The sequence below is a fragment of the Sabulicella glaciei genome, assembly GCF_026183895.1.
In the GTDB taxonomy this organism is placed as follows: Bacteria; Pseudomonadota; Alphaproteobacteria; order Acetobacterales; family Acetobacteraceae; genus Roseococcus; species Roseococcus glaciei.
Map to the genome: position 1 here is coordinate 54,589 of NZ_JAPFQI010000003.1, position 56,049 is coordinate 110,637.

Here is a 56,049-nt window from a genome sequence, read left to right on the forward strand (position 1 = left end):
CGGTATTCATGCGCGGCGCAGCGATAATTCACCGTGCCGCCGAGGCGGGACAGGCGCGGAAGCACGCGCTCCTTGCGCGCGGGCTCCATGAACCCCCAGGACACGGCGCCGATCATGGAAGCGACGGGCGCGGCGGGTGCAACGCGGCAATCGGTGCGGTGGCCCGAAGGGTCCTCCACCCAGGCGCCCTCGCCGCGCAGGGCGATGGCGGTGTCCTGGCCCAGCGGGTCGTGGATCCAGGCGCCCACCGTCTCGCCATCCAGCACGGCGGCGAGCATCACGCCGAAAAGCGGCACGCCGGCGGCGAAATTGGCGGTGCCGTCCACCGGGTCCAGCACGAAGCACAGCCCCTCGCGCTCCAGCAGGCGCAGCACGGCGGGATCGGCGGCGGCGGCTTCCTCGCCCAGGATCGCCGCTTCGGGCCAGCGCGCGGCGAGTTCCTCCGCGATGCGCCGCTCCGCCGCCTCGTCCGCCTCGGTCACGAGGTCGAAGGCCGAGGCCTTGGCCCGCACCTGCCCGGCAGCGAGGCGCCGGAAGCGCGGCATGATCTCCGACCGCGCGGCGCCGGCCAGCAGGGCCGCGATCTCGCTCGCCTGCTTTGCGCTGAACATCACCGGGGAAGCTGGGCGAAGCGCGCGTGGTCGGCCGGGGAGAGACGGACACGCACCGTCACCCCGTCATCCCTGTCGGCGCGCGACGTCACCTCGCCATGGCGGTACAGCCAGGCGAGGCGCGAGCCGTCCTCCGTCCCCAGGCGGTACTCCCGCTCCTCCATGCCCGCGGCCAGCCGCTCGTCCAGCAGGGCGCGGAGTTCCTCCAGCCCCTCGCCGGTGAGGGCGGAGATGGCCATGGCCCCCTCGGCCCGCGCCTCGATCGCTTCCGGGCCGCCCAGCAGGTCGGCCTTGTTCAGCACCTCGATCGTCCGGCTGCGCCAGCCAGGGTCCAGCGTGGCGTTGGGCCCCTCGGCGAGGCCGTCCAGCACCGTCACCACGTCCTGGCGCTGCGCCGCGCTGTCCGGATGTGCCACGTCGCGCACATGCAGGATGATGTCGGCGGAGGACACCTCCTCCAGCGTGGCGCGGAACGCCTCGATCAGCTGGGTCGGCAGCTCGGAGATGAAGCCCACCGTGTCGGACAGGATGGCGTGCCGGCCGGAGGGCAGCGAAATCTCGCGCATCGTCGGGTCCAGCGTGGCGAAGAGCTGGTCCTGCGCATAGACGCCGGCGCCGGTCAGGGCATTGAACAGCGTGGACTTGCCGGCATTGGTGTAGCCGACCAGGGCGATCACCGGATAGGGCACACGCTCCCGCGCACGGCGATGCAGGCCGCGCGTGCGCCGCACCTGCTCCAGCTCGCGCTTCAGCTTGACGATGCGCTCGCCGATCAGGCGGCGGTCGATCTCGATCTGGGATTCGCCGGGGCCGCCCAGGAAGCCAAATCCGCCGCGCTGCCGCTCCAGATGGGTCCAGGACCGGACGAGGCGCGTGCGCTGGTAGTCGAGATGCGCCAGTTCGACCTGCAGCGTGCCCTCGCGGGTCCGTGCCCGCTCGCCGAAGATCTCGAGGATGAGGCCGGTGCGGTCGATGACCTTCACCCCCCAGTCCCGCTCCAGGTTGCGCTGCTGGACCGGCGAGAGCGCCGCGTCCACCACCACGAGCTCGGCCCTTTGTTCCTGCAGCGCGGCCTTGACCATCTCCACCTGTCCCTCGCCGAGCAGGGTGGAGGGGCGGCGCGCGCGCAGCGGGTGGATGGCTTCATGGACGATGGCGACGCCGATGGAGGCGGCGAGGCTGACCGCCTCGGCCAGCCGCGCCTCGGCGGCGCGGGGCATGGCGCTGGCGGGCGCGAATTCGAGCACGTTGCCCCGCGCCGTGCGCTCATAGGGCAGGATGACGGCGCAGCGCGTCGGTTGGCTGCCCGCGGGCGGGGCTTCAGTCGTCCCGGCCAGAGGACGGCTCCCTGTTCATGGTAAGCGTGGTCTCGCGCACCGGCCGCGTCTCTCCCGAGGGGAGGGTCTGCCCGGTCCCGGCCTGCGGCCCCGCCGCCTGGCCGGCGGCTTGCGGGTCGAACAGCATGATCGGCGCACCGGGCATGACGGTGGAAATGGCGTGCTTGTAGACAAGTTGCGTGTGCCCATCCCGGCGCAGCAGGACGGAGAAATTGTCGAACCAGGTGATGATGCCCTGGAGCTTCACCCCGTTCACGAGGAAGACGGTCACCGGCGTCTTGCTCTTGCGGACATGGTTCAGGAACACGTCCTGCACGTTCTGGGACTTCTCGGGCACCGCGCCCTCCTTCCTCTTCTCTTGCCGCGGACCCGGCCCGCCTATCCTGCCCCCCGAATGTCGGGCGTCGGCACGACCTTGTCCAGCGCCTTCACATGCGTGGCAAGCGCGGCCGCGTTCGGGAAATGCAGGACAGGATCGCAGTTTTGCACGCCACCATCATGCTCCGCCATGCCTAGCAACACGGGGACGCAGCCTGCCGCGCGCGCGGCCTCCATGTCCAGGGCCGTATCGCCGACATACCAGGCGCTCGGTCCCGGTGCGGCGTCCATCGCTTCGAGGGCCATGAGCAGCGGCGCCGCGTCCGGCTTGTCCGCCGCCGCATCCCCCGCGCCCACCAGCGCGCCGAAGCGCCAGCCGAGATGCGCGGCCTCCGCGCGCAGCAGCGGCCCCTGCTTGTTGCTCACCACCCCCAGCGGGATGGTCCCGACGGCCTCCAGCATGGCGGGCACGCCGGGCATGGGCGCCAGCACCTCCAGATGGGTGGCGCGCACGGCGGCGTAGAAGATGTCGCGCGCCTTCTCCCATTCCGCACCGAACATTTCGGGGAAGGATTCGCGGAGCGACCGGCGGACATTGGCCAGCACCGTCTCGCGGTCCCATTCCGGCAGGTCGAAGGCGCGGAAGGCGGCGTTCAGCCCGGCCTGGATGGCGGCCCAGCCATCCACCAAGGTGTTGTCCCAGTCGAAGAGGATGACCTCAGGCCGCACGGTTGTCGCCGCCCTGCACATGCCGGGCGAAGATCGCGAAAAGCTGCCGCGTGACCGGGCCGACCCCGCCATCCCCCACGGGCGCCCCGTCCACCTGGACGATCGGCTTCACGAAGGAGGTGGCGGAAGTGAGGAAGGCCTCCCGCGCGCGGCGGAGGTCGTCGAGGCTGAACTCGCCCGTCTCGTAGGCGATGCCCTCGGCGTCCAGTTCGCGGATCAGCGCGGCGCGGGTGCAGCCGGGCAGGATGGCGTGGTCCAGCTGGCGCGTCCGCAGCCGCCCCGTCTCGTCCACGATCCAGAAGGAGGTCGCGGCCCCCTCGCGCACCATGCCCGATGCCTCGTCGAACAGGATGGCCTCGCTCGCCCCCTGCTCGCGCGCCGCCTGGCGGGCCAGCACGTTGGGCAGGAGGTTCACGGTCTTGATGTCGCAGCGCGCCCAGCGCAGGTCGGGATGGGTGATGGCCTTGGTGGTCCAGCTCTCGATGTCGCGCGGATAGGGCGGGATCCGCCGCACCGTCACCACCAGGGCGGGCGGCACGGGCTCGGTCGGAAAGGCGTGCTCCCGCCGCGCCACGCCGCGCGTCACCTGCATGTAGAGCAGACCTTCCGAAATGCGGTTGCGCCGCGCCACCTCGTGCAGCACCTGCCGCAACGCGACGCGTGGCATCGGCATGGGCAGGCGGATCTCGCGCAGGGAGCGCTCCAGCCGGTCGAGGTGGAGATCCTCGTCCACGAAGCGGGAGCGGTAGAGATGAACCACCTCGTAGATGCCGTCGCCGAACTGGTAGCCCCGGTCCTCGATGTTCACGCAGGCTTCGCGCTGCGGGCGATACGCCCCGTTCACATAGGCGATGCGTGACATCAGGCGTTGCCCCCCGCTCGGTCCTCGGCCTGCACTCCGAGGAATTTCAGCTTCCTGTGCAGGGCGCTGCGCTCCATGCCCACGAAATTCGCCGTGCGGCTGATGTTGCCGCCGAAGCGCATCAGCTGCGCCTCCAGATACTGCTTCTCGAACATCTCGCGCGCCTCGCGCAGCGGCAAGGTCATGATCTCGCTGGAGCGATCGAGTCGCAAGACGGCCGGTGCGGCGCCGACGATCTCGGGCGGCAGGGCGTCGGCCCGGATCGCCGCCCCCGCCTCGCCCGGCGCCATAATCAGCAGCCAGTCCACGAGGTTGCGCAGCTGCCGCACATTGCCCGGCCAGTCATAGGTCTGCAGCGCGGCGATCGTGTCCTCCGCCAGTTCCCGCCGGGCGAGGCCGGAGCTTTCGGCGGAGCGCGTCATGAAGTGGCGCGCCAGCGCCGGCACGTCCTCGCGCCGCTCGCGCAGGGCGGGCATGCGCAGCGGCACGACGGAAAGGCGGTAGAACAGGTCCTCGCGGAAGCGTCCGGCCGCGATCTCGGCCTGGAGGTCGCGGTTGGTGGTGGTGAGGACGCGCACATCCACCTTCACCCGCGTCGCGCCGCCGATGCGCTCGAAGCCCTGCTCCTGAAGGGCACGGACGATCTTGCCCTGGGTTTCGAGCGGCATGTCCGCCACCTCGTCCAGCAGCAGCGTGCCGCCATGGGCGCGCTCCAGCACGCCGGCGCGGCGCGGGGCGTCGCCGGACTGCTCCACGCCGAACAGCTCCTCCTCGATGCGGACGGGGTTCAGCGTGGCGCAGTTCAGCGCGACGAAGGGGCCGTCGGCGCGGCGGGAGCGGGCGTGCAGCATCCGCGCCGCCACTTCCTTGCCCGAGCCGGCAGGGCCAGAGATCAGCACGCGCGAATTGGTCGGCGCGATCTTGTCGATGGCGCCGCGAAGCTGACCCATGGCGGCGGACCCGCCGACCAGCTCCATCTCCGACCCGGCACGGAGGCGGAGGTCGCTCACCTCGCGCTTCAGCCGCGCCGCTTCCAGGGCGCGCTGCACGACCAGCAGCAGCCGGTCGGACTTGAAGGGCTTCTCGATGAAGTCGTAGGCGCCGTTCTGGATCGCCTGCACCGCCGTCTCGATCGTCCCGTGGCCGGAGATCATGACGCAGGGGACCTGCGGCTCCTCCCGGTTCATCGCGTCCAGGATGCCGAGCCCGTCCAGGCGGGAATTGGCCAGCCAAATGTCGAGGATGACCAGGGAGGGGCGTCGCGAGCGGAAATGCCCCAGCGCGGTGTCGCTGTTGTGCGCCTGCCGCGTCTCGTAGCCCTCGTCGGACAGGATTCCGTCGATGAGCAAGCGGATATCCGGCTCGTCATCCACGATCAGGATGTCATGCGCCATTCGCCGGCTCCATCATCCCAGGCTCCGTGATGCGGGAAGGCAGCAGCAATTCGGCGCGCGCGCCCCTTCGCCCATCCGGGCCCGGCGGGGCGTCGCGCAGGGCGATGCGTCCACCATGGTCCTCCATGATCTTCTTCACGATGGCGAGCCCCAGACCCGTGCCCTTCGTCTTGTGCGTCACATAGGGTTCCGTCAAGCGATCCCGCTCCTCCCCTTCCGGCAGCCCGATCCCGTCATCCTCCACCGAAAGGCACAGCATCCCGTGCGCCATTTCCAGCGCGACGCGGATGTGCCCCATGGGTGAAGGCGGCGCGCCGTCCTCCGATGCCTCGGCCTGGGCGCGCATGGCGATGGAGTCCGCCGCGTTGTGCAACAGATTGGTGAGCGCCTGGTTGATCAGGCGGCGGTCGCAAAGGACATGGACCTCCTGCGCCGGCAGCGACGTTTCGAAGATGATCTCGGGCCGGGCGTTCTGCTGCAGCACCAGCGCCTCCCGCACCAGCCGCCCGATCTCCTCCTGCCGCATCACCGGCTGCGGCATGCGCGCGAAGGCCGAGAACTCGTCCACCATGCGGCCGATGTCGCCCACCTGGCGGACGATGGTGTCGGTGCAGGCTTTGAAGGTTTCCGGGTCGTCCTGGATCTGCTTGAGGTAGCGCCGCTTCAGACGCTCCGCCGAAAGCTGGATGGGCGTGAGTGGGTTCTTGATCTCGTGCGCGATGCGGCGGGCGACATCGGCCCAGGCCGCCTGGCGCTGCGCTGCCAGCAGGGCGGAAATGTCGTCGAAGGTCAGGACGAACCCCGCCCCATCCAGCTCGGGCGAGAGCCGCGCCAGCAGGGTGCGGCGCTCGCTCGGCGGGCCGATGCGGACTTCCTGCGTCCCGCCCTTGCCGGCGAGGAGCGGCGCGAACTCGGGCACCACCTCGCCCATCGGGCGGCCGGTTTCCTGCTCCAGGTCGAGGCCGAGAAGCTGCGAGGCGGAGCGGTTGGGCAGGTTCACCCGCTTGTCCGGGTCCAGCCCGACGATCCCCGCCGAAACGCCGCCCAGGACCGCCTCCGTGAAGTTCTGCCGCTCCTCGATCTGGCGATAGGCCTCCATCAGCTCGCTGCGCTGGGCGGCCAGCTGGTTGGTCATGCGGTTGAAGGCGCGCGACAGGGAGCCGACCTCGTCATCCGCATCCCCCTCCTCCACCCGCACGGTCAGGTCGCCGCCGCGCACCCGCTCCGCGGCCATGATGAGGCGGGAGATGGGGCGCGCCAGCTGGTTCGCGAGCAGGAGGCCGATCAGCACCGCCGCCAGCAGGACCAGCAGCGCGCCGATGGCGAAGATCATCACGAAGGTGACCTGAAGGCCTTCCCGGTTGCGGTCCAGCGCCTGGTAGGCGGTCACCGCCGCTTCCGTGCGCTGCATGTGCTCCAGCACGGAGGCATCCACCGGCCGGCCGATCATCATCATCAGCCCGGAGGAAGCGGTGAGCGCGACGACGGCCCGCACCCGCCCCTCCTCGTCGCCCGTCACCACCGCGACGTCGCCGCCCTGCGCCGTCTCGATCGCCCAGGTCGGGGGCGGCTGGAGGACGAAATTCGCGCTCATGCCCGCATGGGCGACGACGCGGCCCAGGATGGGCTCGAACACCACCGCCTCGGTAAGGCCGCGAATGCCGGCCTGGGTCGCCACCACCCGCGCGAAGGCGAGGGACTGGTCGGGCAGCAGCACCGTCGCCCGGTTCAGGTCGTTCGCCATGGCCAGCGCGTCGGCGCGGATGTTGTTCTGGTGCTCCTCCAGATAGGCGCGCGAGGCGGAGAGCGAGGCCTCCAGCGCCGTCCGCACCCGGTCGGAGAACCAGGCCTGGATGCCCAGGTTGAAGAACAGCGCCGCGAAGCCGCCCAGCAGCAGCGCCGGCACCACCGCGACCACGGAGAAGAGCAGCACCAGCCGCGTGTGCAGCCGCGAGCCCGCCGCGCCGCGTCGCCTTTCCACCCAGACCCGCACCAGCCGCCCGGCCAAGGAGGCGACCAGCAGCAGGATGACGGCCAGGTTGACGAGGACGATGCCCACGATCTGCCCCGGACGCGTCGGGCCGAGGGGCGAGCCGTCGGAAAGCAGCACGAAGGTGGCGATGCCCATGAACAGGGCGCCGATCGCCAGCCCGAGCGTGACCCCCCGGCCGAGCAGCATGTCCGCCGCGCGCCGCAGCAGCGGCACGCGGGGCTTCGCCGTCATGCGAGGCCCCGGACCACCGGCAACTCGAGGTCCTTCAGCTTCTTCCGCAACGTGTTCCGGTTCAGCCCGAGCATGGCGGCGGCCTTGATCTGGTTGCCGCGCGTGGCGCTGAGCGCGAGGCGCAGCAGCGGCCGCTCCACCTCCGCGATCACGCGGTCATGCAGGTCGCGGATCGGCATCCCGTCCTTGTGCGCGGCCATGAAGCCCTTGAGGTGACGCTCGACGGCCTGTTCCAGCGTCTCGGCGGCGCGGGGGGCGCCGGGCTCGGCGGGGGCCTCGGCCTCGGCCAGCTCGGCCGCCACCGCCTCCTCGCCGATCACCTCCTGCGAATACAGGGCGGCGAGGCGGCGCATCAGGTTCTCGAGTTCGCGGGCGTTGCCGGGCCAGGCATGGCGCTTCAGCCGCTCCATCGCATCCGGCGTCAGGCTCTTGCTCGGCAGGCCGGCGGCGCGGGCGCGCTCGAGGAAGTGGCGGGCCAGGAGCGGGATGTCCTCCACCCGCTCGCGCAGCGGCGGCAGGCGGATCGGCACGACGTTGAGCCGGTAGAACAGATCCTCGCGGAACAGGCCGGCGCGGATGGAGGCGCGCAGGTCGCGATGCGTGGCGGCCACGATGCGGACATTGGCCTTCACCGGCTGGCGCCCGCCGACCGTGGTGAACTCGCCTTCCTGGAGCACGCGCAGCAGGCGGGTCTGCGCCTCGGGCGGCATGTCGCCGATCTCGTCCAAAAACAGCGTGCCGCCCGCCGCCTGCTCGAACCGGCCGATGCCGCGCGTCAGCGCGCCGGTGAAGGCGCCGCGCTCATGGCCGAACAACTCGCTCTCGATCAGTTCGCGCGGGATCGCGGCCATGTTGATGGCGACAAAGGGCCCCTGCCGGCGCTTGCCGTAGTCGTGCAGCGCGCGGGCCACCAGCTCCTTGCCCGTGCCGCTTTCCCCCGTGACCATGACGGTCAGGTCGGCCGTGGTGAGGCGCGCGACGGTCCGGTAGATCTCCTGCATCGCGGGCGAGCGGCCAACCAGAGGCAGGCGGTCCGTGTCCGGCTCCTCCTCCGTCGCCGCCGCGCTGGCAGGGCTGGACAGGGCCCGCTCCACCACGCTCAGCAGTTCCTTCAGGTCGAAGGGCTTGGGTAGGTATTCGAAGGCGCCGCGCTGGGCCGCCTTAACCGCCGTGGTGAAGGTGCTCTGCGCGCTCATCACCACCACGCGCAGGTCGGGGCGCACGCGCTTCATCCGCGGCAGCAGGTCCAGCCCGTTCTCGTCGGGCATGACCACGTCCGTGACGACGAGGTCCCCTTCCCCGTCCTCCACCCAGCGCCACAGCGTGGAGGCGGAGGAGGTGGCGCGCACGTGGTACCCGGCGCGGCTCAGCGCCTGGGACAGCACGGTGCGGATGGCGCGGTCGTCATCGGCGATCAGGACGGTGCGGCTGTCGGTCATGCGTCTTCCTCGTCCTCGGACACCGTCGCGCCGGCGGGAGCGCCGGGCAGGGAAAGCCGGAAGGTGGTGCGGCCCGGCCGGCTGTCGCACTCGATCAGCCCGCCATGGTTGCTCACCAGCTTGGCGACCAGCGCGAGCCCGAGCCCCTGGCCGGATTTCTTGCTGGTGACGAAGGGCTCGAACAGCGTGGCGCGCATCGGCTCGGGGATGCCGGGGCCGTTGTCGCGCACGATCACGGTGAGCGGCAGGTGGACACGCTCGCTGGAGCCGGGCACGGCGATGCGCACGCCGTGGTGATAGGCGGTGAGGAGCTGGATCTCGCCCTCGGCCGGGTGCACCGCCTCGGCCGCGTTCTTCACGAGGTTCAGGAGGATCTGCACCAGCTGGTCGCGGTCGCCCCACACGGCGGGCAGCGAGGGGTCGTATTCCTCGACGATGCGCAGATGCGCCGCGAAGCCCGACTGCGCCACGCGCTTCACGTGGTCCAGCACGGAATGGATGTTCACCGCGCGCGGCTCGATCGGCCGGTCGCCGAACATCTCCATCCGGTCCACGAGGTTGCGGATGCGGTCCGTTTCCTCCTGGATCAGCTGGCACAGCTCGCGGTCACCCTCGGCGGCGCCCTGCTCCAGCAGCTGGGCCGCGCCGCGAATGCCGGAAAGCGGGTTCTTCACCTCATGCGCCAGCATCGCCGCCATGGCGGTCGCGCCGCGCGCCGCGCCCAGGAAATGCAGCTGCCGGTCCAGCATGGCGGCGGTGGAGCCGTCCTGCAGCGTCAGCACGACATGGCCCGGATGCTCGGCCAGCGGCGCGCCGTGGGCGCTGACCCCCTGGCGGTGCAGGCGCGGGCTCTCCAGCAGGAGGTCGTGGTCCGCCACGGGGCTTTCCAGGCGGCGGACCTGCCCGAGCAGGGCGAAGAGCCGGTTGTCCGGCGGCAGCAGCTCGCCGAGCGGCATGCCCTGCAGGCCGGTGTGCGAAAGCTGGAAGAACTGCTCCGCTGCCGGGTTGGCGAAGCGGAACCGGTCCTCCGCGTCGAGCACCACGGCGGGCAGCGGCAGCGCGGAGAGCACGGATGCGGCTTCGGGCGGTGCGCTGGCGCGGCGGGCAAGATCTGCCACCTTGGCGAGCACCCCCGGCCGGACCTCGGCAGCGACGGGCATCAGGCCGCCTCGCGGAAGGAGTCGCGCACGGCCTCGACGCCGCGCTCGACCAGGGGGCGGTAGAAGCCTTCCATCAGCGCCTCGGCCGTTTCCGGCGTCTCGACCGTGTTGACCCGCGCGCGAAACTCAGCGGAGCCGGGCAGGCCGCGCGAGTACCAGGCGATGTGCTTGCGCGCCATCCGCACCCCCGTGCCGATTCCGTGATGGGCCAGCATGGCGCGGTAGTGGCACAGCAGCGTGTCCAGCTGCTCCTCCAGCGTCGGGTCGGGCAGCTTCTCCCCGGTCTGGAGGAAGCGGGCGACCTGGCGCGGGAACCACGGACGGCCGTAGCAGCCGCGCCCGATCATCACCCCGTCGGCGCGGGAGCGGCGCAGCGCCTCCGCCGCATCCTCCACCGAAACGATGTCGCCATTGGCGATGACGGGGATGGAGACGGCGTCCTTCACCCCCGCGATGAAGTCCCAGTTCGCCGTGCCGGTGTAGAGCTGCTGCCGCGTCCGGCCATGGATCGTCACCAAGCGGATGCCGCATTCCTGGGCAAGCCTTGCGAGGCGCGGCGCGTTCAGCGACTGGTGGTCCCAGCCCATCCGCATCTTCAGCGTCACCGGGACGGACACGGCCTTCACCGTCGCCTCCAGGATGGCGGCGGCACGCAGCTCGTCGCGCATCAGCGCGGAGCCGGCGCTCTGCCCCACCGCGACCTTCTTCACCGGGCAGCCGAAATTGATGTCCACGATCGCTGCGCCGCGATCCACCACGAGGCGCGCGGCATCGGCCATCACCGCCGGATCGCAGCCCGCCAGCTGCACAGAAGAAGGCGCGCCGAAGCCCTCGACCTCGGCCATCTTCAGGCTCTGGCGGTTCTCGCGGATCATCGCGGTACTGGCGATCATCTCGCTGACCACGAGGCCGGTGCCCAATTCGCGCGCCAGGCGGCGGAAGGGCAGGTCGGTGACGCCGGACATGGGCGCGAGGATCACGGGAGTCTCGATCCGCACCCCCGGGGCGAGGTCGATCGGACGCAGCGGATTGGCTGGGGTGGAGGTGCCCATCATTTGTGCACATCTACGCCGAACGACGTCGCGCGTCCACGCCGGCGCGAGGGCTCCGCCACCCTCCTGGCCAGGGGAAGGGAGGCGTTCTAAAGCCGGCGCCATGCAGATCGCCGCCCTTCTCCTGGCCGCTGGCCAGGGCAGCCGCTTCGGCGCGCCGGAACCCAAGCAATACGCCCCCCTGGGCGGGCGCACGGTGCTGCGCTGCGCGGCAGAGGCGCTGCTCGCCTCGGGCCATGTGGCGGTGCTGCAGCCGGTCTGCGCCGCGGGCGAGGAGGCGCGCGTCGCCGCCATGCTGGAAGGACTGCCGCACCGCCCGCCCGTTTCCGGCGGCGCGACCCGGCAGGAAAGCGTGCGGCGCGGGCTGGAGGCGCTGGAGGCATCGCCGCCCGACCTCGTCTTGGTTCACGACGCAGCACGCCCGGTTGTCCCGCCCGGCACGGTCGAGGCGTTGGTGGCGGCCCTGGAAACGCACCCTGGTGCCATCCCGGCCCAGCCGGTCAGCGACACGCTGAAGCGCGGCGCCGAGGGCCGGGTGAGCGAGACGGTGCCGCGCGCCGGGCTGTTCCGCGCCCAGACCCCGCAGGGCTTCCGCTTCGCCCCCCTGCTCGCCGCCCATCGCGCGGCGGGGGGCGAGGCGACGGATGACGCGCAGTTGCTGGAATGGGCCGGGCAGGCGGTGGCGCTGGTCCCCGGCCATGAGTCCAACGTGAAGATCACCTTTCCCGAGGATTTGCGCCGCGTGGAGGCCCAGATGACCCCTTCCCTGCTGCCCCGCGTGGGGCTGGGCTACGACGTGCACCGCTTGGTGCCGGGCCGCCCCCTGATCCTGTGCGGCATCACCGTCCCGCATGAGCTTGGCCTGGACGGGCATTCCGACGCCGATGTCGGCATCCACGCACTGTGCGACGCCATCTATGGCGCGCTGGCGGAGGGCGATATCGGCCGGCACTTCCCGCCCTCGGAAGCGCAATGGAAGGACGCGGACAGCGCCCGGTTCCTGCGCCACGCGGCCGGCCGTATCGCGGCGCGCGGCGGGATGCTGGTGAATGCCGACGTCACCCTGATCTGCGAGCGGCCCAAGATCACGCCCCACGCCCCCGCGATGATCGCGCGCCTCGCCGAGCTGCTGGGCGTGGAGGAGGGCCGCGTCGGCGTGAAGGCCACGACCAGCGAGCGCCTGGGCTTCACCGGGCGCGGCGAGGGCATCGCGGCGCAGGCGGCGGTGAGCCTACTGGTCCCCGCCTGACGCGGCCGGGAAAAAAAGGCCGCCCCAGCGAAGCGGGGGCGGCCCTAAGGCAAGGTTGAGGAAGGCAAAGCTATCAGAACGTTCATGTGACGCGCTGACCGCCGCGAGATGGGGGCGGGATCCAGATGTTCAATACCCTTGCCCGCAAGGTCCTCCCTCCGCGGCCTTTGTTCTCCCCACGGACGCACGATATCCTTCCCCTGACCCGCAGGAGGACATCATGGCCCGACACGACGCCGCCATCATCGGCTGGGCGCATAGCCGCTTCGGAAAGCTGGAGGACGCCCCGGATGCGGAGGCGCTGATCGGCCTCGTCGCCCGCCAGGCCATCGAGGATGCGGGCATCGCGCCCGAGGACGTGGACGCCGTCTTCCTCGGCACCTTCAACGGCGGGTTCCAGCCGCAGGACTTCCCCTCCTCGCTGGTGTTCCAGGCCGTGCCGGAGCTGCGCTTCAAGCCCGCGACCCGCTTCGAGAATGCCTGCGCAACCGGCTCCGCCGCCATCCATGGCGCGCTCGATTTCCTGGGCGCGAAGCGCGGCCGGATCACCCTGGTCGTCGGGGTGGAGAAGATGACCGCCACCCCCGGGCAGCGCGTGGGCGAGATCCTGCTCAGCGCCTCCTACCTGAAGAGCGAGGCGGGGATCGAGGCGGGCTTCGCCGGCGTCTTCGCCCGCATCGCCGAGGCGTATTTCCAGCGCCACGGCGACCAGTCCGACGCGCTGGCCGCCATCGCGGCGAAGAACCACAAGAACGGCGTCGACAATCCCTTCGCGCAGATGCGCAAGGACCTGGGCTACGAGTTCTGCCGCGCTGAGAGCGAGAAGAACCCCTTCGTCGCGCGCCCGCTGAAGCGCACCGACTGCTCGCTGGTCAGCGACGGCGCGGCGGCGCTGGTGATCGCAGAGGGGGACGTGGCCGGGTCGGCCCGGCGCGCGGTGAAGTTCCGCGCCACGGCGCAGGTGAACGACTTCCTGCCCATCGCCCGCCGCGACATCGTCCGCTTCGAAGGCGCGCGCGAGGCCTGGGGCCGGGCGCTGGACGACGCGGAGCTGTCGCTGAAGGACCTGTCCTTCGCCGAGGTGCATGACTGCTTCACCATCGCCGAGCTGATCGAGTACGAGGCGATGGGGCTGGTGCCGGAAGGCCAGGGCGCCAGGGCGGCTCTGGAGGGCTGGACGCAGCGCGACGGGCGCCTGCCGGTCAACCGCTCGGGCGGGCTGAAGGCCAAGGGTCACCCGATCGGCGCCACCGGCGTCTCCATGCACGTGCTCACGGCCATGCAGCTGTGCGGCGAGGCGGGCGACATGCAGCTTCCCAAGGCCGAGGTGGCGGGCGTGTTCAACATGGGCGGCGCCGCCGTCGCCAACTACGTGAGCATCCTCGAAAGGGGCTGATGCCATGAACCTGCTTCACCGGCCGGCGGCCCTCGACACGGCCCGCTACATGTCGGGCTTCGGCAACGGCTTCGAGACCGAAGCCCTGCCGGGCGCCCTGCCGGTGGGGCGCAATTCGCCGCAGCGCTGCGCCTACGGCCTGTATGCCGAGCAGCTTTCCGGCTCGCCCTTCACCGCGCCGCGGACCTCCAACGAGCGCTCCTGGCTCTACCGCATCCGCCCTACGGTCGCGCACTGGGGCACGATGCGCCCGGCCGATGCGGGGTTCTGGCGCTCCGCCCCCTCCGGCGAAGGCGCGGACGTGCCGCCCGCCCCGATGCGCTGGGCCCCGGTGCCGGTGCGCGAGGGCGCGGCCAGCTTCCTGCAGGGCATCCACACCGTCACCACCGCCGGCGATGCGGGCGCGATGGCGGGCATGGCGGCCTCGCTCTGGCTCTGCAACCGGAGCATGGAGGACGAGGTGTTCTGGAACGCCGATGCCGAGATGCTGCTGGTGCCGCAGGACGGCGCGCTGCTGCTCCGCACCGAGTTCGGCCGCATCGACCTTTCGCCCGGCGAGGTCGCGGTGATCCCGCGCGGGGTGAAGTTCGCGGCCGACGTGGACGGCCCCTCGCGCGGGTATCTGTGCGAGAATTACGGCGGTGCCTTCACCCTGCCCGAGCGAGGGCCGATCGGCGCCAACTGCCTCGCTAATCCGCGCGACTTCCTGTGCCCCGTCGCGCATTACGAGGACCGGGAGATGCCGCACCGCCTCGTCGTGAAGTGGGGCGGAAGGCTGTGGGAGACCGAGATCGGCTGGAGCCCGCTCGACGTCGTGGCGTGGCACGGCAACTACGCGCCCTACAAATACGACCTCCGCCGCTTCTCGCCGGTCGGGCCGCTGCTCTTCGACCACGCGGATCCGAGCATCTTCACCGTGCTCACCGCGCCCTCGGAAACGCCGGGCACGGCCAACATCGACTTCGTGATCTTCCCCGATCGCTGGCTGGTGGCGGAGAACACCTTCCGCCCGCCCTGGTACCACATGAACGTGATGAGCGAGTTCATGGGGCTGATCTACGGCCAGTACGACGCGAAGCCCGAGGGCTTCAAGCCAGGCGGCATCTCCCTGCACAACCAGATGCTGCCGCACGGCCCCGACGTGGACGCCTTCGAGGGGGCGAGCCGCGCCGACCTCAAACCACATAAGCTGGAGGGCACCATGGCCTTCATGTTCGAGACGCGCTTCGCCCAGCGCGTGACGGACTGGGCGGCCGGCCTGCCCCAGCGTGAGCGCAGCTACGAGCATTACGGCCACGCGCTGCGCCGCCACTTCGACCCCACAAGCCGGGAAGCCTGATGGACCAGACCCACGACCCCTCCCTCCGCTCCTGGGTGGAGGGAGCGGACTCCCATGCCGACTTCCCGATCCAGAACCTGCCGCTGGGCGTGTTCTCGCCGCGGGGTGGTTCGCCGCGCGCAGGGGTGGCGATCGGCGAGCTCGTCCTGGACCTCGGCGCCGCCGGGCTGGAGGTTCCGGTCCCGCTGAACGACTTCCTGGCGCAGGGTGCGGCGGCGCGGCGGGAGCTGCGGGCGCGCGTCTCCGCCCTGCTGGCCTCGGGAGCCACGCCGCGCCCCGAATGGCTGCACCGTCAGGCGGATTGCCGGATGCACCTCCCGGCGCGCATCGGCGACTACACGGATTTCTACGTGGGCATCCACCATGCCGTCGCGGCGGGGCGGCTGTTCCGGCCGGACAACCCGCTGCTGCCGAACTACAAGCACATCCCGGTGGGGTATCACGGCCGCGCCTCCAGCGTCGTGCCCTCCGGCACCGCGATTCGCCGGCCCAACGGCCAGCGCGCCCGCCCCGAGGGGCCGAGCTTCGGGCCCGCCGAGCGATTGGATTTCGAGCTGGAACTCGGCTTCTGGGTCGGCCCCGGCAACGAGATGGGCGAACCCATCCCCGTCGCCCACGCTAGCGAGCATATCGCCGGCTATTGCCTGCTGAACGACTGGTCGGCGCGCGACATCCAGGGCTGGGAGTATCAGCCCCTCGGCCCCTTCCTGGGCAAGAGCTTCGGCACCACGATCAGCCCCTGGATCATCACGCCCGAGGCGCTGGAACCCTTCCGCACCCCGCAGGACCCGCGCGAGCCCGGCGACCCGAAGCCCCTGCCCTATCTGTGGGACGAGGCGGATCAGCGCGGCGGCGCCCTTTCGCTGGAGCTGGAAGCCTTCCTCATCACGCCCAGCCTGCGCGAGAAGGGAATGGCGCCGCACCGCATCACGCTGAGCCACGCGCGGCATCTGTATTGGACGCCGGCCCAGATGGTGGCGCACCACAGCAGCAATGGCTGCAACCTCCAGCCCGGCGACCTCATTGGCACCGGCACCGTCAGTGGGCCAGACCGCAGCGGCTACGCCTCGCTGATGGAAGTGACCTCGGGCGGGCGTGAGCCCCTCGCCCTCGCCAGCGGCGAGACGCGGACCTTCCTGCAGGATGGCGACGAGATCGTGCTCGCCGCGCGCGCCCGGCGCGAGGGGGCCGTTCCCATCGGCTTCGGCCCCTGCGTCGGACGGGTTACGCCGGCTCTGGCGTGAGGCGCGGCTTGCCGTCGAGGAAGCCGTCGCGGCCTTCCTCGACCGCGTGGCAGGCCACCAGCGTCTCCGGCGTGCCGCGCGCCGGGATCATGGCCGGCACCTCGATGCGGCAGCGGTCATTGGCCAGCGGGCAGCGCGGATGGAAGGGGCAGCCGGGCGGCGGGGCGATGGGCGAGGGCACCTCACCCCCGACCGGGATGCGGGTGCGCCCCGTCATCTCAAGGTCCGGGATCGCCTCCATCAGCGCGCGCGTATAGGGATGGCGCGGCGTGTGGAACAGCGTCTCGGACGGCGCGAGCTCCACCAGCTTGCCCAGGTACATCACCCCCACCCGGTCGCTCACCTGCCGCACCACGGAGAGGTTGTGCGAGATGAACAGGTAGGTGAGGCTCAGCCGCTTCTGCAGCTCGAGCATCAGGTTCAGGATCTGCGCCTGCACCGACACGTCGAGGGCGGAGGTGGGCTCGTCGCAGACCAGGAACTCGGGGTTAGAGGAGAGCGCGCGGGCGATGGAGATGCGCTGGCGCTGCCCGCCCGAGAATTCGTGCGGGAATTTCTGCCCGTCCAGCGGGGAAAGCCCGACCTGGGTCAGCAGCTCCCCCACCCGCTCCACCTGCTTGCGGCGGTCCTTCACGAGGCCGAAGGCGCGCAGCGGCTCGGCCACGATGTCCAGCACCCGCCAGCGCGGATTCAGGCTGGCATAGGGGTCCTGGAAGATCATCTGCATGCGCTGCCGCTTGGTGGGATCGGCGCGCGCCTCGGCCAATGGAAGGCCGTCAAAGAATACCTCGCCCCGCGTGGGCTGGTAGAGGCCGACCACCAGCCGCGCCACGGTGGACTTGCCGCAGCCGGACTCGCCGACCAGCGACAGCGTCGTGCCCTTGGGCACCTGGAAGGACACGCCGTCCACCGCGCGCAGGATGCGCTTCTCCTCCCGCGCGATGACGCGCTGGAGGAGCGGGCGGGACACGTCGAAATGCCGCGCGGCGTCGCGCAGCTCCAGCATGATCGGCTCAGGCAAGGCCGGACTCCTGAAGTCGCTGCGCCTCTTCGGGCGCGTAGAGCCAGCAGGCGGCGCGGTTCGCCTTGGCCGGCATCAGCTCCGGCCGCTCGACGCGGCAGCGGTCGAAGACGAAGGGGCAGCGCGGGTTGTAGGGGCAGCCGGGCGGGATGGCGGAAAGCCGCGGCATCGCGCCCTCGATGGCCTGCAGCCGCTCGACCCGGTGGGAAATGGGCGGGATGGAGCCCATGAGGCCCGCGCTGTAGGGGTGGGCAGCGTTCTTCACCACCTCCCGCACCGCGCCGATCTCGATGATGCGGCCGGCATACATGACCGCCACGCGGTCCGCCGTCTCGGCAATCACGCCCATGTCGTGGGTGACGAGCATCATCGCCGTCCCCTTTTCCCGCGCCAGGTTCTTCAGCAGCGCGATGACCTGGGCCTGGATGGAAACGTCGAGCGCCGTGGTCGGCTCGTCCGCCACCACCAGCTTGGGCTCGGCGCAAAGGGCGAGCGCGATGACCACGCGCTGACGCATCCCGCCGGAGAACTCGTGCGGGTAGGAATCCACGCGCTGCGCGGCGGCGGGGATGCCAACCAGCTCCAGCCATTCCACCGCCCGCTTCTTCGCCTCGGCCGGGCCGATGGGCAGGTGGGTGGTCATGGTCTCGGCCAGCTGGTCGCCCACGGTGTAGAGCGGGTTCAGCGTGGTGAGCGGGTCCTGGAAGATGGCGCCGATCTGCCGGCCGCGGATGCGCCTCAGCTCCTCGTAGGGGAGGTTGTCGATGCGCCGCCCTTCCAGCCGGACCTGCCCGCCCGCGATGCGGCCAGGCGGCTCCAGCAGGCCGATGATGGCGGCGCCGGTCATGGACTTGCCGGCGCCGGACTCGCCGACGACGCCCAGCACCTCGCCGGGCGCGATCTCGAAGGACACGTCGTCGAGCGCGACGAGGGTGCCGCGGCGCGTGGGGAACTCCACGCGCAGGTTCTGGACCTGAAGGAGGGACATCTCAGCGAAGCTTCGGGTTGAGGGCGTCGCGCAGCCAGTCACCGAGGAGGTTGACCGACAGCACCATCACGATCAGCGCGACACCAGGGAAGATGGTGATCCACCACTCCCCGGAAAAGAGGAAGTCATTGCCGATGCGGATGAGGGTGCCCAGGGAGGGCTGGGTCGGCGGCACGCCGACGCCCAGGAAGGATAGGGTCGCCTCCGCCAGGATGGCAAAGCCGAGGTTGAGGGTCGCGATCACCAGCACCGGCGACATGACGTTGGGCAGCACGTGGGAGCGCATGATGGAGAGCGGCGAAAGGCCGATCACCCGCGCCGCCTGCACGTATTCCTTGTTGCGCTCCACGAGGGTCGAGCCGCGCACGGTGCGGGCGAATTGCGGCCAGTTGGAGATGCCGATGGCGAAGATCACGACAAAGAGCGCGATCTGGTCGTGCACCTCGCGCGGCAGGGCGGCGCGGACGACGCCGTCCACCAGCAGCGCGACGAGGATGGAGGGAAAGGTCAGCTGGATGTCGGCGATGCGCATCAGCACCGCGTCCGTCCGCCCGCCCAGGTAGCCGGCCAGAAGCCCCAGCACGACGCCCAGCGTGGTGGAGAAGATCACTGCGCAGAACCCCACCAGAAGGGACACGCGCGCCCCGTACATGATGGCGGAGAGCATGTCCCGCCCCTGGTCGTCCGTGCCGAGCGGATAGGTCGCGTCGCCCTCCCCGCTCCAGACGGGGGGCTTGAACGCGTCCATCAGCTGGAGCGAGGCGAGGTCGAAGGGGTTGTGCGGCGCCAGCACCGGCGCCAGCACGGCGCCGGCGATGCAGATGAAGGCCACCAGGGCCGAAAGCATCGTGACCGGCGATCGGGTAAAGGACCACCAAAGGTCAGAATCGAAGAACGCCTTCATCTCAGTGGCCCCGACCCCGTCCGATGCGAAGCCTGGGGTCCACGGCGTAGTAGAGCAGGTCCACGATCAGGTTGATGGAAACGAACACGGCCGCGATCATCATCAGGTAGGCCGCCATGACGGGAATGTCCGCCGCGCCCACGCTCTGGATGAAGAGCAGCCCCATGCCCGGCCACTGGAACACCGTCTCGGTGACGATGGCAAAGGCGATGATGGCGCCCAGCTGCAGCCCGGCGATGGTGATGACCGGCACCAGCGTGTTCTTCAGCGCATGGCCGAAATGCACGGCCCGGTTGGGCAGGCCGCGGGCGCGGGCGAACTTGATGTAGTCGGTCCGCAGCACCTCCATCATCTCGCTGCGGACGAGGCGCATGATGAGGGTCAGCTGGAACAGCCCCAGCGTGATGGCGGGAAGGATCAGCGCCTTGAGCCCGGACCAGGTCAGCAGCCCCGTGCTCCACCACCCCAGCCGCACCACGTCGCCACGCCCGAAGGAGGGCAGCCAGCCGAGCCAGACGGAGAAGACGAGGATCAGCAGGATGCCGATCAGGAAGGTCGGCAGCGACACGCCGATCAGCGAGAAGGTCAGGAAGAAGCGGCTCAGCCAGGAATTGCGGTAGAGGCCGGTATAGACCCCCATCGGCACGCCCACCGCCATGGCGATGACCGCGGCGCAGAGCGCCAGCTCCAGCGTCGCCGGGGCGCGCTCTGCGATCAGTTCCGCCACCGGGCGGGACAGGCGGTAGGACAGGCCGAACTCGCCCTGGATGGCATTGCCCAGGAAGGTCATGAACTGGACGAAGAAAGGCTTGTCCAGCCCAAGTTCCCGCACCAGCGCCTGGCGCTGCGCCTCGGTGAAGTCCTGCCCCAGCATGATCGCCACCGGGTCGCCCACATAGGCGAACATGGCGAAGGAGATGAAGGACACGACCAGCATGACCGGCAGCGCCTGGAGCAGGCGCGAGACGATGAAGGAGAACATAGAGTTCCTTAGTTGACCGTGGTCCAGCGGAAGAAGGGCTGGTTGTTCGCCATGTGCGGGGTGGAGATGTTGGACCGCATCGCCCAGGGGATCATCTGGTGGTGCAGCGGGATGTGCGGCACGTCCTCACGGTACAGGCGCAGCGCGTCGCGGATCGCGGCCTGCCGCGCATCACCCGTCTCGGTCTTCATGCGCTGGATGAGGGCGTCCATCTGCCCGTTGCTGTAGCGGCCGTAGTTCCAGATCCCGTCGCCCTGGGCGCCGTTGCGCGTCGCCAGCAGGGACTGGAAGGAATACAGCGCGTCCAGCGTCGGCACACCCCAGCCCAGCATGTAGATGCTGGTGTCGTCGCGCTGGATCTTCGCGAAGAAGGGCGCGAGCGGCATGGAGTTGAGCCGCGTCCGCACCCCCACCCGCGTCCACATCGCGGCGATGGCCTGGCAGATCTGCTCGTCGTTGATGTAGCGGTTGTTGGAGCAGTCGAGCGTGATCTCGAACCCGTTCGGGTAGCCGGCCTCGGCCAGCAGGGCGCGGGCGCGCGCCTGGTCGTAGGGGAGGCGCACATCCTCCTCGCGCACGTAGCCGTTCACCTGCTCGGGGAAGAGGGTGCCGGTCACAACGCTCTGGCCGCGCATGGTGGTGCGGTGGATCGCCTGAATGTCGATGGCCTGGTAAAGGGCGCGGCGCACCCGCACGTCGCTCAGCGGGTTGCGGCCGCGCACGTCGCTGTACAGCAGCTCGTCCCGGCTCGTGTCCATGGCGATGAACAGGGTGCGGACCTCGGGGCCTTCCAGCACGCGGGTATTGGCCGCCTGGCGCAGGCGGTTCAGGTCCTGCAGCGGCGGGTCCATCACGAAGTCGATCTCGCCGGACAGCAGCGCCGCAACGCGCGTGGCGTCGGAGGCGATGGGGCGGAACACCACCTCGGTCACGTTGCCGTTGTTGTTCGCCGCGTCGGCCCAGCCCCACCAATCGTTGTTGCGGACCAGCACGGTGCGGACATCCGGCTCCCGCGACTGGAGGCGATAGGCCCCGGTGCCGTTGGTGCTGCGGACCGTGTGCATCTCCTCCCGCTGGCGGGTGTTCTGCGGGCGGGTGGCATTGTGCCGCTCCGACCAGGACTTCGACATCATGAAGACGCTGGCGAGCTTGTTGGGCAGGATCGGGTCGGGCGACTTGGTGACGATGTCCACCGTGTGGCGGTCCACCGCCTCGGCCCGGTCGATCGTGTCCACGAAGATGCCGAAATTGCTGGTGGGCTGCAGGGCGCGGGTGATGCTGAACACCACGTCCTCGGCGGTGAAGTCCTCGCCCTCGTGGAATTTCACGCCCTGCCGCAGCACGAAGCGCCAGCGCGTCGGCTCCACTTGGGTCCAGGACAGGGCGAGGCCCGGCTCCAGCCCAAGCTGCCGGTTGCGGCCGATCAGCGCGTCATAGACCTGCTGCAGCATCATGGTCACGGTGCCGACGTTCTGGCTGTGCGGGTCCATGGTGTTCGGGTCGCCGCTCGCGGCCCAGCGCACCGTGCGCGCCTCGGCGGCGCCGGCCACGGCAAGCATCGCCGCCGCGACGAGGAACAGGCGTCGGATCATCCGATTTCTTCTCCAGAAGGCCTCCCCGCAGGCCCGCAGGCCTCGGAATTCCCCGCTATAGGCCCGGTTCGGTCGTGTTGGAAGCCCAATCCTTGAGCAGGGTATAGCCCAGCGCCAGCGCCACCGGCCCCAGGAACAGCCCCAGGAATCCGAAGGCGAACACCCCGCCCAGGGCACCCAGGATGGTCAGCAGCAGCGGCAGGTCGGCGCCGCGGGCGATCAGCCAGGGCCGGATCACGTTGTCCACGGAGGAGATGCCGAGTGCCCCGTACAGCGTCAGGAAGATGCCCCAGCCGGTCGAGCCCGTGGCGAAAAGCCAGATGGCGGAGGGGATCCAGACCAGCGGTGCCCCCACGGGCAGGATGGAGATGCAGGCCGCGATCACCCCCAGCAGCACCGGGTTCGGAACCCCCGAGATCCACAGCCCGATCGCCGTCATGAAGCCCTGAGCCAGCGCGGTGCCAAGCAGCCCGTAGACCACCCCCCGCGTGACATTGGCCGTCAGCAGCCAGAGCCGGTCCGCCCGCTCCCCGGCGAGGCGGCGCAGCACGGCCAGGGCCCGCGCCGCGATGGCCGGCCCATCCCGGTAGAAGAAGAAGGTGAGGATGATAGCGACCACCACCTCCGCCACCCCCGATAGCACCGCCAGCAGCACGGAAAGGGCGTTCTGCGCGATGGCCCCGGCATAGGGCTCGATGGTGGAGAGCACCCCGCCCATGTCGCCGAAGAAGCTCCGCGCCCATTCCGCCAGCCAGGCACCCACGAAGGGAATCGCCAGGAGGAAGGGGGTCAGGTCGGGCGGCCCATCGGTCAGCAGCCGCTCGATCCAGCGGCGGATGCCTTCGATGTCCTCGCCGCGCACCGGGGCGGCGAGGAGGATGGGCACGGCGATCAGCAGGAACTCGGCCGTCACCATGACGAGGGCGGCGGCGGTCGGCCGCAGCCGGGCGCGGTCGGTGAGGAAGCGGTAGGCCGGCCAGGTGACGAAGGCCAGGATCACCGCCCAGAGCAGGGCGGAGATGAAGGGCCGGAGGACCAGGAAGCATGCCGCGGCCAGGGCGGCCGCCGCCGCCAGCCCGATGATCCTTGCGATCTGCTCGTCCCGCATCCCTGCCCTTTGCCGCAACCCGCACCCTTCGGATAGGGTGTCCTGTCGTGAACATCCTGGCCCCACCACCCCCCCGCCTGTCCATCGAGGTCGTGTTCGACTTCGTCTGCCCGTGGTGCCACCTGGGCATCGCGCGGCTGCTGCGGGTGCTGGCGGCCCGCCCGGACCTCCAGGCCGAGCTGCTGTGGCGGCCCTTCCTGCTCAACCCGGACATCGCCCCGGGCGGCACGCCCCGCCAGGACTGGCTGGCCCGCAAGTTCGGCGGCGAGGAACGGGCGCGGCGCCTCCATGGCGCCATCGCCGAGCTAGGCGCGGCGGAAGGCATTCCCTTCCGGTTCGACCTGCAGCGCCGCGTGCCCTCCTCGCTCGACGCGCACCGGCTCCTGCGATGGGCGGGGCGTCAGGTCCCGGCCGCCACGCTCGTCTCGGCGATCTTCCACGCCTTTTTCGCCGAGGGGCGCGACATCGGCCAAGCCGAGACGCTGGCGGCCATTGCCGCCGCGGAAGGGCTGGACGCGGAGGAAACGCGCCGGTTCCTCGCCGGGCAGGGCGAGACGGAATGGGTCCACCTAGAGAACCTGCGGGCGCACCGCCTGGGCATCAACGGCGTGCCCTGCTTCCTGGTGGACGGCGTCCATGCCATCGCCGGCGCCCAGGAGCCGGAGGTGCTGGAAAGGCTGATCGAGGTCGCGCTGGCCGATTGAGGACCTGGGCCGCGGCTAGGCGTCGTCCTTTCCCGCATCCGCGGCGAAATAGTCCGGCGCGACGTCACGCAGCGCCTCCACTTCGGCGAAGGTGCCGCTGAGGTGGTCGCGCAGCACCCACTCGGCAGCCGCCGGATCGGCGAGGCGCAGCGCCTCGAGGAGCGCCTCGTGATCCGCGAGGACACGCAGCGCCTTGCCCGACGCGGGCAGGTGCAGGCGGCGCATCCGGTCGAGGTCGCCGGAGCGACCGCACACCAGAGCGCGCAGGCCGGGCACGCCCGCGGCACGGTAGAGTGCAGCATGGAACGCCTCGTCCGCCGCGTGGAACTCCTCCTCGCTTCCCACCGCCGCGCGCATCCGCTCGATCTGCCCCGCCAGCACGCCGAAAAGGTTGGGCGGCGCGTCGGCGGCGAGGCGCCGCACCAGTTCCAGTTCGACCGCCAGGCGCAGGAGCTGCGCCTCGCGTGCCACGGCGACGGAGATTCGCGACACGCGCGTGGCCGATTGCGGCACCACCTCCACCAACCCCTCCCCCAGCAGGCGGATCAGCGCTTCCCGCAGCGGCGTCTGGCTCACCCCCAGGCGTGCGGCGAGCGCGGTGCGGTCCAGCACCGTGCCCGGCGGCAGGGCCAGTGAGACGATGGCGTCGCGCAGCGCCTCGTACGCCAGCTCAGCCGCACTGCGACGCATCGGGAGCGCCTGAGGGGAAACCGTGTCCACATGCCGTCGCTAACAGCCCTTTCCGTAACTTGACAACTGACATCTGATATATAAGATAGAAATGAGAGCCCGATCCAAGGGCCGGTCTGTCGGGAAACGCATGCCATGATCGCACGCCGCGCCTTGCCCTTGCTGGCCCTCCTTCCCGCTGCCGCATCGGCACAGGAACGCAACTGGCCTTCGCAGCCCATCCGGCTCATCGTCCCCTTTGCGGCCGGCACCTCCGACACGGTCGCGCGCCTAGTCGGGTTGGAGATGGCGAAGTCCCTCGGCGTTCCGGTGGTCGTCGAGAACCGGCCGGGCGCCGGCGGCAACATCGGGGCGGAAGCGGTGGCGCGCGCGGCGCCGGACGGCAACACCCTGGTGCTCGGCACCATTTCCTCACACGCGATCAACCCGGCCATCACGCCGCGAATGCCCTACGACAACCTGCGCGACTTCGCCCCGGTGACGCAGCTTGCGGCGCAGCCCAACGCAATCGTGGTGCCCGCCGCCTCAGCCATCCGCGACCTGCCCGGCCTCGTCGCGGCGACGCGCACCAATCGCGGCATGCCTTTCGGCACCTCGGGCGTCGGCACCTCCGTGCACCTCGCCGGCGCGCTCTTCGCCCAGATGACGGGCACGGAGATCGAGCACATCCCCTATCGCGGCTCGGCCCAAGTCACGACCGCGCTGCTCTCGGGCGAACTGCCCCTCGCCTTCGACAACCTTTCCTCGGTCCTGCCTTTCGCCCGCGAGGGGCGGATGCGCATCCTTGGCGTCACCTCGCGGGATCGCGCCGCCGCCGTGCCGGAAATCCCCGCGGTCGCGGAAGCGCTGCCGGGCTTCGAGAGCCTGTCCTGGCACGGGATCTTCGCCCCCGCCCGCACGCCCGCGCCCGTCGTCGCGCGCCTGCAGCGGGAGGCTGTTGCCGCCCTCGCCATGCCGCTTGTCGCGGCGCGCTTCCGGGAGCTTGGCATCACGCCGGTCGGCAGTTCGCCGGGGGAATTCGCCGCTTTCGTGGCGTCGGAAACGGCGCGGTGGGGCGCGGTCGCGCGCGCGGCGAACATCCGCCTCGACTGACGGGACGGCCGTGCCGCGCTCCCGGCTCGACCAACACGCCCCGACCCCCGAAGATAGCCGCCCCGCGGACACCAGAGCCGCGCCGCCGATCCCTCACCGAGGAAACGCCATGACCCGCAAGTCCCCCGCCGAGCTGCGCTCCGCCCGCTGGTTCGGCCCGGCCGATCTCCGCTCCTTCGGCCACCGCTCCCGCGCCATGCAAATGGGCTACGCGCCGGAGGAGTGGCAGGGCCGCCCCGTCATCGCGATCCTGAACACTTGGTCCGACCTCCAGCCCTGCCATTCCCACTTCAAGACGCGGGTGGAGGACGTGAAGCGCGGCATCCTGATGGCGGGAGGCTTCCCGGTGGAGCTGCCGGCCCTGTCCGTGTCCGAAAGCTTCGTGAAGCCGACCACCATGCTCTACCGCAACATGCTGGCCATGGAGACGGAGGAGCTGCTGCGCTCCCACCCCGTGGACGGGGCGGTGCTGATGGGCGGCTGCGACAAGACCACGCCCGGGCTACTGCTGGGCGCCACCTCCATGGACATCCCGGCCATCTATGTCCCGGCCGGGCCGATGCTGCGCGGCAATTTCGGGGGCAAGACGCTCGGCTCCGGCAGCGATGCCTGGAAGTACTGGGACGAGCTGCGCGCCGGCACCATCACCCAGGAGGACTGGCTGGGGGTGGAGGCGGGCATCGCCCGCTCCCCCGGCACCTGCATGACCATGGGCACGGCCAGCACCATGACCGCCATCGCCGAGGCGGTGGGCTGGGTGCTGCCGGGCGGTTCCTCCATCCCCGCCCCCGATGCCGGCCACATCCGCATGTGCTCGGAAAGCGGCCGCCGCGCGGTGGAGATGGTGTGGGAGGATCTGCGCCCCTCCCGCTTCCAGACCCGCGCCGCCTTCCTGAACGCCATCGTTGTCGCCATGGCCATGGGCTGCTCCACCAACGCCATCATCCACCTGATCGCCATGGCCCGCCGCGCGGGGCAGGAGATCGGGCTGGACGATTTCGAGGCGGCGAGCCGCCGTGTGCCGGTGATCGGCAATGTCCGCCCGTCCGGCACCGCCTACCTGATGGAGGATTTCTTCTACGCCGGCGGCATCCGCGCCCTGATGGACCGCATCAAGGAGCACCTGGACCTGTCCTGCGTCACGGTGAACGGCCGCACCCTGGGCGAGAACATCGCCGGCGCGCGCTGCTTCAACGACGACGTGATCCGCACGGTGGACAACCCGATCTACGGCGAGGGCTCGCTGGCGGTGCTGAAGGGCAACCTCGCCCCCGATGGCTGCGTGATCAAGCCGGCCGCCATGGACCAGCGCTTCTTGAAGCATCGCGGCCCGGCGGTGGTGTTCGACGACTACCCCTCCATGAAGAAGGCGGTGGAGGACGAATCCTGGGACATCACCCCGGACCACGTCATGGTGCTGCGCAACGCCGGCCCCCTGGGCGGGCCGGGCATGCCGGAATGGGGGATGCTGCCCATGCCGCGCGCCCTGCTGAAGCAGGGGCACCGCGACATGCTGCGGATCAGCGACGCGCGCATGTCCGGAACTTCATACGGCGCCTGCGTGCTGCACGTGGCGCCGGAAAGCTTCGTCGGCGGGCCGCTGGCCCTGCTGCGCGACGGCGACATCGTCTCCCTCGACGTCGGTGCGCGCCGCATCGACATCGAGGTGAGCGCGGAGGAGCTGGCGGCGCGCCGCGCCGCCTGGACCCCGCCCGAACGGCGCTACGAGCGCGGCTATGGCTACATGTTCAGCCGCCACATCCAGCAGGCCAACCTGGGCTGCGACTTCGACTTCCTCCGCAGCGACTTCGGCGCCCCGGTCGCCGAACCCGCCATCTATTGAGGGACGCGCCATGGCCCTTTCCGACGAGACCCGCGCGAAGCTACGGCGCGTCAGCACCGCCACCCTGGCGACCGCGCTGTTCAAGCGCGGCTTCCGTCAGCAGATGATCCAGGACGTGCGCCCCCTGCACCCGCCGGGGGAGGAATCCATGGTCGGCGAGGCTTTCACCCTGCGCTACATCCCGGCGCGCGAGGACCTCAACACGCTGGAGGTGTTCAAGGATCCCGAGCACCCGCAGCGCAAGGCGGTCGAGACCTGCCCGCCCGGCCATGTGCTGGTGATGGACAGCCGCAAGGATGCGCGCGCCGCGTCGGCCGGCGGCATCCTGGTCTCGCGGCTCCTGGCGCGCGGCGTGGCGGGCGTCGTCACCGATGGCGGCTTCCGCGACAGCGTGGAGATCGGGGCGCTGGGCATCCCGACCTATCACCACCGCCCCTCCGCGCCCACCAACCTGACGCTGAACCACGCCATCGCCCTGAACGAGCCCATCGCCTGCGGAGACGCGCCGGTCTTTCCCGGCGACGTGCTGGTGGGCGACGGGGACGGGGTGATCGTCATCCCCGCCCATCTCGCCGAGGTGATCGCGGCCGAGGCGACGGAGATGACGGCCTATGAGGATTTCGTCACCGAGCGCGTCCGGGACGGGCACAGCATCCGCGGCCTCTACCCGGCGACCGATGCGCGCAACCTGGAGCTCTTCGACGCATGGCGGAAGGAGCGGGGCCGCTAGATGCCCGGCGGGCGCTGGAGCGAGGTCGTCCGCTATCCCGACCCGGCGATCGAGATCGTCCATCCCTCCTTCGCGCGCTACCGGCTGAACGCCGCGCACGTGGAGGTGCTGGCCACCGGCTTCCGCTGGGCCGAGGGGCCGGTCTGGTTCGGGGATCAGCGCTGCCTGTTCTTCTCCGATATCCCCAACAACGCCATCCTGCGCTGGAGCGAGGAGACGGGGCAGGTCTCGGAGTTCCGCAAGCCCTCGGGCCATGCCAATGGCAACACGCGGGACCACCAGGGCCGCCTCGTTTCCTGCGAGCACGGGAGCCGCAGCGTCACCCGCACCGAGCATGACGGGCGCATCACCACCCTGGCGAGCCATTTCGAGGGGAAGCGGCTGAACTCCCCCAACGACGTGATCGTGAAGTCCGACGACAGCGTCTGGTTCACCGATCCGCCCTTCGGCATCCTCGGCTTCTATGAGGGCGAGCGCGCCGAGCCGGACCTGCCCACCGACGTCTACCGGATCGATGGCGCGACGGGCGCGGTGACGCGGGTGGCGAGCGGGATCCAGCGTCCCAACGGCCTCGCCTTCTCGCCCGACGAGCGCATCCTCTATGTCGTCGAGTCCGGGTCGGAGCCGCGGACCATCCGCGCCTTCGGCGTGTCCGCGGATGGGCGCGGGCTGGACGAAGGTCGCGTTTTCTACCGCTGCGCGCCGGGCGAAACGCCGGACGGGTTCCGCGTGGACGTGGGTGGCAACCTCTGGTGCGGCTGGGGCACGGGGGAGACGCATGACGGCGTTTGCGTCTTCAACCCGGAAGGGGAGGTGATCGGCCGCATCCACCTTCCGATCCGCTGCGCCAACCTCGCCTTCGGGGGTCGCCACCGCAACCGCCTCTTCATGACCTGCGGGACCATGCTGATGTCCCTCTACACGGGGGCGCAGGGCGCGACCTGGCCGGACGCGCCGGTCACCAGAGGCGAAACGCGTCCGTGATCCGGCGGGCGGAGCCATCCGCCGCGACCAGGATGACGTCGAAGCGCACGCCCCCCGCGCCATGGCCCGGGTGATGCGCCATCCACGCCTCGGCGGCCGCCAGGAGGCGCGATTGCTGGCGTGCGGTCACGGCGAGGGCTGCCTCCCGCCAGGAAGGGCGGGCCTTCACATCGATGAAGGCGAGCAGCCCGTCGCGCTGGGCGATGAGATCCAGTTCGCCAGCCGGGGTGCGGACGCGGCGGGCCAGGACCGTCCAGCCCTCGCGCAGAAGCGCGGCTTCCGCCACCGCCTCGGCATCCAGCCCGAGGCGGTGGGCGGCCTGGCCGCGCTGCGCGCGATCAGGCGGCAAGGGCCTCGCGGATGGCGCTCACCGCCTCGGGGATCATGGCGGGCGTGACATCCAGATGAGTGCAGGCGCGCACGCGGCCGCCCAGGCCGCTGACCATGATGCCCTTCTCCATCAAGCGCTTCTGCAGCGTCTCGACGGAAACGCCCGTGCCCTTGATGTCGAAGAAGACGAGGTTGGTGTCCGGCTCCTCCACCACCACGCCCTCGATCTGGCCCAGGCCGCGCGCCAGGTCGCGGGCATTGGCGTGGTCCTCGGCCAGCCGGTCCACGTGGTGGTCCAGGGCATGGATGCAGGCGGCGGCGCAGATGCCGCCCTGCCGCATGGAGCCGCCCAGGCGCTGCTTCCAGCGCCAGGCCGCGTCGATGAACTCCCGCGAGCCGCACAGCACAGCACCCAACGGCGCCCCCAGCCCCTTGGTGAAGTCCAGCCAGACCGAGTCGAAGCCGGCCACCATCTCGGCGGGCGCGATGCCCGCGGCGACGGTGGCGTTCAAGAGCCGCGCCCCGTCCATGTGGGTGGCCCAGCCCTGCTCGCGCGCGATGCCGGTCAATTCGTTGAGGGTCGCCAGCGGCCAGACCGCGCCGCCGCCGATATTGGCGGTCTGCTCGATCTCCAGCAGGCGCTGCGGCGGGGCGTAGCGGGTGCGGGGCCGGATGGCGGCGCGCAAATCGTCGGCCGTGAACATGCCGCGCGCGCCCTTCAGCCCCATGATCTGCACGCCGGTCAGCGCCGCATGGGTGCCACCCTCGCTGTGCAGGATGTGCGAAGTCTCGTGCGCGATGACCTCGTCGCCCTTCTGGCAGTGGGTCAGGATGGCGACGACGTTGCACATGGTGCCGGAGGGCAGGAACATCGCCGCCTCCTTGCCCATCAGCGCCGCCATGCGGTCGCACAGTTCCCAAACGGTCGGGTCGTCGCCGTGCTGCTCGTCGCCCACTTCGGCGCGCATCATCGCCTCCTTCATCGCGGGCGTCGGGCGCGTCTGCGTGTCGGAGTAGAGGTTGATGCGGACCGGCGGCGCGTTGCGCGGCGGGCGGACGGGCGTCCAGGACGCGGCGGAGGGGGCGTGAACCATGGCCGCGCTTCTACAGCTTCCGCGCCTGCTGGGCGAGGTAGCCGCGATTGCGCGTCGGCGTCACCAGTACCTCGTTCACGCAGACATGCGGCGGGCGCGTCACGAGGAACAGGATCAGCTCCGCACAATCCTCGGGCTGGAGCATCTCGCTCAGCTCCCCCTCGCTCAGCTTGTTGGGGCGCTTGTCCAGGATGGGGGTGCGGACCTCGCCGGGACAGAGCGCGGTGGAGCGGATGCCGTTGCCGCATTCCTCCATGTTGATGGAATGGCTCATCGCCACCACCGCGTGCTTGGAGGCGGCGTAGCCCGGCCCGGCCATCGGCGAGACGAATCGCCCGGCCATGGAGGCGGTGTGGATCATCACCCCGTCCTTCTGCTTGCGCATCAGCGGCAAGGCGGCGATGGCGCCGTTGAAGGCGCTCATGACGTTGCCGTCCACCAGCTCCCGGATCCCCTCGGGGGAAAGCTTGGCCCAGGACCGATCGTTGATGTTCAGCCCGGCATTGTTCACCAGGATGTCGAGCCGGCCGAACTCCTTCTCAATGAAGGACGCGACCGCCTGCACAGAACTCGCGTCGGACAGGTCGGCCGGCTGCACGTGCGCCGCCTTCCCGATCCGTGCAGCCACCGCCTCCAGCTTCGCGCGGGTGCGGCCGGTCAGCACCACCGTGCAGCCTTCCGCGGCCAGGGCGACCGCCGCCGCCTCGCCGATGCCGCTGCCCGCGCCCGTCACCCAGGCCAGCTTTCCGTCCAGCTTCGCCATGAACCTCTCCTCGCCTCTCTTTGCGCCGAGCCTATCCCATGCTTGGCTTCCGGCAACCGGCAGAGAAGGCGGGAGGAGACGGAATGGCCAAGTTCACCATCGTGACCCCGAAGGGCGCGAGCTTCACCACCGCGGGCGGCGGCTACGACTACGAGATGGAGGCGCTGAAGGCGCTGACCGACGTGCAGGCCGAGATCGTCGAGGGTCCGACCGACACGGCGGGCTTCATCGCGATGGCGAAGGACGCGGACGCCATCTACGCCAAGGGCATCCCCATCACGGCCGAGATCATCAAGAACCTCGGCAACTGCAAGGTCATCTCGCTCGGATCGGTCGGCGTGGACAGCGTGGATGTGAAGGCGGCGACGGAAGCCGGCATCCCGGTCACCAACATCCCCGACACCTTCATCGAGGAGGTGGCGGACCATGCCCTCACCCTCCTCCTTTCCACCTTCCGCCGCGTGATCGAGCAGGACAAGATGGTGCGCGAGGGGCGTTGGAGCGAGGGACGCCCGGCGCTGCTGCAGATCCCCCGGCTCTGGGGCCAGACGCTCGGCCTCATTTCCTTCGGGCGCGTGGCCCGCGCCGTGACGCGCCGCGCCAAGGGCTTCGGCCTCAACATCATCGCCTACGACCCCTTCGTCGAGGAAAGCGTGATGTACGAGATGGGCGTCACCCCGGTGACGCTGGAGGACCTTCTGTCCCGCTCCGACTTCGTGTCCATGCACGCTCCGGCGCGCCCCGAATGCACCCACATGCTGCGGGCCGAGCACTTCAAGGCGATGAAGCGCAGCGCGATCTTCCTCAACACCGGGCGCGGCCCGACCGTGGACGAGTCGGGGCTGATCGAGGCGCTGCAGCAGGGCTGGATCGCCTATGCCGGTCTGGACGTGCTGGAGGTGGAGCCGCCTTCGCACAACAACCCCATCCTCAAGATGGACAACGTCATCCTCTCCGCCCACACCGCCTCCGCCTCGGCGCGGTTCGACGAGGCGCGCAAGCGCCGCGTGGGCGCGGAGCTGGCACTGGTGGCGCAGGGCAGGTGGCCGATGTCCTGCGTGAATCCCGCCGTGCTGCAGTCCACCAAGCTGCGCCGCTGGCAGCCCGTGGCGATCGGGCGCGGCCCGAATAGCTGACGCGCCCGGTCGGCCCTTCTCGGCGGAACCGGCTTCCGCCATGAAGGGAAAAACCATCCGGGGGCATCCATGCTGCTCTTCCATCCGGCGCGCGCCCCCGAATGGGGCGTGCCCGACCCTGGCCCTGGCCGCTCCGTCCATTTCCCGGGCGGTGCCGCCAAGGGGGTCGAGCCGATGGGCGGCCGGCTGAGCGAGCCCGATGCGGAAGGATGGGCGCGCTTCCATCCCGATCCTGCTGCGCCCATCCATGGCCTCGCCCTCATGGTCCCGTTCCTGGCCGGGCGCGGGCAATCCCTTTCCGTGGAGTTGCGCCCGGCCCCGGGCTCACGGCTGCGCATCGATTTCAGCGGCGACGTGACGCGGATGCGCAAGGCCTATGTGCATCTCGATGCGGAAGGCCGCGTCGAGCAGATCGGCGAGGAATTGCTGAGCTGCGAGACGACCCCCCTGCCCGGCGACGGCTGGCGGCTGGAGGCGCGGCTGCTGCCGATCCGCAGCCGCATGGCCTGGATCGGCCTCCATCCGGAGAATGCCGGCGAGCAGCCGCTGGCTTGGCGCGAGGCGCGTTTCGAAACCTTCCTCCTCGACCAGCCCTGGGGCAGCCGCGCCGAGGCGGGGCTCGTCGAGGAGGACGGCGTGCTGCACGCCTGTCACGCCTGGAGCCTGTTCGGCGATTGCGGCCAGCTGGATTTCGAGATCTTCCGGCCCGGGACCGCCCTGTCCGGGCTGGCGCTGGAATCCCCCCTCCCCCTTTCCCACGCCTCCTGGATCACCTCGGACCCACCCAGGGGCGAGTCGCCGTCATGGCCCGAGGGGCTGTTTCCCATCCCGGCACCCACCCGGCCGCCCTGGCCGCTGCAGTCGCCGGGGCTGATGGAGCGGCTCGGGCCGGAGGAATCCTGGCGCGGCCACCGCATCCGCTTCCTGCTGGACCTGCCCTTCGAGATGGAGCGCACGAAGCTGGGCCCCGAGGGGTTCATGCGCACGCTGCGCCTCCATGCCCACTTCGCCGACGGCCATCGGACGGTGATCGAGGCCAAGCCCAGCACCAAGTTCGTGGATAACTGGAGCCGCCTTTGCGACGCGCATCTGGCGCGCGCGCTGGAGGAGGGCGGCGAGGGGCAGGTCTTCCTCGAACTCGGCGCCCGCGGCCCGGCCAGCATCGAGCGGCGCAAGGAGCTGGACCCGCGCTGGCGCTACATCGCCTCCGACATCCATGATGGGCCGAACGTGGACCTCGTGGCCGACGCGCACCGGCTGTCAGAAGTACTGCCGGCCGGCTCGGTCGGGGTGTGCTGGTCCAACAGCGTCATGGAGCATCTGCTCTCGCCCGAGCGCGTGGTGCTCGAGGCCAACCGGCTGCTGCGGCCGGGCGGGCTCTTCGTCGCCGTGGTGCCCTGCTCCTGGCCGCTCCATGCCGAGCCCTGGGATTTCCAGCGCTTCACCGTCCACAAATGGCCGGCGCTGCTGAACGACCGCACGGGATTCGAGATCCTGGACCGGTTCGAGATGCTGGACTTCGCCACGGTCCCGCGCCTGCCCTACATGCCCGGGCTGGACCGCATGCCCGAGGCCCCGTCCCCTGGCATGACCGGCGTCGTGGCCCGCAAGACCGGCCCCACCCAGGTAACCTGGGAGGGCTGGCACCCCGGCCTGGCAAGCGGGCGCTACGACCCCTGAGCCTGGGGCTGCGCCGCGACGCGTGGCCCGTCGCGGCCATAAAGCTGCATGGCCCGCCGCTCGAAGGCACGGACCATCAGCCGCACCGCCTCGTTGAACACGGTGCCGATCACCGCCTGGAGCAGCCGGGAGCGGAACTCGAAATCCACGAAGAAATCCACCTCCGTGCCGCCGGGGACCTCCGTGAACTTCCAGGTGTTGTTGAGGTAGCGGAAGGGGCCGTTCATGTACTGCACCCGCACCGAATGCGGGCGGTCGAGCGTGACCTCCGAACGGAAGGTTTCCCGGAACAGCTTGAAGCCGATGGTGAGGTCGGCGACCAGCTTGTCCTCGGTGCGCGAGATGATGCGCGCGCCCACGCACCAGGGCAGGAATTCCGGATAGCGGCGCACATCCGCCACAAGCTCGAACATGTCCTCCGGCCTGTGGCGCAGGACCCGCTTCTCGGCGTGGGTGGGCATCAGGCCGCCGGGGCCAGCTGGCGCCGCGCGGCCTGGAGCGCCGCGAAGTCGCGGTCGGCGTGGTAGGAGGAGCGGGTGAGCGGCGTGGCGCTGACCAGCAGGAACCCCTTGGCCCGCGCCATCGCGGCGTAGTCCTCGAACTCCGCAGGCTCCACGAAGCGCGCCACGGCGGCGTGCTTCACGGTGGGCTGGAGGTACTGGCCGATCGTCAGGAAATCCACCTCGGCCGAACGCATGTCGTCCATCACCTGCTGCACCTCGATCCGCTCCTCCCCCAGCCCGGCCATGAGGCCGGACTTGGTGAAGACCGTGGGGTCCAGCCGCTTCACCCGGTCCAGCAGGCGCAGCGAGTGGTAGTAGCGCGCCCCCGGCCGGATGTTGGGATACAGGCGCGGCACCGTCTCCAGGTTGTGGTTGAAGACGTCGGGCCGGGCCTCCACCACCACCTCCAGCGCGCCGTCCTTGCGAAGGAAGTCGGGGGTCAGCACCTCGACCGTCGTGCCGGGCGCAGCCTCGCGGATGGCGGCGATGGTGCGGGCGAAGTGGCGGGCGCCGCCGTCGCGCAAATCGTCCCGGTCCACGCTGGTCACGACCACGTGGCGCAGCCCCATCTTCGCCACCGCCTCGCCCACCCGGCGCGGCTCGTCCTCGTCCAGCGCCTTGGGCAGGCCGGTCGCGACGTTGCAGAAGGAGCAGGCGCGGGTGCAGACCTCGCCCATGATCATCATGGTGGCGTGGCGCTGCGACCAGCATTCCCCGATATTGGGGCAGGCCGCCTCCTCGCAGACCGTGACCAGCTTGCTGTCGCGCATCAGCGCCCGCGTCTCGTGATAGATGGGGCTGGTGGGCGCCTTCACCCGTATCCAGGCGGGCTTGCGCTGGATCGGGTTGTCCGGGCGGTGCGCCTTTTCCGGGTGGCGGACAGCCCCCTGAGCGGCGCCGTGGTTGATCTCGATGCGGGCCATGGCCGGGCAGATATAGCGTGCCCGGCCCGTTTACGAACCCCTGCCTTCAGATGTGGATCACGCGCCCGTAGGCATCCAGCACCGACTCGTGCATGGCCTCCGAGATGGTGGGGTGCGGGAAGACCGTGTGCATCAGCTCGGCCTCCGTGGATTCCAGGGTGCGGGCGATGCCATAGCCCTGGATCATCTCGGTCACCTCGGGGCCGACCATATGGGCGCCCAGCAGCTCCCCGGTCTTGCTGTCGAACACGGTCTTCACGAAGCCTTCCGGCTCGCCCATCGCGATGGCCTTGCCGTTGCCGATGAAGGGGAAGCGGCCGATCTTCACCTCGTGGCCCTTCTCCTTCGCCCGGGCCTCGGTCAGCCCGACGCTGGCGACCTGGGGGCGGCAATAGGTGCAGCCAGGGATGTTCAGCACGTCCATCGGGTGCGGGTGCAGCCCGGCGATCGCCTCGACCGCGATGATCCCCTCGTGGCTCGCCTTGTGGGCCAGCCAGGGGGCACCGGCCACGTCGCCGATCGCCCAGATGCCCTTTTCCCCGGTGCGGCACATCTCGTCGATGACGACGTTGCCCCGCTCCAGCTTCACCTTCGTGCCTTCCAGGCCGAGATTCTCGGTGTTGGCGACGATGCCGACGGCGGAGATCAGCCGGTCGGCGGAAATCTCGCTCACCTTGCCGCCCGCCTCGACCACGGCCGTGATGCCGTCACCGCCCTTGCGGACGCCCTGGACGCGAGCCTCCGTCAGCACCTTCATGCCCTGCTTCTCGAAGCTCTTGCGGACAAAGGTGCCGATCTCCGCGTCCTCGACGGGCAGGATGCGATCCATCACCTCGATCAGCGTCACCTCGGCGCCCATGTTCAGGTAGAAGGACGCGAACTCGGAACCGATGGCGCCGGAACCGACGACGATCAGCTTCTTCGGCATCACCTCGGGCACCATCGCCTCGCGATAGGACCAGATCAGCTTGCCGTCCGGCTCCATGCCCGGCAGGACGCGGGCGCGGGAACCGGTGGCCAGGATGATGTCTTTGGCCTGGAGTTCCGTGGCCTTGCCGTCCTTGGCCGTGACCGTCAACTTGCCCGGCCCGGCCAGCTTGCCGGTGCCGTCGAACACCGTGACCTTGTTCTTCTTCAGCAGGTGCTTCACCCCGCCGGAAAGCTGCCCCGCGACGGCGCGCGACCGCTTGATGACCTTGGCGAAGTCGTAGCGCACGTTGTCCGCCGCGAAGCCATAGGCGTCGAGCGTGTGCAGCAGGTGGTTGATCTCCGAGGCGCGCAGCAGCGCCTTGGTCGGGATGCAGCCCCAGTTGAGGCAGATGCCGCCCAGGTGCTCGCGCTCCACCAGCGCAACCTTCATCTTGAGCTGCGCGCCGCGGATCGCGGCGACGTAGCCGCCCGGGCCACCGCCTACCACCACCAGGTCGAACTGCTCGGCCATGTCTCAGCCTCCTTGCGCCAGGCGGGCCAGGGCGGGGCCGCTGACGCGCATGTCGGTCCATTCGTTGCGGGGCACGGCGCCCATCGCCTCGTAGGCGGCGATGGCCGGCGCGTTCCAGTCCAGCACGTTCCACTCGAGATGCGCGCAGCCTTCCGCGACCGCACGCTGCGCCACCGCCGCGAAGGCAGCGCGGGCGATGCCCTTCCGGCGGTGCTCCGGCTCCACGAAGATGTCCTCGATCCACAGCCCCGGCTTGCCGGCGAAGGTCGAGAAGGTGCGGGCGACGACGCAGACGGCTACGACCCGTCCCTCCAATTCGCACAGCATCGCCTCGGCCTCCGGCGCGGGGCCGAAGAAGGCGCGCTCGTAATCCGCCACGATCGCCGTGAACTCGTGCGGGATGCGCTCATACTCCGCCAGCGCGCGGACGAGGCGGAGGATCTCCGGGACGTCCGCCTTCGTGGTCGCGCGCCAGCGAAACATGGGCTCTAGAGCATCAGGCTCAGCGGGGTCTCGATCAGCCCCTTGAGGGTCTGCATGAACTCAGCCGCCAGGGCGCCGTCGATCACGCGATGGTCCACGGAAAGCTGGCAGGTCATCACGGTGGCGATGGCCAGCGCGCCGTCCTTCACCACCGGCCGCTGCTCGCCCGCGCCCACGGCCAGGATGCCGGCCTGGGGCGGGTTGATGATCGCGGCGAAGTGGCTGACCCCGTACATGCCCATGTTGGAGATGCTGAACCCGCCGCCCTGGAACTCGTCCGGCTTCAGCTTGCCGGACTTGGCGCGGGCGGCGAGGTCCTTCATCTCGTTGGAGATGGCCGACAGCCCCTTGCGGTCTGCCTGCCGGACGATCGGCGTGATGAGCCCGTCCGGGATCGCCACCGCGACCGAGATGTCCACGTCGTCGAATTGCAGGATCGCGTCATCGGTCCAGGCGGCGTTCACCTGCGGGTGGCGGCGCAGCGCCACGGCGCAGGCTTTGATGACGAGGTCGTTCACCGAAAGCTTGAAGGCTCCCCGCCCCTCCTTGGGGGAGGAGGCGTTGAGCTGGCCGCGCAGCTTCAGCAGCGCGTCCAGCTCGATGTCCATCGCCACGTAGAAATGCGGGATGGTGGATTTCGACTCCGACAGGCGGCGGGCGATGACCTTCCGCATGGAGGAGTTGGGCACCGCCTTGTGGGCGGCGGTGATGGCGACGGGCGCGGGCTTCGGCGCGGCCGGGGCGGCGGGAGCCGGCGCCGGGGCGGCAGCCTCACGCGGGCCGGCGGCCGGGGCCTCGGACTTCGCGACGGGGCGGTTCATCGCCGCCTCGATATCCGCCTTCACGATGCGCCCCTGTGGCCCGGAGCCCTCGATGCCTGCGAGATCCAGCCCCGCCTGCTGCGCCATGCGCCGCGCGAGCGGCGAGGCGAAGACGCGGTCGCCCTGCGGCTGCGGCATCGGCGCGGGCTGGGTGCTGCCGGAGGATGTGGGCATGGGCGGCGGCACGGGCTGCTCCGCCGCGCCTTCCACCTTGCCGCCCGCATCCTTCACGGCTTCCAGCGCCGGGGCCTGCGAGGCGCTGGGCGAGGGCTTGTTGCCGGCATCGTCGGCCGCGCCGGCCGCGCCGGCCGCCTGGGTGGCGGGCTTCCCGCCGCCTTCCGGCACGGCCTCGCCCGGCTCCACCAGCACGGCGATCACCTGGTTGACCTTCACCCCCTCGGTGCCGCCCTGGACGAGGATCTTGCCCAGGACGCCCTCGTCCACCGCTTCGACTTCCATCGTCGCCTTGTCGGTCTCGATCTCGGCGATGACGTCACCGGACTTGACCGTGTCGCCTTCGTTCTTCAGCCAGCGCGCCAGCGTCCCCTCTGTCATGGTGGGGCTCAGCGCGGGCATCAGGATGTCCGTGGCCATGTGAGTCGTCCCCTCAGCGATAGGTCACGTTGCGGGCGGCTTCCACCACCTGCTCGAGCCGCGGCAGGGCCAGCTTCTCGAGATTGGCGGCGTAGGGCATCGGGATGTCGAGCCCGGTGACGCGCACCGGCGGCGCGTCGAGGTGGTCGAAGGCGTGCTCCATAATCTGCATCGCGACCTCGGCGCCGATGCCGGCAAAGGGCCAGCCCTCTTCCACCGTGACGAGGCGGTTGGTCTTGCGCACGCTGTTCACGATGGTCTCGGTGTCGAGAGGGCGGATGGAGCGGAGGTTGATCACCTCGGCCTCGATGCCCTGCTCGGCCAGCTTCTCCGCCGCCTGCATCGCCATGCCCACCATGATGGAGAAGGCGACGATGGTGACGTCCTTGCCCGGCCGCTCGATCTTCGCCTTGCCGATCTCGAGGATGAACTCCTCGTCGGTCGGGCACTCGAAGCTCTGGCCGTAGAGGATCTCGTTCTCCAGCACGATCACCGGGTTCGGGTCGCGGATGGCGGCGCGCAGCAGGCCCTTCGCGTCGGCCGCGCTCCAGGGCGCGACGACCTTGAGGCCGGGGCAGTGCGCGTACCAGGAGGCATAGCACTGCGAGTGCTGCGCCGCGACGCGCGACGCCGCGCCGTTCGGCCCACGGAAGGTGATCGGGCAGCCCAGCTGGCCACCGGACATGTAGAGCGTCTTGGCGGCCGAGTTGATGATCTGGTCGATGGCCTGCATCGAGAAGTTGAAGGTCATGAACTCGACGATCGGCTTCAGCCCGGTAAAGGCCGCGCCCACCGCCATGCCGGTGAAGCCGTGCTCGGTGATGGGCGTGTCGATCACGCGCTTCGGCCCGAACTCGTCCAGCAGGCCCTGGGACACCTTGTAGGCGCCCTGGTACTGCGCGACCTCCTCGCCCATCAGGAACACGTCCGCGTCTCGGCGCATCTCCGCTGCCATGGCGTCGCGCAGCGCCTCGCGCACCGTGATCTTCTGCGTCGGGCCCCAGTCGCGCTCCGGCTTGGCGGAAGGCGTGGCGGCGGTGGCGGCGAGCGGATGCTCGTCCTTCTTGGCGCGGGCCTCGTGATCCTCCGCCTGCGGCAGGGGCGCGGCCTTCTCACGCTGCTCGGGCGTCTTGTCGGCGGGCTGCGCGGAAGAGGGCTGCGCGGAGGGGGCGGGCGCGGCCGCGCCGCCGCCCACCCCGCCATCCAGCTCCGCGATCACGGAATTGACGGAGACGTTCTCCGTGCCCTCGGGGACGAGGATGCGGGTGAGCGTCCCCTCATCCACCGCCTCGACCTCCATCGTGGCCTTGTCGGTCTCGATCTCGGCGATCACGTCGCCGCTCTTCACCGCCTCGCCCTCTTTCTTCAGCCAGCGCGCCAGCTTGCCCTCCGTCATGGTGGGCGAAAGGGCGGGCATCAGGATCTCGGCACCCATCTCAGCGCGCCTCCTCGATCAGCACGTCGGTCCACAGCTCGCTTTCCGGCGGCTCGGGGCTTTGCTGGGCGAAATCCGCGCTGTCCTGCACGATGGCCTTCACCTCGTCGTCGATCGCCTTGAGGTCGGCCTCCGTCATGCCCATGGCGAGGAGGTCGTTGCGCGCCATTTCCAGGCAGTCGTGCTGCTCGCGCATCTTCTGCACCTCGTCGCGGGTGCGGTACTTCGCCGGGTCGGACATGGAGTGGCCGCGGTAGCGGTAGGTCTTCATCTCCAGCAGGTACGGGCCGTTGCCGGCGCGGCAATGCGCGACCGCGCGCTGCGCCGCCTCGTGCACGGTCTGCACGTTCATGCCGTCCACCTGCTCGCCCGGGATGCCCCAGGGGGAACCGTTCTTGGACAGGTCCTTGGAGGCGGAGGCGCGCTCGACGCTCGTGCCCATGCCGTACTTGTTGTTCTCGATGATGAAGATGCAGGGCAGCTTCATCAGCGCGGCCAGGTTGAAGCTCTCATAGACCTGGCCCTGGTTCGACGCGCCCTCGCCGAAATAGGTCAGGGCGACGTTGTCGCTGCCCCGGTACATGTTGGCGAAGGCCAGCCCGGCGCCGAGCGAGACCTGCGCGCCCACGATACCGTGGCCACCGAAGAACCCCTTCTCGCGCGAGAACATGTGCATGCTCCCGCCCTTGCCCTTGGAATAGCCGCCGATCCGCCCGGTCAGCTCCGCCATCACGCCGCGCGCCTCCATGCCCGTGGCGAGCATGTGGCCGTGGTCGCGGTAGGAGGTGATGACCTGGTCGCCCTCCTTGAGAGCCAGCTGCATGCCCACCACCACGGCCTCCTGGCCGATGTAGAGGTGGCAGAACCCGCCGATCAGGCCCATGCCGTAGAGCTGACCGGCCTTCTCCTCAAAGCGGCGGATCAGCAGCATGTCCCGGTAGGCGGTGAGGAGCTTGTCCCGGCCCATCGCCGGTTCCTTCGCGGCCTTGCCGCGTCGCTTCGTGGCGGGCTCGGTGGACATCGGCTCCTCCTGGGCTTGTCGTTCCGACTTAAGGCCGAGGAAGGCGAGCCGCAAGCAGTCCCCGGCGCGAAACCCAAGGTTTCGCAACGCAAAAAGAGATTTAACTTAATTACAGTTAAAGGCGTTGAATCGCCTAGTTTCGCTCAGAAAACCCGCTGCCCGGGCAGGTAGGGGATCACGATCTCGTCCCGCTGGGTGAGGTTCAGCAGGGCCCGGGCGCGCTCCTCCAGCTGGTCCTGGTCGATCATCTCGCCGCGCAGCGCATTGACCCGACGCTCGGCGGCCTCGCGCTCCTCGGTGGCTCGTGTCAGGTGGATGCGGGCCTCAGCGATCTCGATGACGCGTGCCTCGCGCGCGATCAAACCGCGCTCCCCATGCGAGGCGTGCCAGAGGAAGAACGCGGTCATGGCCGACAACACCACCGGCGCAGCCAAAAGCCGCACGGCACGACCCAGCGCCCGCTTCACCCGCTGCATGAAAATCTCCCCAACCCCCATGCCGCAGCCCCCCGGCGCGGCAAGGACAGATTCTCATGCAAGCGGCGCGGTGTCCAGCGCGATTGGGGCGGCCGAACGCAGGAAGTCAGCGGATTTTAGCAGGATGCCGCCCGCGGACGGCACCCCGCGGCGCGTGGATCAGCGCTTCAGGATCGTCCGCCCTGCGTAGCGCGCGGCGGGGCCCAGATCCTGCTCGATGCGGATCAGCTGGTTGTACTTGGCCAGCCGGTCCGAGCGAGACAGGGAGCCGGTCTTGATCTGCCCGCAATTCGTCGCGACGGCGAGGTCGGCGATGGTCGCGTCCTCCGTCTCGCCGGAGCGGTGGGACATCACGGCGGTGTAGCTGGCCTTGTGCGCGGTCTCGACCGCTTCCAGCGTTTCGGTGAGCGTGCCGATCTGGTTCACCTTCACCAGGATGGAGTTGGCGGTCGCCTTCTCGATGCCCTGGCGCAGCCGCTCCGGGTTGGTCACGAACAGGTCGTCGCCCACCAGCTGGACCTTGGCGCCCAGCCGGTCGGTCAGCAGCTTCCACCCCTCCCAGTCATCCTCGGCGCAGCCATCCTCGATGGAGATGATGGGCCACTTGGAGCAGAGCGCGGCGAGGTAATCGACCATGCCGGCGGAATCGAGGGTCTTGCCCTCGCCCTCCATCGCGTACTTGCCGCCGTGGAAGAACTCGGTGGAGGCGCAGTCGAGGGCGAGCATCACGTCCTCGCCGAGGCGATGCCCGGCGCTCTCGCAGGCCTTGGCGATGAAGGACAGCGCTTCGTCCGCGCTGTTGAGGTTGGGCGCGAAGCCCCCCTCGTCGCCCACGTTGGTGTTGTGGTGCGCGTCGTGCAGCTGCTTCTTCAGCGCCGCGAAGATCTCGGCGCCGATGCGGGTGGCGTTGGCGAAGGTCCCGGCCGCAACCGGCATCACCATGAATTCCTGGATGTCGATCGGGTTGTCCGCGTGCTTGCCGCCATTGATGATGTTCATCATCGGCACCGGCAGGGTGCGGGCGAAGGCACCGCCGACATAGCGGTAGAGCGGCAGGCCGTGCGCCTCCGCCGCCGCCTTGGCGAGGGCGAGGGAGACCGCCAGCGTGGCGTTGGCGCCCAACCGCGCCTTGTTGGGCGTGCCGTCCAGCTCCAGCATGATGCCGTCGATCTTCACCTGCTCGGAGGCGTCCATGCCGCCGATCGCATCGAAGATCTCGCCCTCGATGTTGGCGACCGCCTTCAGCACGCCCTTGCCGCCGAAGCGCGCCTTGTCGCCGTCGCGAAGTTCCACCGCCTCGTGCGCGCCAGTGCTGGCGCCCGAGGGGACGATGGCCCGCCCGCGGGAGCCGTCATCCAGCACCACCTCCGCTTCCACGGTCGGGTTTCCGCGGCTGTCGAGGACCTCGCGGGCGATGATGTCGGCAATGGCGGGCATGACGTCGGCTCCTGGTCTGACGCGGGCCGGATAGGCGGGCTTGCCCCGCTGGACAAGGGGGCGGCCCCGCCCGCACAAGAACGTCATGGAAGGCGACCCCACCCCCGAGGCCATCCGGGCCGAGATCCTGCGCCTCGCGGGCGATCGCGGCGCGGACCGCTCGATCTGCCCCTCGGAGGTCGCGCGCGCCCTGGCGCCGGAAGCTTGGCGCCCCCTGATGCACCGCGTCCGGCGCGAGGCGGCGGCGCTCGCCACGGAGGGACAGATGGAGATCCTCCGCAAGGGCAAGCCCATCGCGCCCGAGGCGATGCATGGCGTCATCCGCCTGCGGATCGCGCGGTGAACCCGGTCTCCGCCCTTCTGGGGCGCGGGCCGGAAGGCCTGCCGCCGCCGGCCCCGCTCGATTTCGGCAGCCTCGTCCTGCCCCGCTCGCCCAACGCGGCGCTCGCGGCTCCTCCGGGTCATCCAGTGGCCGCGCGCGCACACCTCCCCTCGCCGATCTATCCGGTGCCGGCGGAGCGGCTCTTCGAGACGCTGCTGGTCCTGGTGGACGGGTTCCCGCGCTGCCACCGCCTGGGCGCCTGGCCGGAGCGGCATCAGGCGCAATGGGTCGAGCGGACGCGCTGGATGAACTTTCCCGATCTCGTCTGGGCCGAAGCCGTGCCCCTGCCCGAGGGGTCGGGCCTCCTCCTGCTTTCGCGCAGCCTGTTCGGCTGGTCCGACCTCGGCGTGAACCGCGCCCGCGCCGCGCGCTGGCTCGAGGCGCTGGAGGTCGCGGTCCGGTGACACGGGCGCGCCCCTTACCGGCAGGGGATGTTGCAGCCAGGTTCCGCCACCTGTGGTTGATGGGGTTCGCTGCCGCATGAGGCTGAAGGGACTGTTCCGACGGGACAGGAGCGAAGAGGACCCGGCACCCGCGCCTCCCGACGAGGCGCCCGCGCCTATCCCCTTCCCCGCGCTCCCCGGCCCGCCCCGCGCCCTGCCCGACCCGGTGCGGGACGATGCGCTGCTCGCCGCCGCGCTCGGCCTGTGCTGGCGGCGCGGCGTGTTGTTCGCCTGGAACGACCTCCGTCGCGTCGCACGCGGCGTGCTGCTGTGCCGGCAAGCGGGAGCCAGGCGCGCCCACGTGGCCCAGCCCTGGATCCCGTCCGAGGCGGACGAAGTGTTGCTGGAAGAAGCGCGCCGCCTGGAGATGGAGGAGGAAGCGGTCCGCATCCTCGCCGAAGGCCGCGCCGCGCACATGCCGGCCCTGGGCGGAAGCCTGGATTGCGACGCGCCCCGGCCCTGGTGGCTGCGCGCGCCCCATGACCATCCCGACCTGCGCGAGATGGCGGGCGGGCCGGAACTCGTGCTGGACGGAAGCCAGCTGATCCACTGGCCGGACCCCGTGGCGCGGCTGCGCTCCCTGGCCGCGACGGGTGCCCGGCACGTCGTGCTGGAAACCCCCGTCATCCGGTCGGAAGGGGCGCTGCGCCGCGCCGGCTACACCCCGGGCGCGCTCTGGCACGCCACGGGCATGACCCCCGCGCAATCCGCCGCCATGGCCGAGTTCTGGGCCGAGTCCGGCGTCGCGCTGGACCAGTATCGCCGCTTCCCGCATGGCTTCAGCCTCGCCGAGGCGCGGTCGGCCGGGCTGGGCGGGCAGGCCTGGTGGAGCTTCACCGACGAGGCCGGGCTCCGCCGCCTGCTTCGTGCCAGCGGCTTCGCCCTGCGTTCCGCCCGACCGGTCTGGGACGGACGCTCCCTTGTCATCGTCGCGGAACGCGAAGCGTGAAGATCTGCCTCCTCACCCACGATTTGGCCGGCCCCATCCGCAATGGCGGCATCGGCACCGCCTTCACGGCCCTGGCCGAGGAACTCGCCGAGGCGGGGCACGAGGTCACGATCCTCTACCCTTCCGGCTTCACGGAGACGCAGCCCCTTTCCGCCTGGATGGAGGACTACGCCGCGCGCGGCATCCGCCTCGAATCCCTGCACCACGAGGGGGACGAGGCGCGGCAATCCCTGGCTGCCGCGCACTGGCTGATGGCGCGCGATTTCGACGTGGTGCACTACCACGAATGGCGCGGCATCGGTTTCTTCGCCGCGGCCGCCCGGCGCGCCGGGCTGGGGCTGCGCCGCACCGCGCTGGTCTGCCAGCTCCATTCGCCCACCGCCTGGCACCGCCGCAACAGCCACGACTTCGCCGCGACGCCCGAGGCCGCCGCGACCTCCTTCATGGAGCGCCGCTCGGCCGAGCTGGCCGACCTCGTCTTCTCGCCCAGCCGCTACCTCGTGGATTGGGTGGCGAAGGAGGGGTGGCGCCTGCCGGCACGGACACGCGTCCATCCTAACCTGCTTCCCGCCCATTTCGCGGCCGGCCGCCCCGAGCCCCGCGCGGTGCGCGAGCCGGTGTTCTTCGGCCGGCTGGAGGAGCGCAAGGGGCTCGACCTGTTCTGCGCCGCCATCACGCGCCTCGTGCGCGAGGGGCAGGCGCCGGAGCGCGTCGCCTTTCTCGGCAAGATCGGGGAGGCGGGGGGCGAGGACGCCCTGTCCTTTATCGCGCGCGCGGCGCGAAGCTGGCCCTTCCCCTGGGAGGTGCGGAACGAGCTGGACGTGGCCGGCGCGCGCGCCTTCCTGGCCGAGCCCGGGCGCATCGCCGTCATCGCCTCCGTCACGGAGAACTCGCCCTACACCGTGCTGGAATGCCTCGCGGCCGGCACGCCCTTCCTGGGCCCCGAGGTGGGCGGCATCCCGGAGCTGGTGCTGGAGGAGGACCGCCCCCTCGCCCTGTACCGCCGCGACGAGGAAGGCTTGGCCGCGCGCCTCGCCGCCGTGCTGGAAGGCGGCACCGCCGCGGTGCGCCCCGCCGTGTCCTTCGCCGAGACGCGCGAGGCGTGGCGCGCCATGCAGCACGAGGCCGCCGCCCTCGCCCCCCTGCCCGACCCGCCCGCCGACGCGCCCCTCGTTTCCGTGGTGCTCTGCACCTACAACCGCCCCGTGCTGCTGGCCGAGGCGCTGACGAGCCTGGAGGCCCAGACCTGGCCGAATCTGGAGGTCGTGGTGGTGGACGACTGCAGCCCGGACCCGGCCGCGCGGCGTTTCCTCGGCGCGATCGAGCCGCGCCTCGCCGCACGCGGCTGGCGCCTCGTCCGGCACGAGGCGAATCGCTATCTCGGCGCCGCGCGCAACACCGGCGTGGCCCATGCGACGGGCCGCTACGTCCTGTTCATGGATGACGACAACATCGCCTATCCGTGGATGGTGGAGCGCTACGTGCGCGCAGCCCAGGCCTCGGGGGCGGGCATCCTTTCCTGCCAGATCCACGTCTTCTCCGGCGAGGGGCGCGGCCCCGCCCACCACCCCGCCGAGCCGAATGACTGGATCCCCCTCGGCGGGCCGGCAGAGCTCGGCTTCCTGCAGAACTGCTTCGGCGATGCGGGCTTCCTCGTCCGTCGCGACCTGTTCGACGCGCTGGGCGGCTTCACCACCGAGCGCGCGGCCTTCGAGGATTGGGAGTTCCTACTGCGCGCCGCGCTGCACGGCGAGGAGATCCTTTGCCTGCCCGAGGCGCTCTACCACTACCGCGCCGCCGCGGGGGGCATGCTGCGCGGCATGACGCGGCACCAGGCTTGGCGCAGCCATGCGCGCATCGCCCGCGCCTGGCGGGGGGCGGAACTCCCCGCGCTGCGCGAGGCGCTGTCCGTCGCGATGGAGATCATGGTGGCGCCGCGCTACCCGGCTCCGCCCGGCGACCTCGTCACCGCGAACGGCGCCGCGCCCTTCGCCGCCCTGGCGCGCCGACTCGCCGCCGAGGGGCATCCGGCGGCCGCGCCGCTGATGGAGCAGGCCTGCCGCCTCGCACCCGGCGACGTGGCGCTGCGGCTGGAACGCCTCGCCCTGCCCGGTGCGGGCGAGGCGGGGGTGATGGCCCTGGCCGGGCTGGTTACCCCCGGCGACCGCCCGCGCGCCGCCCCCGCCCTGGCCGCGCTGCGCGAGGCCGGGAAGGACGAGGCGGCCGCGCTGCTCGAATCCTACCTCCAGGCCGCCGTCGCGTGACCTGGAGGGCGACGCTGCGCGACGCGGCCTCCCTCGCCCTGCCCTTCTGGCGCTCGCCCGAGAAGGGCAAGGCCTGGACCCTGCTGCTGGTCGTGGTGGGGCTGAACCTCGCCCTGGTGGCGATGGCGGTGCTGCTCTCCTTCTGGAACCGCGAGTTCTTCAACGCACTGGAGGCGCGCGACGCGGAGCGCTTCACTGCCCTGCTCTTCACCTGGGCGGAGACCGACAGCGGCACCATGCCTGGCTTTGCCTGGATCGCCGCGCTGTACATCCTCGTCGCAGTCTATGCCCTCTACCTGCGCCAGGCCTTGCAGATCCGCTGGCGGCGCTGGCTGACCGAGGGGATGCTGGATCAATGGCTGGCGGAGCGGGCCCATTACCGCCTGTCGCTGGATGCGGGCGAGGCCGACAACCCGGACCAGCGCGTGTCGGAGGACGCCAAGCTCTTCGTGGACATGACGCTGACGCTGGGGCTCGGCCTCATGCGCTCCGTGGTGACGCTGCTTTCCTTCCTGTTCGTGCTGTGGTCGCTGTCGGACAGCGTCACGATCCTCGGGGTGACGATCCCCGGCTACCTCGTCTGGGTAGCGATCCTGTATGCCGGGCTTGGCACCTGGCTCGCGCACCTGATCGGGCGGCCGCTGGCGCGGCTCAACTTCCGGCAACAGCGCGTGGAGGCGGATTTCCGCTACGCCCTGGTCCGGTTCCGCGACGGCAGCGAGGGCATCGCCCTGCACCGTGGCGAGACGGCGGAGCGCACGGGGCTGATGGGCCGCTTCGCCGCGGTGATGGCGAACTGGTGGGATCTGATGGTGGCCACCAAGCGGCTAACCTTCTTCACCACCGGCTACACCCAGGTCGCCATCGTCTTTCCCTTCGTGGTCGCCGCCCCCGCCTTCTTCGCCGGGCGTATCCCGCTCGGCGGGCTGACCCAGACCGCCAGCGCCTTTGGCGAGGTGCAGGGCGCCCTGTCCTGGATCGTGGACAACTATGCCGCCCTGACCGAATGGCGCGCCACGGTGACGCGGCTTTCCGGCTTCCGCCGCGCGCTGGATGCGGCGCGGGCCCATGCCGGCGAGGGGGTGAAGGCCGCCGCCACGCCGGGCGACACGCTGCGCCTGGACGCCGTCTCCATTGCCCTGCCCGATGGGCGCACGCTGCTGCAGGCGGACCATGCGGAGATTGGCCCCGGCGAGCGGGTCCTGGTCACCGGCCCATCCGGCTCCGGCAAGTCCACCCTGTTCCGCGCCATCGCCGGGATCTGGCCTTTCGGCTCGGGGCGGGTAGAGGTTCCAGAGGGGGCGCGGGCGATGTTCCTGCCGCAGCGCCCCTACCTGCCGCTCGGCACGCTGCGCCGGGCCGTGTGCTACCCCTCCGCCCCGGACTCCCTGGACGAGAGCGACCTGCGCGAGGCGATGGAACTCGCCGGCCTCGCCCATCTCCTGCCGCGCCTCGACGAGGAGGATGCCTGGGGGGCGCGGCTTTCGGGGGGGGAGCAGCAGCGCCTCGCCCTGGCGCGGGCGCTGCTGAACCGGCCGGACTGGCTGTTCCTGGACGAAGCGACGGCCAGCCTCGACCCGGCCATGGAGCGCCGCCTCTACGAGTTGCTGCTGAAGCGCCTGCCCGGCCTCACCCTCGTCTCCATCGCGCACCGCCCCGGCGTGGCCGAGTTCCACACGCGGCGCTGGGAGGTGCGGGACGGCAGGCTCTATGCGGGGGTGGACTCCAGCACGGACAGCACCGCCGCGCCGTAGCGGTTCAGCTTGCTTTCGCCGACCCCCGGCACGTCGCGAAGGTCGTCCAGCGAGCGGGGATGGCGAGAAGCGATCTCGGCCAGGGTCTGGTCGTGGAAGATGACGTAGGCGGGCACCTGCTGCTTGCGCGCCTCCTCCCGCCGCCATTCGCGCAGCGCGCCGAAGACCGGATCGTCGGAGGGCGGCGCCACGCGGTCCTCGCGGGCGGCGCGGGGCTGGAAGCTGCTTTCGCGCAGCATGAAGGCGCGCTCGCCGCGCAGCAGCGGGCGGGCTGATTCGGTGGGGACGAGTTCGCCGAAATTCTCCACCGCCACGTCCAGCGCGCCCTCGGCCACCAGCTGCCGCGCGATGTCCTTCCAGGTGCCCTCCGCCACCTCCTTGCCCTTGCCGAAGGTGGGCAGGCGGTCATGGCCGAACTGGGCGACCTTGTCGGTCATGCGCCCGCGCAGCACGTCCACCAGATGCCCCAGCCCGAAGCGCGAGCCGGTGCGGACAGCGGCCGAGATCAGCTTCTGCGCCGCGACCGTCGCATCCACGAGGCGCGGCGGGTTCGTGCACACGTCGCAGGCGCCGCAATCCTTCTCCAGATCCTCACCGAAGCAGCGCAGCAAGGTGCGGCGGCGGCAGGTGGCGGATTCCGCGATGGCGACCATCGCGTCCAGCCGGGCGCGCTCGATCCGCTTCTGCTCCTGCCCCGCCGGGCTTTCGGCGATGCGGTGGCGCGACAGGGCGATGTCGCCCGCGCCGTAGAGCAGCAGCGCCTTGGCCGGCAGCCCGTCGCGCCCGGCGCGGCCGATCTCCTGGTACCAGCCCTCCGGCCCCTGCGGCAGAGCGAGATGGGCCACGAAGCGCACGTCCGGCCGGTCGATGCCCATGCCGAAGGCGATGGTGGCGCACATGATCACCTGCTCGCCCCGCGCGAAGCGGCGATGCGCCTCCCGCTTCGCCGCCGTGTCCATGCCGGCATGGAAGGCGAGCGCCTCGTGCCCATCGGAGCGCAGCCATTCGGCCGTCGCTTCCGCCTTGTTGCGCGTGCCGCAATAGATGATGCCTGTCCCGTCCACGCGGCGCAGGAAGGCCCGCAGCTGCTGCCGCTCGCTTTCGCGCGGGGCCGCGGCGAGGTGGATGTTCGGGCGGTCGAAGGAGGAGCGGAAGACGGGCGCGTCCTGCAGGTCCAGCAGGCGGCGGATATCCTCCACCGTGCGCCCATCCGCCGTGGCGGTCAGCGCGACGCGCGGCACCTCCGGGAACTGGCCGTGCAGCAGGGTGAGCGCGCGGTATTCGGGCCGGAAGTGATGGCCCCATTGGCTGATGCAATGCGCCTCGTCGATCGCGAAAAGTGCGACCGAGCGCGACCCCATCCGCTCCAGCATGCCTTCCATGGAAAGCCGTTCGGGGCTGACATAGAGCAGCTTGAGCTGGCCGGAGAGGATGTCCCGCCACACGGCGCGGCGCTCCTCCTCCTCTAGTTCGGAATGGAGGGCCGCGGCGGCCACGCCCTGCTGGCGCAGCGCCGCAACCTGGTCCTCCATGAGGGCGATCAGCGGCGAGACGACGATGGCGAGGCCGGGGCGGCACAGCGCCGGCACCTGGAAGCACAGCGACTTGCCCCCGCCCGTGGGCATGAGCACGAGGCCGGAGCCACCTGCGACGACGTGATGGACCACCTCCGCCTGGCGGCCGCGAAAGCCGCCATGGCCGAAGACCTCGTGCAGGACCTCCTCGGGGGAACGGATCGCGGTGTCGCGCGGCATGACCGCCGGGGGTCTACCGCGCCACGTCCCCGCCGGCCAGTCGTGCGACGGTGGGAAGGCGCGCGGCGCTACCCCTCGAAGTGGATCTCGACGCGGCGGCTTTCGACGGGGACCAGCTCATAGCCGACCGCGCCACGCCCGGCGACGCTGATGCGGCCGGGCGCCACCCCCGCCTCGCGCAGCGCGGCGGCCACGGCTTCGGCGCGCTCGCGGGCCAGGATCCGGTTCGCCTCCGGCTCGCCGGCCGGGCCGGTGTAGCCCAGGATGCGCACGCGGCTGTTCGGGAAGCGCGCGGCGCGGCGCGCGGCACCGGTCACCACCTCCCGCGCGGGGCCGTCCAGCGCGGCGCTGTCGGCGGTGAAGAACACCACCCGCGTCGGCTCGTCCTCGACAGACGCGCAGGCGGCGGCGAGGGCAGGAAGGGCAAGCAGGAAGGCGCGACGCATCAATGTCTCTCCGGTGCAGTTCGGGGGCGCTCAGCGCGAACAGGCCGCGCCTCCCAGCACACAGAACTTTGCGCAGTGGGGATGGTTGAGGGCGACGGCGCGCGACGCCGTCCTGAAATCCGCGCCGAGGTCGAAGCGCTCGTCATAGGGCAGCAGGGTGCAGGCGACCCAGCTTGCGGCTTTCGCGCCCCGCCGCCGCACCAGCATGCGCGAGGAAGCGCACATCACGCTTTCCGGCGACTTGCCCAGGATGCCCCAGCACGCCTCCGTGATCTCCGGCACCTCGGCCGTCTCGTCCATCTCGGGAAAGAGCATCAGCGAGACGGGGTCGGCAGCGTCCACCGGGATGCCGTTCGCCTCGAACAGCGCGGCGAAGCGCTGGCGTAGCGCGGCCTCCGGCTCCGCGGTGAAGCCGGCGCGCCCGGCGACGTGCAGGCGGAAGCCATGGACGGCCAGCCAGCGCAGCCCCTCCAGCGTCGCGGCGAAGCTCCCTGCGCCGCGCTCCGCGTCGTGCAGGTCCGGGTCGGGGTGGTCGAGGCTCACGCGCATGGTCAGCCCGGCCTCTCCGCGTAGGGACAGCAGCGCCTCGGCGTGGTTGCGCATCGGCTTCATGGCATTGGTGAGCACGATGGCGCGCAGCCCGCGCCCGAGCACGAGGCGCAGCATGGGAACGAGTTCACGGTTCAGGAAGGGCTCGCCGCCGGTGAAGCCCACCTCCTCCAGCGGCTCGCCCTTCGCCGCGTCCAGTGCCGCGCGAAGGTCGTCGAGCGTCAGATAAGCGAGGCGGTCGTTGCGCGGGCTGCTCTCGATGTAGCAATGCGCGCAGGTGATGTTGCAGAGCGTGCCGGTATTGGCCCAGAGCGTCCGCAGGCCGAAGAGCGGCACAGCGGCGCGGCGCTCACCCTTCGCGGTCCGATGCGGGTCCTGGAACTTCACGCCGGCGCCTCCAGCAGCACTCCATCCACCCATCTGTAGGCGCGGTGAAGTTGCTCAACCCCCGCGAGGCGATGGGACAGCAGCAACAGGCTGCGCCCTTCGGCCGCCGCGGCCAGGGTCTGGAGGAAGGCGCGCTCGGTTTCGGCGTCCAGCCCGGCCGTCGGCTCGTCCAGCACCAGGATCGGCGCGGCGGGCAGGAGGGCGCGCGCGAGGGCGAGGCGCCGCGCCTCGCCACCGGAGAGCAGGGTGCCGCCCTCGCCGCAGCGCGTGTCCAGCCCGTGGGGTAACCCCTCGACCTTGCGGGCCAGCCCGGCCTTGGCCAGGGCCCGCCACAGCGCGGCCTCCGGCGCGTCCGGAGCGGCGATGCGGAGATTCGCGGCCACCGTGTCGTCAAAGATTCGCGCGTGCTGCGACAGGACGGTGATGCGCCGGCGCACCTCCTCCGGCGGCAGAAGGGCGAGGTCCACGCCGCCCAGGGTGATGCGCCCGGAATCAGGGTCGCGCAGCCTTTGCAGCAGCGCGGCCAGGGAGGACTTGCCCGAACCTGACGGCCCCAGGATCGCGACGCGCTCGCCGGGTTTCAGCATGAAGGAGGCGCCGCGCAGGACCGGGCGGCCCGGCGTCCAGGCGAACTCCACCCCTTCCAGCGCTAGCGTGGCGTCCGCCGGTTCGGGCGCGGGGCCAGCAGGGGTGGAGACGGGGGGCGGGGTGTCCGCCGCCTCGAAAAGCCGTCGCGCCCCGGCCCCGGCAAAGGCCAGGGCGGCGCCCGCGCGCGGCAGAAGGGAGAGGGGTTCGGCGAAGGCGGCGGCAAGCAGCACGGCCAGCAGCGCGAGGGGCGGGGCGCCGCCGGCCAGCCCCCAGCCCAGGGCACCCAGCAGCGCCGCCTGGCCCAGCAGCATTCCCAGTGCCCCCGCCAGCGCCCCCCGCCGCGCGAGGCGGCGCTGCGCCGCCATCATCCGGCGGTCGGCTTCCGCCAGCCGCGCCTGGGCACGCTCCTCCGCCCCGGCGGCGAGCAGGTCCTCCATCCCGGCCAGCGGGTCGGTCGCCGCGGCACGCAGCGCACCCCGTGCCTCGGCGGCCTCGGTGGCGGCGCGGGCCACGCGGGGGGCAAGGAGCTGCGGCAGGATCAGCGCCACGACCAGCGGCAGTGCGACCAGCGCCAGCAGGCCGGGCGCCGCGCCCAGCAGCGCCGCGATGGCCAGGAGGGCGGCCAACGCCGCCGCGCCGGGCACCAGCGCGGCGAGGTAGAGCCGGTCCAGCGCATCCACGTCGCCGATCAGGCGGCCCAGCAGGTCGCCGCCGCCGCGATGGCCGATGCCGCCCGGCATGCGTTCGGCGAGGCGGCGGAAGAACCAGACCCGCGTATCCGCCAGCGCCCGGAACGCGGCGGCGTGACTCGCATAGCGCTCCAGCCAGCGCAGCGCCGGGCGCAGCAGCACCAGCGGCCGCAAGGCGAGCAGCGCCGCGGCCCCCGCCCCGGCCAGCCCCGCTGCCACCCCCTGCCCGGCGAGCGCCAGGATGGCGAGGCCCGTCAGCGCCGACGCCATGGCGACCAGAAGCGCCCCCGCCAGCGCGGCGCGGCGCGGCGCCCAAAGGCGCAGGACGCGGGCGAGGTCAGCCCACACGCGCGAGCGCCCCAAGATCCAGCACGCGCGGCGAAAGTCCGCGCAGGATGGGCGAATGGGTGGCGACGATGGCGGTGCGCCCGGCCACGAGGCGCGAGATTCCCTCCAGCAGCGCCGCCTCGTTCGCCGGGTCGAGATGGGCGGTCGGCTCGTCCAGCAGCACCAGCGGCGCGTCGCGCAGGAAGGCGCGGGCCAGGGCGACGCGCTGCGCCTGGCCGCCCGACAGGCCGAAGCCCCCCTCGCCCACGCGCGTGTCCAGCCCCTCTGGCAGGTCACGCGTGAAGTGGAGGACGCGCGCCGCCTCGGCCGCGCGCTCCACCTTGGCGGCGGCGGCATCGGGTCGCGCCAGGGCGATGTTCTCACGGATCGTGCCGGCGAAGAGATGGGCGCGCTGGCCCATATAGGCCGTTATGCGCCGAAGCTCCGTCGGGTCGAGGCGCAGCGCGTCCTGGCCGTTGACGGCGATGCGCCCGGAATCCGGCCGGCCGAACCCCATCAGCAGCCGCAGAACGGAACTCTTGCCCGCGCCGGAGGGACCGACCAGCAGCAGCGTTTCCCCCGGCGCGACGGCGAAGGTCAGGCGGTCGAGGGCGGGCGGGCGCTCCGGGTCCGGACGCCACGTCACATCGGTGAAGGCCAGGGCGACTCGCGGCGGCACGGTGTCGAGCAACAGGCCGGGGCGGTGCGGCCTGTCCAGGAGGGCCTGGAGGTCGGAGGCCGCGCCGCGCGCCGCCATCGCCTCGTGATAGGCCTGGGAGAAGACGCGCAGCGGCTGAAAGAAGGCCGGCACGGCGAGGATGCAGAAGATCCCCGCCACCGGGTCCGGGTGCCCCGCGCCGAGCAGCGCGCCGTGACGCCAGGCCAGGATCACGATGGAGCCGGCGGCCAGCAATTCCATCCCCGCCGTGGACAGGAAGGCGACGCGCAGCACGCGCAGGGTGCGGGTGCGGAACTCCTCGGCGGCGCGGCCCAGCGCCTGCGCCTCCGCCTCTGCACGGTTGAACTGCACCAGCGTGGCGAGGCCGCGCAGCCGGTCCAGGAAGCGCCCGCCCAGGCGCCCCAGCGCTTCCATCTGGCGGCGGCTTTCCCGCGCGGCGCCGATCCCCGCCAGCGCCATGGAGACGGGCACCAGCAGCCCGGCCAGCAGCAGGACCAGCGCGCTGCGCCCGTCGAAGGAGGCAACGGCCAGGAGGACCAGCGCGGGCGCCAGCACCGCCAGGGCGGCGGCGGGCAGCCAGCGGGCGAAGAACCCGTCCAGCGCCTCGATCCGGTCCACCAGCAGCACCGCCTTCTCGCCCACGCCGCGCCGGTCGGCGGGGCCGAGGGCCAGGAGGCGGGCGAAGCCCTCGCCGCGCAGCCGGGCGCGGATCGCCTCGCCGGCGCGAAGCTGGGTTTCCTCCCCCGCCAGGGCGAGGCCCGCCGAAAGCAGCGCCAGCAGCGCGGCGAGGAGCAGGTCGCTCCAGCCCGCGCCGGGGGCGAGGCCCAGCACCGCGGCCAGCATCCGCGCGGCGAGAAACGTGGCAGCGACCGCGCAGAGCGTGGCGGCAAGGCCAAGTCCGACGGGAAGGGCAAGGGCGGCGATCCGCCCGCGCGCCTGCAGCATCAGCCAGGCCCGGGCCGCTCTGCTGTCTGCGGGCGACTCCATCGCGCGCCTTTTAGCCTGGGGGCCGCGCTCTTGCGACCCGCAGCGCGCTGCGGCCTCCTGTTCGCCCTCCCCGCCCGGATTCGCCCCCCATGCTTCGGACCCATGGCCGCTTCCCCTACCGACCCTGGCGGGGCCGCCCGCAGGGCTCCTGGCCGGGCGGGGCGAAGCTGGCCGTGTATCTCGGCGTCAACCTGGAGCATTTCTCCTTTGGCGAGGGTCTGGGCGCGGAGCTGGCGCCGGGCGGGCCGCAGCCCGACGTGCTGAACCATGCCTGGCGCGACTACGGCAACCGCGAGGGCGCGTGGCGCCTGCTGGACCTGCTGGACGAGCTTTCCCTGCCCTGCACCGTGCTGCTGAACACGGCGATGTATCACCACGCGCCGGAGCTCGTGGCGGCCCACCGCGCCCGGGGCGACGAGATGGCCGGCCACGGCCGCACCAACAGCAAGCGCCAATCCACCCTGCCCGAAGCCGAGGAGGCGGCGCTGATTCGCGCCTGCACGGAAGAGATGGTCCGGCAGGAGGGGGCGGCGCCGCGCGGCTGGCTTTCCCCCTGGATCGCCGAAAGCCGCGCAACGCCGGACCTGCTGCAGGAGGCCGGCTACCGATACTCGCTGAACTGGTGCCACGATGACCAGCCGGTGTGGAAGCGCACCCGTGCGGGCCGCATCCTGTCGGTCCCCTACCCGCAGGAAGCGAACGACATCCCCGCCATCATCGCC

The 56,049-nt window shown here is 70.9% G+C and carries 51 protein-coding genes (2 of these 51 cut by a window edge); 17 read left to right on the forward strand and 34 right to left on the reverse strand.

Features of this window, described 5'->3' with window-relative positions; genetic code table 11:
* From OF850_RS07050 to dusB, 10 genes are all read right to left on the reverse strand, one after another.
* Positions 1-611, reverse strand: partial view of an inositol monophosphatase family protein gene (locus OF850_RS07050; RefSeq protein WP_301589266.1) — the 5' portion only. 214 nt of this gene lie to the left of the window's left edge; the window shows 611 of its 825 coding nt (coding positions 1-611); the start codon lies at positions 609-611; the stop codon falls past the left edge of the window.
* Entirely contained in the window at positions 611-1,858 is a 1,248-nt protein-coding gene (gene hflX / locus OF850_RS07055) for a GTPase HflX (protein WP_408906463.1), read from the reverse strand. Before hflX ends, OF850_RS07050 begins: the two co-directional genes overlap by 1 nt.
* Positions 1,859-1,931: 73 nt before the next feature.
* Positions 1,932-2,285, reverse strand: coding sequence for an RNA chaperone Hfq (hfq, locus tag OF850_RS07060; RefSeq protein WP_301589268.1), 354 nt, complete (start codon positions 2,283-2,285; stop codon positions 1,932-1,934).
* A gap of 41 nt (positions 2,286-2,326) precedes the next feature.
* Positions 2,327-2,995, reverse strand: coding sequence for an HAD family hydrolase (locus tag OF850_RS07065; protein WP_301589270.1), 669 nt, complete (start codon positions 2,993-2,995; stop codon positions 2,327-2,329).
* Positions 2,985-3,857 (reverse strand): D-amino-acid transaminase, encoded by an 873-nt coding sequence (locus OF850_RS07070; RefSeq protein ID WP_301589271.1) that lies wholly within the window; start codon positions 3,855-3,857, stop codon positions 2,985-2,987. The genes OF850_RS07065 and OF850_RS07070 overlap by 11 nt, the downstream gene beginning before the upstream one ends.
* Positions 3,857-5,251: a nitrogen assimilation response regulator NtrX gene (ntrX, locus tag OF850_RS07075; RefSeq protein ID WP_301589272.1), complete on the reverse strand. Its 1,395-nt coding sequence runs from the start codon at positions 5,249-5,251 to the stop codon at positions 3,857-3,859. Before ntrX ends, OF850_RS07070 begins: the two co-directional genes overlap by 1 nt.
* Entirely contained in the window at positions 5,241-7,475 is a 2,235-nt protein-coding gene (locus tag OF850_RS07080) for a sensor histidine kinase NtrY-like (RefSeq protein WP_301589273.1), read from the reverse strand. The genes ntrX and OF850_RS07080 overlap by 11 nt, the downstream gene beginning before the upstream one ends.
* Entirely contained in the window at positions 7,472-8,914 is a 1,443-nt protein-coding gene (gene ntrC / locus OF850_RS07085) for a nitrogen regulation protein NR(I) (RefSeq protein WP_301589274.1), read from the reverse strand. The genes OF850_RS07080 and ntrC overlap by 4 nt, the downstream gene beginning before the upstream one ends.
* Positions 8,911-10,074 carry a two-component system sensor histidine kinase NtrB gene (locus tag OF850_RS07090; protein WP_301589277.1) on the reverse strand — a complete coding sequence of 388 codons (1,164 nt, stop codon included), beginning with the start codon at positions 10,072-10,074 and terminating at the stop codon, positions 8,911-8,913. Before OF850_RS07090 ends, ntrC begins: the two co-directional genes overlap by 4 nt.
* Positions 10,074-11,126 carry a tRNA dihydrouridine synthase DusB gene (gene dusB / locus OF850_RS07095; RefSeq protein ID WP_301589438.1) on the reverse strand — a complete coding sequence of 351 codons (1,053 nt, stop codon included), beginning with the start codon at positions 11,124-11,126 and terminating at the stop codon, positions 10,074-10,076. Before dusB ends, OF850_RS07090 begins: the two co-directional genes overlap by 1 nt.
* Before the next feature lie 103 nt (positions 11,127-11,229).
* Between dusB and OF850_RS07100 the strand changes: the two genes are divergently transcribed.
* The 4 genes from OF850_RS07100 (at position 11,230) to fahA (ending at position 16,354) form a co-directional block, all read left to right on the forward strand.
* Positions 11,230-12,375: a bifunctional 2-C-methyl-D-erythritol 4-phosphate cytidylyltransferase/2-C-methyl-D-erythritol 2,4-cyclodiphosphate synthase gene (locus tag OF850_RS07100; RefSeq protein ID WP_301589279.1), complete on the forward strand. Its 1,146-nt coding sequence runs from the start codon at positions 11,230-11,232 to the stop codon at positions 12,373-12,375.
* Positions 12,376-12,595: 220 nt separating this feature from the next.
* Entirely contained in the window at positions 12,596-13,771 is a 1,176-nt protein-coding gene (locus tag OF850_RS07105; RefSeq protein WP_301589280.1) for an acetyl-CoA acetyltransferase, read from the forward strand.
* A gap of 4 nt (positions 13,772-13,775) precedes the next feature.
* Positions 13,776-15,110 carry a homogentisate 1,2-dioxygenase gene (gene hmgA / locus OF850_RS07110; RefSeq protein ID WP_301589281.1) on the forward strand — a complete coding sequence of 445 codons (1,335 nt, stop codon included), beginning with the start codon at positions 13,776-13,778 and terminating at the stop codon, positions 15,108-15,110.
* On the forward strand, positions 15,110-16,354 hold the full coding sequence (gene fahA / locus OF850_RS07115) for a fumarylacetoacetase (RefSeq protein ID WP_301589282.1): 1,245 nt from the start codon (positions 15,110-15,112) through the stop codon (positions 16,352-16,354). Before hmgA ends, fahA begins: the two co-directional genes overlap by 1 nt.
* Here fahA and OF850_RS07120 read toward each other — a convergent pair.
* Genes OF850_RS07120 through OF850_RS07145 form a run of 6 tightly spaced genes read right to left on the reverse strand, consistent with a single transcriptional unit; the run spans position 16,335 to position 22,949 of the window.
* Positions 16,335-17,375: an ABC transporter ATP-binding protein gene (locus OF850_RS07120; protein WP_301589283.1), complete on the reverse strand. Its 1,041-nt coding sequence runs from the start codon at positions 17,373-17,375 to the stop codon at positions 16,335-16,337. The genes fahA and OF850_RS07120 overlap by 20 nt on opposite strands.
* Positions 17,368-18,363, reverse strand: a complete 996-nt coding sequence (locus OF850_RS07125; protein WP_301589284.1) for an ABC transporter ATP-binding protein — start codon at positions 18,361-18,363, stop codon at positions 17,368-17,370. The genes OF850_RS07120 and OF850_RS07125 overlap by 8 nt, the downstream gene beginning before the upstream one ends.
* A 1-nt stretch (position 18,364) precedes the next feature.
* The gene (locus tag OF850_RS07130) at positions 18,365-19,267 is read right to left on the reverse strand and encodes an ABC transporter permease (protein WP_301589285.1); all 903 of its coding nucleotides are present in this window, start codon (positions 19,265-19,267) and stop codon (positions 18,365-18,367) included.
* A 1-nt stretch (position 19,268) separates the two neighbouring features.
* The gene (locus OF850_RS07135; protein WP_301589286.1) at positions 19,269-20,249 is read right to left on the reverse strand and encodes an ABC transporter permease; all 981 of its coding nucleotides are present in this window, start codon (positions 20,247-20,249) and stop codon (positions 19,269-19,271) included.
* Between the two features lie 8 nt (positions 20,250-20,257).
* Positions 20,258-21,841 (reverse strand): ABC transporter substrate-binding protein, encoded by a 1,584-nt coding sequence (locus OF850_RS07140; protein ID WP_301589287.1) that lies wholly within the window; start codon positions 21,839-21,841, stop codon positions 20,258-20,260.
* A gap of 55 nt (positions 21,842-21,896) precedes the next feature.
* Entirely contained in the window at positions 21,897-22,949 is a 1,053-nt protein-coding gene (locus OF850_RS07145; protein WP_301589288.1) for an AI-2E family transporter, read from the reverse strand.
* Positions 22,950-22,996: 47 nt separating this feature from the next.
* Here OF850_RS07145 and OF850_RS07150 point away from each other — a divergent pair, with 47 nt between their 5' ends.
* Positions 22,997-23,653, forward strand: coding sequence for a DsbA family oxidoreductase (locus OF850_RS07150; protein ID WP_368044678.1), 657 nt, complete (start codon positions 22,997-22,999; stop codon positions 23,651-23,653).
* Between the two features lie 15 nt (positions 23,654-23,668).
* Here OF850_RS07150 and OF850_RS07155 read toward each other — a convergent pair whose 3' ends face one another.
* Positions 23,669-24,343, reverse strand: a complete 675-nt coding sequence (locus OF850_RS07155; protein WP_301589289.1) for a GntR family transcriptional regulator — start codon at positions 24,341-24,343, stop codon at positions 23,669-23,671.
* A 135-nt stretch (positions 24,344-24,478) separates the two neighbouring features.
* Here OF850_RS07155 and OF850_RS07160 point away from each other — a divergent pair, with 135 nt between their 5' ends.
* From OF850_RS07160 to OF850_RS07175, 4 genes are all read left to right on the forward strand, one after another.
* Positions 24,479-25,435, forward strand: a complete 957-nt coding sequence (locus OF850_RS07160; RefSeq protein ID WP_301589290.1) for a Bug family tripartite tricarboxylate transporter substrate binding protein — start codon at positions 24,479-24,481, stop codon at positions 25,433-25,435.
* A gap of 109 nt (positions 25,436-25,544) precedes the next feature.
* Positions 25,545-27,278 (forward strand): L-arabinonate dehydratase, encoded by a 1,734-nt coding sequence (araD, locus tag OF850_RS07165; RefSeq protein WP_301589291.1) that lies wholly within the window; start codon positions 25,545-25,547, stop codon positions 27,276-27,278.
* A gap of 10 nt (positions 27,279-27,288) precedes the next feature.
* Positions 27,289-28,008 carry a ribonuclease activity regulator RraA gene (locus tag OF850_RS07170; RefSeq protein ID WP_301589292.1) on the forward strand — a complete coding sequence of 240 codons (720 nt, stop codon included), beginning with the start codon at positions 27,289-27,291 and terminating at the stop codon, positions 28,006-28,008.
* Positions 28,009-28,992 carry an SMP-30/gluconolactonase/LRE family protein gene (locus OF850_RS07175; protein WP_301589293.1) on the forward strand — a complete coding sequence of 328 codons (984 nt, stop codon included), beginning with the start codon at positions 28,009-28,011 and terminating at the stop codon, positions 28,990-28,992.
* Here the strand turns inward: OF850_RS07175 and OF850_RS07180 are convergent.
* From OF850_RS07180 to OF850_RS07190, 3 genes are read right to left on the reverse strand one after another with little or no spacing between them, the layout of a single operon-like run.
* Positions 28,967-29,341 carry a YraN family protein gene (locus tag OF850_RS07180; protein ID WP_301589294.1) on the reverse strand — a complete coding sequence of 125 codons (375 nt, stop codon included), beginning with the start codon at positions 29,339-29,341 and terminating at the stop codon, positions 28,967-28,969. The two genes, OF850_RS07175 and OF850_RS07180, sit on opposite strands and share 26 nt — an antisense overlap.
* Positions 29,331-30,416, reverse strand: coding sequence for a threonine aldolase family protein (locus OF850_RS07185; protein ID WP_301589295.1), 1,086 nt, complete (start codon positions 30,414-30,416; stop codon positions 29,331-29,333). Before OF850_RS07185 ends, OF850_RS07180 begins: the two co-directional genes overlap by 11 nt.
* Before the next feature lie 10 nt (positions 30,417-30,426).
* A complete protein-coding gene (locus OF850_RS07190) occupies positions 30,427-31,179 on the reverse strand; it encodes an SDR family oxidoreductase (protein ID WP_301589296.1) in 753 nt (250 codons plus the stop codon).
* Between the two features lie 83 nt (positions 31,180-31,262).
* Between OF850_RS07190 and OF850_RS07195 the strand changes: the two genes are divergently transcribed.
* Both OF850_RS07195 and OF850_RS07200 read left to right on the forward strand, forming a co-directional pair.
* Positions 31,263-32,315, forward strand: a complete 1,053-nt coding sequence (locus OF850_RS07195; RefSeq protein ID WP_301589297.1) for a C-terminal binding protein — start codon at positions 31,263-31,265, stop codon at positions 32,313-32,315.
* Positions 32,316-32,384: 69 nt separating this feature from the next.
* Positions 32,385-33,995 carry a class I SAM-dependent methyltransferase gene (locus OF850_RS07200; protein WP_301589298.1) on the forward strand — a complete coding sequence of 537 codons (1,611 nt, stop codon included), beginning with the start codon at positions 32,385-32,387 and terminating at the stop codon, positions 33,993-33,995.
* Here OF850_RS07200 and OF850_RS07205 read toward each other — a convergent pair.
* From OF850_RS07205 to eno, 9 genes are all read right to left on the reverse strand, one after another.
* Complete coding sequence (locus tag OF850_RS07205; protein WP_301589299.1) at positions 33,983-34,456, reverse strand: type II toxin-antitoxin system RatA family toxin; 474 nt, start codon at positions 34,454-34,456, stop codon at positions 33,983-33,985. The two genes, OF850_RS07200 and OF850_RS07205, sit on opposite strands and share 13 nt — an antisense overlap.
* The gene (gene lipA / locus OF850_RS07210; RefSeq protein ID WP_301589300.1) at positions 34,456-35,421 is read right to left on the reverse strand and encodes a lipoyl synthase; all 966 of its coding nucleotides are present in this window, start codon (positions 35,419-35,421) and stop codon (positions 34,456-34,458) included. The genes OF850_RS07205 and lipA overlap by 1 nt, the downstream gene beginning before the upstream one ends.
* 46 nt (positions 35,422-35,467) lie before the next feature.
* The gene (gene lpdA, locus OF850_RS07215; RefSeq protein ID WP_301589301.1) at positions 35,468-36,862 is read right to left on the reverse strand and encodes a dihydrolipoyl dehydrogenase; all 1,395 of its coding nucleotides are present in this window, start codon (positions 36,860-36,862) and stop codon (positions 35,468-35,470) included.
* Between the two features lie 3 nt (positions 36,863-36,865).
* A complete protein-coding gene (locus OF850_RS07220) occupies positions 36,866-37,345 on the reverse strand; it encodes a GNAT family N-acetyltransferase (RefSeq protein WP_301589302.1) in 480 nt (159 codons plus the stop codon).
* Positions 37,346-37,350: 5 nt separating this feature from the next.
* A complete protein-coding gene (locus OF850_RS07225) occupies positions 37,351-38,760 on the reverse strand; it encodes a pyruvate dehydrogenase complex dihydrolipoamide acetyltransferase (RefSeq protein WP_301589303.1) in 1,410 nt (469 codons plus the stop codon).
* A gap of 13 nt (positions 38,761-38,773) precedes the next feature.
* Entirely contained in the window at positions 38,774-40,195 is a 1,422-nt protein-coding gene (locus tag OF850_RS07230; protein WP_301589304.1) for a pyruvate dehydrogenase complex E1 component subunit beta, read from the reverse strand.
* Position 40,196: 1 nt separating this feature from the next.
* Positions 40,197-41,162, reverse strand: coding sequence for a pyruvate dehydrogenase (acetyl-transferring) E1 component subunit alpha (gene pdhA / locus OF850_RS07235; RefSeq protein ID WP_301589440.1), 966 nt, complete (start codon positions 41,160-41,162; stop codon positions 40,197-40,199).
* 197 nt (positions 41,163-41,359) lie between these two features.
* The gene (locus tag OF850_RS07240; protein ID WP_301589305.1) at positions 41,360-41,692 is read right to left on the reverse strand and encodes an FtsB family cell division protein; all 333 of its coding nucleotides are present in this window, start codon (positions 41,690-41,692) and stop codon (positions 41,360-41,362) included.
* Between the two features lie 159 nt (positions 41,693-41,851).
* Positions 41,852-43,129, reverse strand: coding sequence for a phosphopyruvate hydratase (gene eno / locus OF850_RS07245; protein WP_301589306.1), 1,278 nt, complete (start codon positions 43,127-43,129; stop codon positions 41,852-41,854).
* 85 nt (positions 43,130-43,214) lie between these two features.
* Here eno and OF850_RS07250 point away from each other — a divergent pair, with 85 nt between their 5' ends.
* From OF850_RS07250 to OF850_RS07270, 5 genes are all read left to right on the forward strand, one after another.
* On the forward strand, positions 43,215-43,472 hold the full coding sequence (locus OF850_RS07250; protein WP_301589307.1) for a DUF3253 domain-containing protein: 258 nt from the start codon (positions 43,215-43,217) through the stop codon (positions 43,470-43,472).
* Positions 43,469-43,915, forward strand: a complete 447-nt coding sequence (locus tag OF850_RS07255; RefSeq protein WP_301589308.1) for a DUF1499 domain-containing protein — start codon at positions 43,469-43,471, stop codon at positions 43,913-43,915. The genes OF850_RS07250 and OF850_RS07255 overlap by 4 nt, the downstream gene beginning before the upstream one ends.
* A 76-nt stretch (positions 43,916-43,991) precedes the next feature.
* Positions 43,992-44,903 carry a hypothetical protein gene (locus tag OF850_RS07260; protein WP_301589309.1) on the forward strand — a complete coding sequence of 304 codons (912 nt, stop codon included), beginning with the start codon at positions 43,992-43,994 and terminating at the stop codon, positions 44,901-44,903.
* The gene (locus OF850_RS07265; protein ID WP_301589310.1) at positions 44,900-47,167 is read left to right on the forward strand and encodes a glycosyltransferase; all 2,268 of its coding nucleotides are present in this window, start codon (positions 44,900-44,902) and stop codon (positions 47,165-47,167) included. The genes OF850_RS07260 and OF850_RS07265 overlap by 4 nt, the downstream gene beginning before the upstream one ends.
* On the forward strand, positions 47,164-48,921 hold the full coding sequence (locus OF850_RS07270; RefSeq protein WP_301589311.1) for an ABC transporter ATP-binding protein/permease: 1,758 nt from the start codon (positions 47,164-47,166) through the stop codon (positions 48,919-48,921). Before OF850_RS07265 ends, OF850_RS07270 begins: the two co-directional genes overlap by 4 nt.
* Here the strand turns inward: OF850_RS07270 and recQ are convergent.
* The 5 genes from recQ to cydD form a co-directional block, all read right to left on the reverse strand.
* Positions 48,876-50,675 carry a DNA helicase RecQ gene (gene recQ / locus OF850_RS07275; RefSeq protein ID WP_301589313.1) on the reverse strand — a complete coding sequence of 600 codons (1,800 nt, stop codon included), beginning with the start codon at positions 50,673-50,675 and terminating at the stop codon, positions 48,876-48,878. The genes OF850_RS07270 and recQ overlap by 46 nt on opposite strands.
* Positions 50,676-50,743: 68 nt before the next feature.
* A complete protein-coding gene (locus OF850_RS07280; RefSeq protein WP_301589314.1) occupies positions 50,744-51,121 on the reverse strand; it encodes an OmpA family protein in 378 nt (125 codons plus the stop codon).
* 30 nt (positions 51,122-51,151) lie between these two features.
* Positions 51,152-52,057, reverse strand: a complete 906-nt coding sequence (locus OF850_RS07285; RefSeq protein ID WP_301589315.1) for a radical SAM protein — start codon at positions 52,055-52,057, stop codon at positions 51,152-51,154.
* Entirely contained in the window at positions 52,054-53,682 is a 1,629-nt protein-coding gene (gene cydC, locus OF850_RS07290; RefSeq protein ID WP_301589316.1) for a thiol reductant ABC exporter subunit CydC, read from the reverse strand. Before cydC ends, OF850_RS07285 begins: the two co-directional genes overlap by 4 nt.
* A complete protein-coding gene (cydD, locus tag OF850_RS07295) occupies positions 53,672-55,285 on the reverse strand; it encodes a thiol reductant ABC exporter subunit CydD (protein WP_301589317.1) in 1,614 nt (537 codons plus the stop codon). Before cydD ends, cydC begins: the two co-directional genes overlap by 11 nt.
* 131 nt (positions 55,286-55,416) lie before the next feature.
* On the opposite strand from cydD, the gene OF850_RS07300 reads away from it, so the two are divergent.
* On the forward strand, positions 55,417-56,049 hold the 5' portion of the coding sequence (locus OF850_RS07300) for a polysaccharide deacetylase family protein (RefSeq protein WP_301589318.1). 258 nt of this gene lie beyond the right edge of the window; only the first 633 of its 891 coding nucleotides appear in the window; the start codon lies at positions 55,417-55,419; the stop codon falls past the right edge of the window.

Excerpts from the sequence above, each read along its gene's own strand:
- fahA (WP_301589282.1), top strand. The coding sequence starts at position 15,110 with ATGGACCAGACCCACGACCCCTCCCTCCGCTCCTGGGTGGAGGGAGCG.
- ntrC (WP_301589274.1), bottom strand. The coding sequence starts at position 8,914 with ATGACCGACAGCCGCACCGTCCTGATCGCCGATGACGACCGCGCCATC.
- OF850_RS07170 (WP_301589292.1), top strand. The coding sequence starts at position 27,289 with ATGGCCCTTTCCGACGAGACCCGCGCGAAGCTACGGCGCGTCAGCACC.
- OF850_RS07250 (WP_301589307.1), top strand. The coding sequence starts at position 43,215 with ATGGAAGGCGACCCCACCCCCGAGGCCATCCGGGCCGAGATCCTGCGC.
- OF850_RS07135 (WP_301589286.1), bottom strand. The coding sequence starts at position 20,249 with ATGTTCTCCTTCATCGTCTCGCGCCTGCTCCAGGCGCTGCCGGTCATG.
- OF850_RS07070 (WP_301589271.1), bottom strand. The coding sequence starts at position 3,857 with ATGTCACGCATCGCCTATGTGAACGGGGCGTATCGCCCGCAGCGCGAA.
- eno (WP_301589306.1), bottom strand. The coding sequence starts at position 43,129 with ATGCCCGCCATTGCCGACATCATCGCCCGCGAGGTCCTCGACAGCCGC.
- OF850_RS07280 (WP_301589314.1), bottom strand. The coding sequence starts at position 51,121 with ATGCGTCGCGCCTTCCTGCTTGCCCTTCCTGCCCTCGCCGCCGCCTGC.
- OF850_RS07260 (WP_301589309.1), top strand. The coding sequence starts at position 43,992 with ATGAGGCTGAAGGGACTGTTCCGACGGGACAGGAGCGAAGAGGACCCG.
- OF850_RS07240 (WP_301589305.1), bottom strand. The coding sequence starts at position 41,692 with ATGCAGCGGGTGAAGCGGGCGCTGGGTCGTGCCGTGCGGCTTTTGGCT.
- OF850_RS07155 (WP_301589289.1), bottom strand. The coding sequence starts at position 24,343 with ATGCGTCGCAGTGCGGCTGAGCTGGCGTACGAGGCGCTGCGCGACGCC.
- OF850_RS07190 (WP_301589296.1), bottom strand. The coding sequence starts at position 31,179 with ATGGCGAAGCTGGACGGAAAGCTGGCCTGGGTGACGGGCGCGGGCAGC.
- OF850_RS07140 (WP_301589287.1), bottom strand. The coding sequence starts at position 21,841 with ATGATCCGACGCCTGTTCCTCGTCGCGGCGGCGATGCTTGCCGTGGCC.
- OF850_RS07175 (WP_301589293.1), top strand. The coding sequence starts at position 28,009 with ATGCCCGGCGGGCGCTGGAGCGAGGTCGTCCGCTATCCCGACCCGGCG.
- OF850_RS07220 (WP_301589302.1), bottom strand. The coding sequence starts at position 37,345 with ATGTTTCGCTGGCGCGCGACCACGAAGGCGGACGTCCCGGAGATCCTC.
- araD (WP_301589291.1), top strand. The coding sequence starts at position 25,545 with ATGACCCGCAAGTCCCCCGCCGAGCTGCGCTCCGCCCGCTGGTTCGGC.
- OF850_RS07160 (WP_301589290.1), top strand. The coding sequence starts at position 24,479 with ATGATCGCACGCCGCGCCTTGCCCTTGCTGGCCCTCCTTCCCGCTGCC.
- OF850_RS07195 (WP_301589297.1), top strand. The coding sequence starts at position 31,263 with ATGGCCAAGTTCACCATCGTGACCCCGAAGGGCGCGAGCTTCACCACC.
- OF850_RS07145 (WP_301589288.1), bottom strand. The coding sequence starts at position 22,949 with ATGCGGGACGAGCAGATCGCAAGGATCATCGGGCTGGCGGCGGCGGCC.
- hmgA (WP_301589281.1), top strand. The coding sequence starts at position 13,776 with ATGAACCTGCTTCACCGGCCGGCGGCCCTCGACACGGCCCGCTACATG.
- OF850_RS07105 (WP_301589280.1), top strand. The coding sequence starts at position 12,596 with ATGGCCCGACACGACGCCGCCATCATCGGCTGGGCGCATAGCCGCTTC.
- OF850_RS07230 (WP_301589304.1), bottom strand. The coding sequence starts at position 40,195 with ATGGGTGCCGAGATCCTGATGCCCGCCCTTTCGCCCACCATGACGGAG.
- lipA (WP_301589300.1), bottom strand. The coding sequence starts at position 35,421 with ATGGCCCGCATCGAGATCAACCACGGCGCCGCTCAGGGGGCTGTCCGC.
- ntrX (WP_301589272.1), bottom strand. The coding sequence starts at position 5,251 with ATGGCGCATGACATCCTGATCGTGGATGACGAGCCGGATATCCGCTTG.
- pdhA (WP_301589440.1), bottom strand. The coding sequence starts at position 41,162 with ATGGGCCGGGACAAGCTCCTCACCGCCTACCGGGACATGCTGCTGATC.
- OF850_RS07225 (WP_301589303.1), bottom strand. The coding sequence starts at position 38,760 with ATGGCCACGGACATCCTGATGCCCGCGCTGAGCCCCACCATGACAGAG.
- OF850_RS07100 (WP_301589279.1), top strand. The coding sequence starts at position 11,230 with ATGCAGATCGCCGCCCTTCTCCTGGCCGCTGGCCAGGGCAGCCGCTTC.
- cydD (WP_301589317.1), bottom strand. The coding sequence starts at position 55,285 with ATGCTGCAGGCGCGCGGGCGGATCGCCGCCCTTGCCCTTCCCGTCGGA.
- OF850_RS07125 (WP_301589284.1), bottom strand. The coding sequence starts at position 18,363 with ATGTCCCTCCTTCAGGTCCAGAACCTGCGCGTGGAGTTCCCCACGCGC.
- lpdA (WP_301589301.1), bottom strand. The coding sequence starts at position 36,862 with ATGGCCGAGCAGTTCGACCTGGTGGTGGTAGGCGGTGGCCCGGGCGGC.
- OF850_RS07130 (WP_301589285.1), bottom strand. The coding sequence starts at position 19,267 with ATGAAGGCGTTCTTCGATTCTGACCTTTGGTGGTCCTTTACCCGATCG.
- dusB (WP_301589438.1), bottom strand. The coding sequence starts at position 11,126 with ATGGGCACCTCCACCCCAGCCAATCCGCTGCGTCCGATCGACCTCGCC.
- OF850_RS07080 (WP_301589273.1), bottom strand. The coding sequence starts at position 7,475 with ATGACGGCGAAGCCCCGCGTGCCGCTGCTGCGGCGCGCGGCGGACATG.
- OF850_RS07200 (WP_301589298.1), top strand. The coding sequence starts at position 32,385 with ATGCTGCTCTTCCATCCGGCGCGCGCCCCCGAATGGGGCGTGCCCGAC.
- recQ (WP_301589313.1), bottom strand. The coding sequence starts at position 50,675 with ATGCCGCGCGACACCGCGATCCGTTCCCCCGAGGAGGTCCTGCACGAG.
- OF850_RS07205 (WP_301589299.1), bottom strand. The coding sequence starts at position 34,456 with ATGCCCACCCACGCCGAGAAGCGGGTCCTGCGCCACAGGCCGGAGGAC.
- OF850_RS07185 (WP_301589295.1), bottom strand. The coding sequence starts at position 30,416 with ATGGTTCACGCCCCCTCCGCCGCGTCCTGGACGCCCGTCCGCCCGCCG.
- OF850_RS07090 (WP_301589277.1), bottom strand. The coding sequence starts at position 10,074 with ATGCCCGTCGCTGCCGAGGTCCGGCCGGGGGTGCTCGCCAAGGTGGCA.